This is a genomic window from Methylobacterium sp. 092160098-2 (genome assembly GCF_028920805.1).
Taxonomy (GTDB): domain Bacteria; phylum Pseudomonadota; class Alphaproteobacteria; order Rhizobiales; family Beijerinckiaceae; genus Methylobacterium; species Methylobacterium fujisawaense.
Window position 1 is genome coordinate 1,417,069 of sequence record NZ_JAQPZJ010000001.1, and the last position, 55,835, is coordinate 1,472,903.

Below are 55,835 nucleotides of genomic sequence, written 5' to 3' on the forward strand. Positions count from 1 at the left end.
CTCGGCGCAGGCACCCCGCGGTAACCGCCTCCGTCCATCGTCTGACCGAGCCGCGTTGCGTATCGGCTCGGCTCACACGCTGGTGAGATCGGACGCTCCCCCGCCCCGTGAGCAGATCGGGGCGGGGCCGAGCGGGCGCAGCAACTACGATCTCAAACTCGACGTTACCTCAGGCGCCCTGGCTTCGGCCCGGACGCCCGTTTTTTATATTCAACAAGTCTTACTAGACGTCTGTTAATTGGAGGCATTTTCTCCACTCGCGCGCCTTCGCCAATGTAGACGGGTCGGCACAATTGATGTCCATTCTAATAGCATTCGCAAGTCTATCATCTGGATGCACCATTCTCTTTTTGCCATCCAAGCTTGCATAAACAGGAATGCCGACATGCTCAGAAAACATTCTAACCAAGTTTTTGTACAGATCTGTTTCAAACCGAGACTTATTGTCAATTGAGCGGATAATGACGTAAAATTTTTGGAATGGGTCGCCATTTTGATGGCCAAACTCGGCGGATAATAGCAGACCTGATCTGTCAGGACGCATATGCTGTGGAAGTGTTTCAATGCGTCTCCAAAGACACAACCATGTCCGGCATACGCTGGGACGCGTCTCATAAATTCCGCAACCCGTTCCGGTGTTGTGCACGCACAAAACGTCGGGCGGTTTTTTTAATTCTTGAGTATCAATGTGTAGGGCTTTGCAGCACATAACACATTCACCGCATTCCCTTCCCGCAACCGGCCCTCCAAAAACATGCACAATCAGATCCTCTGTTGTAGAGATTGATTTATTTAGTGCATCTTTATTTACAGGGTTCATCGGCTTTCAATCCTATTTAAGTAGCAGCCCGGTCCGCGCGTCCCAGGCCTTAGCCCGGGCCCATGCCGCGGCGAGCGCCTCGATTGCCTCGTCCCGGGTGTCGGCCATGCCGTTCAGCGGACGCACACCTTCAGCCTCGTGACCGCGCTGACAGCCGGTGCAGCTCCATGCCCACGTGCCGTTCTGCGGGCCGCCGTCGATTCGCCTGATGCGCCCGACGTGCTGGCCGGCCTCCTCGGCTACGAAGTCGTGGTGCGTATCAGGGAAGGTGCGGCACCACGTGAAGGTCACGGCTCAGCTCGCCTACGTCTCATCGCGGCCGACATCGGCCAGCATGTCTCGGCCGGCCCTTGTGAGAAACCATGCCGGTTGCGATCGACCTGGGCCGCGCACATGGCGCTCCTCAATCAGCCCCATCTCGACCAGGACCGGCATGTAGCTCGGGTAGGCGCTATGTCGGAGGCCCTGCGGCTGTGCTGCTGCGGCACGTAGAGCTTGGAGCGCGCGGCCGCGGATCGGGGCTACTGCCTCACTCGGCATCATCAGCGCGCTGCTCGGAGCATCCACTGGCGAGCCTCAGCCTGGAGGTGGACGTCGTCCGCGTTCGGCATGCTGGCGATGGCGCGCCCGACGATCTTGCGGACCGCGGCATCGTCGAGGCCGAGGCCCTGCGCATAGCCATGGAGCTGGCGCATCAGGCGCTGGACGGCTTCGCGGTCGGAGGCAGTCTCGAGGTTCATGTTGCGCCGCAAAATCGAGGGTTCTTGGAGAATATCCGGAGACCAACGGCCTCGAAGCACTCGCAAATCGCCGTAAGCCATTGATCGGCCTGGTGGGCGGTGAGGGACTCGAACCCCCGACCCTCTCCGTGTAAAGGAGACGCTCTACCAACTGAGCTAACCGCCCGGCCGGCGACCGTTACGGCATGCCGCCGGTTCGGTGCAAGGGGCTCCGTTTCGGATCGGCGTCAGGGATCGACGAGCCGCGCCGCCAGTGCCGGCGCCAAGCCAACGCTCTCCACGGGCTCTGGCCTGAACCGGACCGTCCCGGTCGCACCCGCTGCCAGAACCGCACGGGTTCCCGCCTCGACCGAGCAGATCAGCGGAACGGGAACCTGCGCCGCGATCCGCCGCGCCAGCCCCGCGAGGCCGGCACCCCCGAGAATGACGCGCTCGGCGCCGGACGCCGCGCAGGCGCGGCAGGCCTCGGCCAGGGTCGCCAGGGCGGCGTCCGGATCACGGGCGATGGCGCCACCGCTCGGAGCCACCGTGTGGAGCGCCGCCAGAGCATCGGACAGGCCGAGGGCCGCCACGAATTCGCGCAGCATCGGCTCCCAGGCCGCGCCCCCGGTGACGATGCCGAAACGGCCCGCCGCGGCGGCCTCGCGACAGGCGGCTTCCGCCATGCCGATGACCGGCACGCGCGACAGCTCCCGTAGGGCGAGGAGACCCGGATCGCCGAAGCAGGCCAGATACACCGCGTCGCACTCAGCCCCATGCTCCGCGAGGGCGTCGAGCGCCGCATGGCCGGCGATGGATGCGGCAGCCCGGCTCGCGATGTAACGCGCCCCGAAGCGGCCTGTAACGGCGCGCAGTTCCGCTTGGTCACCGAGTTGCGCACGGACATGGGCGGCGACGAGGTCGGTGACATGCGCGCTGGTGTTCGGGTTGATCAGCAGGACGCGCATCCAAGCCTCCGCGCATGAAAAAGCCCCCGGGGCGCGAAGCTCCGGGGGCTCGTCTCATTCGGACGTCTTCGTCAGTGGGCCACGAAGGCGGCGCCGTCTTCCTCGGTCCGGGCAGGCTTGGCCACCGGCAGCGGCTCTTCCCACTCGATCGCCTCGGGCTGACGGACCAGCGCCTTCTCCAGAACCTGATCCATCCGCGAGATCGGGACGATCTCCAGCCCGTTCTTCACGCTGTCGGGCACCTCGGCGATGTCCTTGGCGTTCTCCTCGGGGATCAGCACCGTCTTGATGCCGCCGCGCAGCGCGGCGAGCAGCTTCTCCTTCAAGCCGCCGATCGGCAGGACCCGACCGCGGAGCGTCACCTCGCCGGTCATCGCGACGTCACGGCGGACCGGGATCCCGGTCAGCGTCGAGATGATCGCGGTGGCCATGGCGATGCCGGCCGACGGACCGTCCTTCGGGGTCGCCCCCTCCGGAACGTGGACGTGGATGTCGCGACGCTCAAAGAGCGGCGGCTCGATCCCGAAGTCGATCGCCCGGGAGCGGACGTAGCTCGCCGCCGCCGAGATCGACTCCTTCATCACGTCCTTCAGATTGCCGGTGACCGTCATCTTGCCCTTGCCGGGCATCATGACGCCCTCGATCGTCAGCAACTCGCCGCCGACCTCGGTCCAGGCCAGACCCGTGACCACACCCACCTGATCGTCCGCGTCGATCTCGCCGTAGCGGAACTTCGGCGGGCCGAGGAAGACCGGAAGGGTCTCCGTCGTCACCGCAACCGACTTGGTCTTGGTGATCAGGATCTCCTTCACCGCCTTGCGGATCAGGTTAGACAGCTCGCGCTCCAGGTTCCGGACGCCGGCCTCCCGCGTGTAGCGGCGGACCAGCATCATCAGCCCGTCATCGTCGATCGACCACTCGTGCGTCCCCAGCCCGTGCTTCTTCAGGGCGTTCGGGATCAGGTGCTTGCGCGCGATCTCGACCTTCTCCTCCTCGGTGTATCCGGCAATGCGGATCACCTCCATCCGGTCCATGAGCGGGCCCGGGATGTTGAGGGTGTTGGCCGTGGTCACGAACATCACGTTCGAGAGGTCGTAATCCACCTCCAGGTAGTGGTCGTTGAAGGTGCTGTTCTGCTCAGGGTCGAGCACCTCGAGGAGCGCCGCCGACGGATCACCGCGGAAGTCCATGCCCATCTTGTCGATCTCGTCGAGCAGGATGAGCGGGTTCGAGGTCTTGGCCTTGCGCATCGACTGCACGATCTTGCCGGGCATCGAGCCGATATAGGTCCGGCGGTGACCGCGGATCTCGGCCTCGTCACGGACGCCGCCGAGCGACATGCGCACGAACTCGCGACCCGTCGCCTTGGCGATGGACTTGCCGAGTGAGGTCTTGCCGACGCCGGGGGGACCGACGAGGCACAGGATCGGACCGGTGAGCTTGTTCGCCCGCTGCTGCACGGCGAGGTACTCGACGATCCGCTCCTTGACCTTGTCGAGGCCGAAATGGTCCTCGTCGAGGAGCGCCTGGGCGCCGAGGAGGTCCTTCTTGATCTTCGAGCGCTTGCCCCACGGGATGCCGAGCATCCAGTCGAGGTAGTTGCGCACGACGGTCGCCTCGGCCGACATCGGCGACATCTGGCGCAGCTTCTTCAGCTCCGCCGTCGCCTTGTCGCGGGCCTCCTTGGAGAGCTTGGTCTTCTCGATCTTCTCTTCCAGCTCGGCCAGCTCGTCGCGGCCATCCTCGGAGTCGCCCAGCTCCTTCTGGATCGCCTTCATCTGCTCGTTCAGGTAGTACTCGCGCTGGGTCTTCTCCATCTGCCGCTTGACGCGGGTCCGGATGCGCTTCTCCACCTGCAGCACGGAGATCTCGCTCTCCATGAGCGACAGCACGCGCTCGAGGCGCTGCGCCACCGTGGGGGTCTCCAGGATGCCCTGCTTGTCGGAAATCTTGACGAGCAGATGCGAGCCGATCGTGTCGGCGAGCTTGGACGGCTCGTCGATCTGGGTCACGGCGGAGACGACCTCGGGCGAGATCTTCTTGTTCAGCTTGACGTAGTTCTCGAACTCCGAGAGCACCGAGCGCGCGAGCGCCTCGGCCTCGACGCGGTCGCCGAGCTCGTCGTGCAGGGCCTCGGCGGTAGCCTCGTAGTACTCGTCCGAGCGGGTGAAGCCCGTGACCTTGGCGCGGCCGACGCCTTCCACCAGCACCTTCACGGTGCCGTCGGGCAGCTTCAGGAGCTGGAGGACGGAGGCAAGGGTGCCGATCTTGTAGATCGCATCGGTGGCCGGATCGTCGTCGCCCGCGTTGATCTGGGTGGCGAGCAGGATGTGGCGGTCGGTGCGGACCGCCTCCTCAAGGGCGCGGATCGACTTCTCGCGCCCCACGAACAGGGGCACGATCATGTGCGGGAAGACGACGATGTCGCGCAGGGGGAGGACGGCGTAGGTGCCCGTCGTGCCCGGGACCACCGGCTGGCGCGATTTCGACTGTGACATGCTGACTTCCTCTCAGGGACGCCCGGGTTCGGCACCTCCAAGCATGGAGCGCGCCTACAGCCAGGGGCCGACCGGGCCGCGAGGGTCGGAATTTCGAAAACTTTGCGGCTGGTGACGCGGACCGGACCTCGAAGGAGCGTGCGGCCACCGCGCTGAGCCTGAGGTGGCTGCGGGGCGCAGCGTTTTCAAGATGTTCCCCGCAGCGCGCCCGGCCGGAGCCGGGCGCTTAACGCAACCCTACCAAGCGCTTACGCGCTGACGCTGGCGGGCGCTTCCTTGTTGCGGTCGCCGTGGATGTAGAGCGGGCGCGACTTGCCCTCGACCACCTCCGGACCGATCACAACCTGCTCCACGGACTCGAGGCCCGGCAGGTCGTACATCGTGTCGAGCAGGATCGTCTCCAGGATGGAGCGCAGGCCGCGGGCGCCGGTCTTGCGCTCGATCGCCTTGCGGGCGACGAGCGACAGCGCGTCGTCCTGGAACGTCAGATCGACGTTCTCCATCTCGAACAGCCGCTGGTACTGCTTGACCAGGGCGTTCTTCGGCTCCTGCAGGATCTTCTTCAGCGCGGCCTCGTCGAGATCCTCCAGCGTCGCCAGGACCGGCAGGCGGCCGACGAACTCGGGGATGAGGCCGAACTTCAGGAGGTCCTCCGGCTCGACCGAGCGGAAGATCTCGCCGGTGCGGCGGTCGTCCGGGGCCTGCACGGTCGCGCCGAAGCCGATCGAGGTGCCCTTGCCGCGCTGGGAGATGATCCGCTCCAGCCCCGCGAAGGCGCCGCCGCAGATGAACAGGATGTTGGTCGTGTCGACCTGCAGGAATTCCTGCTGCGGGTGCTTCCGGCCGCCCTGGGGCGGAACGGAGGCGACCGTGCCCTCCATGATCTTCAGGAGCGCCTGCTGCACGCCCTCGCCCGACACGTCGCGGGTGATCGACGGGTTGTCGGACTTGCGGGAGATCTTGTCGATCTCGTCGATGTAGACGATGCCGCGCTGCGCCCGCTCGACGTTGTAGTCCGAGGCCTGGAGCAGCTTGAGGATGATGTTCTCGACGTCCTCACCGACGTAGCCGGCCTCGGTGAGGGTCGTGGCATCCGCCATGGTGAACGGCACGTCGAGGATGCGGGCGAGCGTCTGCGCGAGCAGGGTCTTGCCCGAGCCCGTCGGCCCGATCAGCATGATGTTGGACTTGGCCAGCTCGACGTCGTTGTGCTTCGTCGCGTGCGCGAGCCGCTTGTAGTGGTTGTGCACGGCGACCGAGAGGACCTTCTTGGCGAAGTCCTGGCCGATGACGTAGTCGTCGAGGACGCGGCGGATCTCCTTCGGGGTCGGCACCCCGTCGCGGCTCTTTACCAGCGAGGATTTCGACTCCTCGCGGATGATGTCCATGCACAGCTCGACGCACTCGTCGCAGATGAACACGGTCGGGCCAGCGATCAGCTTGCGGACCTCGTGCTGGCTCTTGCCGCAGAACGAGCAATACAGCGTGCTCTTCGAGTCGTTGCCGCCAGTCTTGCTCATATCGGTCTCCGATTCCTCGCGTCCGCAGCCGGCAAGGGGGCGGACGCGCATCGTTTGAATGTAGGGGGCCCGTTTAAAGAAACAGTGTGCTGCGCGCCTTTGACCGAAGGGCCCGATCTCGGATGCAAACACGCTGCCGCGGCGGGATCAAGGCCGCGCCGCGGCGGTCAGGCGTCGCGGATCCGATCAGGCGGCTGCCGGCTCGGGGCGCTTCTCAATCACCTCGTCGATGAGCCCGAACTCCTTGGCCGCGTCCGCGGTCATGAAATTGTCGCGCTCAAGGGCGGTGTGGATCGTGTCGTAGTCGCGACCCGTGTGCTTCACGTAGATCTCGTTCAGGCGCCGCTTCAGCGCCTCGATCTCGCGGGCATGGATCAGGATGTCGGTCGCCTGACCCTGGAAGCCGCCCGACGGCTGGTGGACCATGATCCGGGCGTTCGGCAGGGCGAAGCGATGGCCGGGCTCGCCGGCGGTGAGCAGCAGCGATCCCATGGAGGCGGCCTGGCCGACGCACAGCGTCGTCACCGGGCAGCGGATGAACTGCATCGTGTCGTAGATCGACAGGCCCGAGGTGACCACGCCGCCGGGGGAGTTGATGTAGAAGGAAATTTCCTTCTTCGGGTTCTCCGCCTCGAGGAACAGCAGCTGCGCCACGATCAGCGACGCGCCGTAATCCTCCACGGGGCCGGTGAGGAAGATGATGCGCTCGCGCAGCAGGCGGGAGTAGATGTCGAAGGCGCGCTCGCCGCGGCTCGATTGCTCGACGACCATCGGCACGAGCGCATTGTTGTAGACGTCGATCGGATCTCTCATCTCGTCCTGCCCAGGAGTGAGGCCCGGGGCTGCCGCGAATCAGGGCAGCCCCGGGCATGTCAGCGAACACCGGCGATGCTTAACCATCGCCTAACCCTTGCCCGCCGTCGCTCGGACAGGGCGGGACTCAGTCGGCCTTTGCCTCGGTCTTGGCCTCGGCCTTGTCTGCCGGCTTCTCGCCGGTCGTGTCGTCGTCATCTTCGTCTGCGAAAAGCGCCTCTTTCGAGACAGGCTCCTCGACGAGTTTGACCTGCCCGAGGACGTGGTCAACGACCTTCTCCTCGAACAGGGGCGCGCGGAGTTCCGCGAGCGCCTGCGCATTCTTCCGGTAGAAGTCCCAGACCTGCTGCTCCTGGCCCGGGAACTGCCGGACCCGGGCGATGAGGGCCTGGTTCACCTCCTCATCCGAGACCTTGATATCGGCGCTCTCGCCGACCTGCGCAAGCACGAGACCGAGACGGACGCGCCGTTCCGCGATCTTCCGGTACTCGGCCTGGGCCTTCTCCTCGGTGGTGTCCTCATCCTCGAAGGTCTTGCCGCGCGTCTTGAGGTCCTGCTCGACCTGGGCCCAGACCGCGGCGAATTCCTGCGCCACCAGGGACGGAGGCAGCTCGAAGGCGTACTTGCCGTCCAGGGCGTCGAGGAGGTCCTTCTTGAGGCGGCGGCGCGTGGCGGCCTCGAAGTCGCGGCCGATCGCCTCCGACACGGCTTCGCGGAGCTTCTCCAGCGACTCCATGCCCATGGACTTGGCGAACTCGTCGTCCACCTTGGCCTCGCCCGGCGCCTGGATCTTCGTGACCGTCACGTCGAACTCGGCGTCCTTGCCGGCGAGGTGCTCGGCCCCGTAGGATTCGGGGAAGGTGACCTTCACGAGCGGCTTGTCGCCGACCTTGGCGCCGACGAGCTGGTCCTCGAAGCCCGGGATGAACGAGCCGGAGCCCAGCTCCAGATCGATGCCCTCGCCCTTGCCGCCCTGGAACTCCTCGCCGTCGATGCGGCCGACGAAGTCGATGGTGACGCGGTCGCCGCTCTGGGCCTCCGCGCCCTCGTCGCGCTCGGCGAACGGGCGGCCCTGGCCGGCCATGCGCTCCAGGGCCTCGTCCACCTCCGCGTCGGAAGGCTTGGCGACGCGCTTGGTCAGGCTGACGTCGGAGAGGTCGGCGAGTTCGAAGCTCGGCATCACCTCGAGGGCGACCTTGAAGGCGAGGTCACCCTTGGCGTCGAGCGCCTTCTCGACCTCGGCCTGATCGCTCGGGAACTCGACCTGCGGCTCCAGGGCGAGCTTGAGGCCGTTGTCGGCGACGATCTGGCGATTGGCCTCGTTGACGGCGTTCTGCACCACCTCAGCCATCACGGAGCGGCCGTAGACCTTGCGCAGATGCGCGACCGGCACCTTGCCGGGGCGGAAGCCCTTGAGCTGCACCTTGTCCTTCATGCCGGACAGCTCGTTGGTCAGGCGCTCCTCGAGTTCCTGGGCGGCCAGCAGAACCTGAAACTCGCGCTTCAGCCCCTGGGCGTTGATCTCGGTCACCTGCATCGTCGTCGTCGCTCTTCAAAGAAACCTGGGTTCGCCGGGCGGGCCGGCGTCGTGCTCGCGCGGACCGGGATGCCGAGATGTCGGGTACGGGACGGAGGGTCCCGAGGGGACCGCTACCGCAGCAGACGTCCTGGTGCGGGCGGAGGGGCTCGAACCCCCACGTCTTGCGACACTGGAACCTAAATCCAGCGCGTCTACCAGTTCCGCCACGCCCGCGCGCGCCGACATCCGGCGCATCGCCGGCCGCCGGAAGCGCGCCCTATAGCATGGGCCGGCCGGCCCGCAGCAAAAAACTTACCCCTGTGGCGCGGGAGCCGACACGCCGCTATGGAGCGAACCCGTCGCGAGCCGCAGCCGAGATCCCATGCCGCCATCCCGCCCCGTGCCGCCGACCGATTCGCGCGCCGGCTCGCCGTCGCGCCGGAGCCTCCTCGCCACCGCCGCCGCCTTCGGGCTGGTGCCGGACGCGGCGCGGGCCCAGGCGCCGAGCCCGCCCCCCGGCAGCGGGGCGGCGTCTCCGGCGCAACCGGAACCGGCCGCCCTGCCGGCGGCCCCCGGCCGGGCTCGGTTCCGGTCGGAGCCCGCGCCCGAAACGCCGGTCTGGTGCTTCGACGGTAAGGCCCTGCCGCCCGTCGTCCGGGTCAAGCTCGGCCAGCCGGTGCGGCTGAAGGTCGAGAACCGGACCGACAAGCCGCTCGCGTTGCACTGGCACGGGGTGCGCAACGTCAACGCCATGGACGGCGTCGGCGGGGTGACCCAGGCGCCGATCCCGCCGGGCGGCGACTTCCTCTACGCGTTCACGCCGCCGGATGCCGGCTCCTACCTGATCCGGCCGTTGGTCGTCGGGGGGTCGAGCGAACCGTCGGGGCGCGGGCTCGCGGGCATGCTGGTCGTCGAGGAGGCGAATCCGCCCGCCGTCGATGCCGATGTCAGCGTCGTCCTGCAGGATTGGCGGCTCGAGGATGACGGCACGCTCCTGCCCTTCGGGCAGGTTCCGCTCGCGGCCGCACACGGGCGCCTCGGCAACCTCGTCACGGTCAACGGCAAGCCGGTGCCGGGCATCTTCGAGGCCCGCCCCGGGGCCCGGGTCCGCCTGCGCCTCGGCAATGCCTGCAACGCCCGGGCGACGCGCATCAAGTTCGAAGGCGTCAAGGTCTATGTGGCGGCGGTCGACGGGCAGCCCACCGACACGTTCGAGCCGCTCCGGGCCACCCTGCCCTTCCCGCCGGGAACCCGCTACGACCTGCTCGTCGACCTGCCGGAGGAGGAAGGCGCCACCTGCGCGATCCATGCGCTGATCGGCAAGGGCCTCATCCTGGCCAGCGTCACCACGAAGGGCGCCAAGATCACCGAGAAGCGGCCGCCGATCGGGCCGATCGGCGAGAACAAGCGCCTGCCGGCCGAGGTCAAGCTCCAGAACGCCCTGCGCCGCGACGTCGTGATCACCGGCGGCGCCTTCGTGCCGAAGGACAAGGGAGGCGCCAAGGACGGTCCGGCGCCCGACGCCGTCTATACGGGCGATCCGCAGAAGATCTGGTCGGTGAACGGTGTGAGCGGCACCACGGGCCTCCAGCCGATCTTCTCGGTGAAGCGCGGCCAGGTCGTGGTGCTGGCCCTGCGCAACGATACCGCCTTTCCCCAGGCCCTGCACCTGCACGGCCATTGCTTCCGGCTGCTCCACCCCCTCGACGATGGCTGGGAGCCCTACTGGCTGGACACGTTCCAGCTCCTGGAGGGCAGGACCGCACGGATCGGCTTCCTGGCCGACAATCCGGGGCGCTGGCTGATCAGCGCCACGGTGCTGGAGCGGTTCGACACCGGCCTGTGGACCGTCTTCGAAGTCACCTGAGCGCGGATTCGACGAGGTCCCGGAGCACCGCCGGCATCAGCTCCGGGATGTCCTCGGCGATCAGGCCGGGACCGTGGCGCAGGCCGGCATCGCCGTGGAGCCACACCCCGGTGGCGGCGGCCTCGAAGGGGTCCATGCCCTGGGCCATCAGGCCGGCGATCAGGCCACCCAGCACATCCCCGGAGCCCGCAGTGCCGAGATAGGGGCTGCCGTGGTCGTTGATCGCCGCGCGGCCGTCCGGGGCGGCGACGACAGTATCGGCGCCCTTGAGGACCACGACGGCGCCGGTGAGTTCCGCCGCCGCGCGGGTCCGCGCGACCTTGTCGGCGGCGCCTGCCGCCGCCGTACCGTCGAAGAGCCGCGCGAACTCGCCGGCATGGGGGGTCAGGACGGCCCGGGCATCGCCATCCGCCAAATGGGCGGCGAGAAGGCGCGCCTGCCCGGCGAAGCTCGTCAGCGCGTCGGCATCGAGAACGAGGCCGCGCCCGGCCGCCGCCGCCACGGCGACGCGTTCCCGGGTGGGCTCGCCGGTCCCGAGTCCCGGACCGGCCAGAACCACATTCAGCCGCTCGTCGGTGAGCAGGTCGTCGAGGTCATCGGCACTCTCGCAAGGCCGCAGCATGATCGCCGTGAGATGCGCGGCGTTCTCAGCGAGCGCCGCGGGCGGCGACGCGACGGTCACGAGCCCGGCGCCGACCCGCAGGGCACCGCGGGCGGCCAGCCGGGCGGCCCCGGTCTTCGTGGCCGGCCCGGACAGCACGAGGGCGTGGCCGCGGGTGTATTTGTGGCTCAATCCGCTGAGCCGCGGGAAGGCTCCGGCCCACAGGTCGGGCCCGTTCCGATGGAGCGGCGGGCCGACGGCCAGACCGACCGCGAGCGCCTCCGGTCCGGTCCCGATATCCGCGAGGCTGAGTTGCCCGCAGAGGCTGCGTCCGGGTTGGAGCAGGTGTCCGGGCTTGAACGCCACGAAGGTCACGGTCTCCACCGCCCGGATCGCGACACCTCGCACCGCACCGGTATTGCCGTCGATCCCGGTCGGCACGTCGACCGCGAGCACCGGGACCCCGGCGGCGTTCACCGCCTCGACGAGCGCGCGGGCGGCGCCGTCGAGATCGCGCGACAGACCGGCCCCGAACAGGGCGTCGATCACGAGGTCGCAGGACGGCAGCGGGCTGCCGTCGACCTGACGCACCGGTCCCGTCCAGGCCTGGGCGGCCAGGGCGGCGTCCCCTTTTAGCGCCGCACGCTCACCGAGAAGGACGAGGTCGACGCCGTAGCCGGCCTCCGCCAGCAGGCGCGCGGCCACGAAGCCGTCGCCTCCGTTGTTGCCGGGTCCGCACAGGACGACCGTCTTTCCGCCCGCCGGCAGGCGAGCCCGGGCGCGGGCGGCGACCGCGGCGCCGGCAGCCTCCATCAGCCGGAGGCCCGGCACGCCGCCGTCGATGGCTGCCGCATCGACCCGCCTCATCGCCGCGACCGTCAACAACCGCATGTCCGCCCTCCCCTCTGCCCGTGCACCGATCAGCCCTGACTAAAAACGCGCCAAAAACCGGAGAAGCGCCTGAAGGATGTGCGTGGATCGCACATGAAATAGGCACTATGGTTGGGCACGCCGCGAAAACGGCATGGCGGAGGCGTCACGAGGATGTTAGAAATGCCCGGCACCGCAGCGCAGGCCCGAGCGGCATGAAGAAGATCGAAGCGATCATCAAGCCTTTCAAGCTCGACGAAGTGAAGGAGGCGCTCCAGGAGGTCGGTCTCCAGGGCATCACCGTCATCGAGGCGAAGGGTTTCGGCCGTCAGAAGGGCCATACGGAGCTCTACCGGGGCGCCGAATACGTGGTCGACTTCCTGCCCAAGGTGAAGCTGGAGATCGTTCTGTCCGACGCCCTTGTGGAGGGCGCCGTCGAGGCGATCCGCAAGTCGGCCCAGACCGGCCGCATCGGCGACGGCAAGATCTTCGTCTCGACCATCGAGGAAGCGATCCGCATCCGCACCGGCGAGACCGGAACGGACGCGATCTGACGCGGGCCGTCCCGCTCCCGCAACGCTTCTCTGCCTAAGATTTCGCACTGCGCGAATGTCCGGCATCGGCGCGCTCCGCACTGGAGCGCCGCCTTCCACACCCCACATCATCGGGAACGGCTGGCCTGATCGGCCGCTTGAACCCGATGCAGGAGGATGTGCGATGGCCGCGACGGACCCGCGCGAGAGCGCCAAGATCTACGATCTGTCCGCGTTCCGGCGCTCGCGCCTGACCGCGCGGGCCGCTCCGGACGCGAAACCCGCACCCGTGCCGAGCCTCGGCGGCGGCGCGTGGTACCACGAGGCGGCGATCCGCGACGACGAGCGCCCGCGCCGATCCTGAGACCCGAAACTCGGGCGTTCCGCCCGTCCACGCACCCCGCGATACCCATACGTTACAGGGCCGCCGAGCGGAGCTCGCTATCCTGGAGCGCTGGCACGGGTCACGGACCGGCCCACCCGATCCGGAAACGGCGAAGCCGGACCCGAGGGCCCGGCTTCGTTCGTTCTGTGGGAAGCTGACGCTTCCGACGCGTCTTACGCGGCTGCAGCGGCCTCGGCCGGCACGGAAGCGATCGTCTTCAGCACCTGCGAGGCGATCTGGTAGGGGTCGCCTTGGGAGTTCGGACGGCGATCCTCGAGGTAGCCCTTGTAGCCGTTGTTCACGAAGGAATGCGGCACGCGGATCGAGGCGCCGCGATCGGCCACGCCGTACGAGAACTCGTGGATCGAGGCGGTCTCGTGCTTGCCGGTCAGGCGCATGTGGTTGTCCGGACCGTAGACGGCGATGTGCTCCTCGCGGGCGTTCTTGAACGCCTCCATGAGCTTCTCGAAATACGCCTTGCCGCCGTGCTCGCGCATGAACGCGGTCGAGAAGTTGCAGTGCATGCCCGACCCGTTCCAGTCGGTGTCGCCGAGCGGCTTGCAATGGTACTCGACGTCGATGCCGTACTTCTCGCAGAGGCGCTGCAGGAGGTAGCGGGCCATCCACATCTCGTCGGCGGCCTTCTTGGAGCCCTTGCCGAAGATCTGGAACTCCCACTGGCCCTTGGCCACCTCGGCGTTGATGCCCTCGTGGTTGATGCCGGCATCGAGGCAGAGGTCGAGGTGCTCCTCGACGATCTTGCGGGCGACGTCGCCGACGTTCGAGTAGCCGACGCCGGTGTAGTACGGGCCCTGCGGCGCCGGGTAGCCGGAGGCCGGGAAGCCGAGCGGGCGGCCGTCCTTGTACAGGAAGTACTCCTGCTCGAAGCCGAACCAGGCGCCGGCATCGTCCAAGATGGTGGCGCGCTTGTTGGATTCGTGCGGGGTCACGCCGTCCGGCATCATCACTTCGCACATCACCAGCACGCCGTTCTTGCGGGCCGGGTCGGGGAAGTGGCGCACGGGCTTCAGCATGCAGTCGGAGCTGCCGCCCTCGGCCTGCTTGGTGGACGAGCCGTCGAAGCCCCACATCGGGAGCTGCTCGAGGGTCGGGAAGCTGTCGAATTCCTTGATCTGCGTCTTACCGCGGAGGTTCGGGGTCGGCGTGTACCCGTCGAGCCATATGTACTCGAGCTTATATTTGGTCATTCCGGTTCTCTCGTCCGTATCGATGCGCGACCTGGGCAACCCGGGAAGACGCGAACGGCTTGCCGCCTCGTCGACGGCTGCGGCCGCCTTCGCATGGATCGTGCCAGCAGGGCCATTGCCGGAGAACAACGATGCCCTAGAAACGGTATGGCGCGATCACGGTTTCGAGATCGGACGCAATCGCGGACCGATCGTTCTATCTGGCCGCCGATTCCGGGGCCCGGCGGGTGGCAAGGCACGCCCGCGCCGGATATCAAGCCCCGCTTGCCGGCGCACGCGACCGCGTGCGGGTGCGCCCCGAGAGACGATTCAGAGATCCCTGGAGGATGCCCACGATGACCACTGCGGCCGAGGTGCTGAAGACGATCCGGGACAACGACGTGCGCTACGTGGACTTCCGGTTCACCGACCCGCGCGGCAAGTGGCAGCACGTCACGTTCGACGTGTCGCTCATCGACGAGGAGATCTTCGACGAGGGCACCATGTTCGACGGCTCCTCGATCGCCGGCTGGAAGGCGATCAACGAGTCCGACATGCTGCTGATGCCGGATCCGGTGACCGCCACCCTGGACCCGTTCTTCTCGGCCGCGACCATGTCGATCGTGTGCGACGTGCTGGAGCCGGCCACCGGCGAGCCCTACGGCCGCGACCCGCGCGGCACCGCCAAGCGCGCCGAGGCCTACCTGCAGCAGACCGGCATCGGCGACACGATCTATGTCGGCCCCGAGGCCGAGTTCTTCGTGTTCGACGACGTGAAGTTCGGCGCCGACCCCTACCGCACCGGCTTCGAGCTCGACTCCACCGAGCTGCCGACCAACGGCTTCACCGATTACGAGGGCGGCAACCTCGGCCACCGGGTGCAGACCAAGGGCGGCTACTTCCCCGTCCCGCCGCAGGATTCGGCGCAGGACATGCGCGGCGAGATGCTCGCGGCCATGCAGTCCATGGGCGTGAAGGTCGAGAAGCACCACCACGAGGTGGCCTCGGCCCAGCACGAGCTCGGCATGAAGTTCGACACGCTGACCCTGCTCGCCGACCACATGCAGATTTACAAGTACTGCATCCACAACGTCGCGCAGAGCTACGGCAAGTCGGCGACGTTCATGCCCAAGCCCGTCTACGGCGACAACGGCTCGGGCATGCACGTCCACCAGTCGATCTGGAAGGACGGCAAGCCGGTCTTCGCCGGCGACAAGTATGCCGGCCTCTCCCAGGAGTGCCTCTGGTACATCGGCGGCATCATCAAGCACGCCAAGGCGCTGAACGCCTTCACCAACCCGTCGACCAACTCGTACAAGCGCCTGGTGCCGGGCTACGAGGCGCCGGTGCTGCTGGCCTACTCGGCGCGCAACCGCTCGGCCTCCTGCCGCATCCCGTGGACCAAGAGCCCGAAGGCCAAGCGCGTGGAGGTCCGCTTCCCCGACCCGATGGCGAACCCCTACCTCGCCTTCTCGGCGCTGCTGATGGCCGGCCTCGACGGCATCCGCAACAAGATCGACCCGGGTCCGGCCATGGACAAGGATCTCTACGAGCTGCCGCCGCGGGAGCTGAAGAAGATCCCGACCGTGTGCGGCTCGCTCCGCGAGGCGCTCGCCAACCTCGACAAGGACCGGGCCTTCCTCAAGGAGGGCGGCGTGTTCTCGGACGACCAGATCGACTCGTTCATCGAGCTGAAGATGACCGAGGTGCTGCGCTACGAGATGACCCCGCACCCGATCGAGTTCGTGCAGTACTACTCGCTGTAAGGTGAGTGCGGGCCGGGCACGATGCCCGGCCCGGATCTCTCCCAGGCCGGGGCCTCTCGCGGGGCCCCGGCCTTTTTCTTGGGGACGTTCCGGAGTTACCCATCCCCACCTGATTTTGCGGCGCCCGTCAGCACGAAGGCCGGGTCGGGACCTGCGCGGCCCCGGGAATGCCCTGGCCGCCGGCCGCCCAGGCGCTAGCGGTCACACGGAGCCCGCCCGATGCTTACCCTCGACCACCTCGTCGTCGTCGCGCCCGATCTCGCGGAAGGCGTGGCGCATGTCCGGGATTGCCTCGGCCTGACGATGCCGGAAGGCGGGCGCCACCGCGAGATGGGCACCCGCAACCATCTGATGCGTCTCGGCGACGCCACGTTCCTGGAGGTGATCGCTGTCGATCCCGAGGCGCCGGTCCCGCCGCGGGCGCGCTGGTTCGGCCTCGGCGATGCCGCACGGGTGCGGGCCGACTGGGATTCGGGCCGGCGGCTGCGCGGCTTCGTCGCCCGCACGGACGATCTCGACGGCGTTCTCGCCGCCCATGGCGCGCTCCTCGGCGCGGCGGCGACGATGACCCGCGGCGACCTGTCCTGGCGCTTCGCGGTGCCCCCGGGCGGGGTGTGGCCGGCGGACGGGGCAGCGCCGTGCGTCATGGATTGGGGGCAACGCGGGAATCCGGCGGGGCGGATGCCGGATCTCGGCGCCGGTCTGGAGGCGCTCATCCTGACGCATCCGGATCCCGACGCCGTCACGGAGCTGCACGCCGCGCTCGGCCTCGCCGATCCGCCGCGGGTCGTGGCGGGCCCCGGCCCGCGCTGGACCGCCCGGATCACGACGCCGTCCGGCCCGCGGACGCTGACCTGAGCACGACGGACCCTCCTCGCCGGCCTGATCGGGTGGGTGACCGGCGAGGAGGGACTGGCCGGGACCCGGAAGCCCTGGCAACCACAACTTACCAGCGACACATCGCGGTGCGGTGACAGGAAAGTCTCACTCCGCACAGGAAGTGTGCAGAATCCTCCGCCTCCTCAAGTATGCGCGAAGATGTCGGTCTCGGGCCAGCCGTCGAGGTCGAGGCGGGCCCGGGTCGGCAGGAAAGCGAAACAGGCGGCCGCGAGATCGCTGCGCCCTTCCCGGGCCAGCATCGCGTCGAGCCGGTCGCGGGCCGCGTGAAGGTGGAGCACGTCCGACGCCGCGTAATCGAGCTGGGCCTGCGACAGATTCTCCGCGCCCCAATCCGAGGATTGCTGCTGCTTCGACAGGTCGACGCCGACGAGTTCGCGGACCACGTCCTTCAGGCCGTGGCGATCCGTATAGGTCCGGGCGAGCTTCGAGGCGATCTTGGTGCAGTAGACCGGCGTCGGCATCACCCCGAGCGCCCGATACAGGACCGCCACGTCGAACCGCGCAAAGTGGAAGATCTTGAGGATTTCCGGATCCGCCAGGACGCGCTTGAGCATCACCGGCTCCGGACCGTCTTGCGGGATCTGGACCACGTCGGCCGTCCCGTCGCCGGTGGAGAGCTGCACCACGCAGAGACGATCCCGATGCGGGTTGAGCCCGAGCGTCTCTGTGTCGATGGCCACCGCCCGGCCCGCATCGTAATCGGCGGGCAGGTCGCCGCGGTGGAGACGTACGGTGGGGCTCGGCATCTTTTTCGGACCTTACGGGTTTTTCGGCCGGTAGCATCGGCGTCCAGTGCCGGCAAGCGGCCGGCCGGACGCCGGCGCGGCGGATGGAGAGGCGGATCATGACGGCAGCCGAGGTGATCGCGACGCTGGGGCTGAAACCCCATCCCGAGGGCGGCCATTACCGCGAGACCTTTCGCGATCCCCGCACGGTGGAGGGGCGCTCGGTCGGCACGGCAATCTACTTTCTGCTGGATCTCGGCGAGGTCTCGGCGTGGCACCGGGTCGACGCCACCGAGATCTGGCACTGGCATGCCGGCGCGCCGCTCGTGATCACCACGAGCCCCAACGGGCACGACGCCACGGCCCAGCATCTCGGCCCGGATCTCGCCGCGGGGCAGCGCCCACAATGCATCGTGCCGACCGGCCACTGGCAGACCGCCACCAGCCTGGGCGCCTGGACGCTCGTCGGTTGCACGGTCTCGCCGGGCTTCGACTTCGCCGGCTTCGAGATGGCACCGCCGGACTGGCGGCCGACGCCGCGGCGCTAGCCTCGCTTCGGCGACGTCCGCGACGTCCGCACCGCCGTGAGCGCCCCCGCCACGATGAGCAGGCAGGCGACCGCCAGGGCGGGGCTCGGGCTGGCATAGCCCGCCGCCACCAGGATCAGCGTCGAGAGGACCGGCGCCGCGTAGGCCGTGACACCGAGGAGCCGGACGTCGCCGCGCTTGCAGCCGATATCCCAGAGATAGAAGGCCGCCCCCACGGGCCCGAGACCCAGCAGGAGCACGGCGCCCCATTGCACCGCATCGGCCGGCCAGACCGTCGCCTCGAAGGCCAGATGGCACGCGAGGCTGAGCGCCGCCGTGGCGAGGCAGAACCCTGCGACCGCGTCGGTCGGCACCTGCCCGACCCGGGCCGAGAGCACCGAGTATCCGGCCCAGACGAAGGCCGCCGCCAGGGAGGCCGCGTAGCCCGGCAGCGCGCCCGCAGCGAAGGTGAGATCGGCCCGTCCGGCGAACAGGGCCGCGACGCCGGCGAGACCGAGGACCGCCCCGATGAGATGGCCCGGGCGCAACCCGCCCGAGCCCGGCAGGCGGGCCGAGAACAGGACGATCAGCAGCGGCCAGAGATAGTTGATCAGCCCGGCCTCGGCCGGCGGCGCGAGGCGCAGGGCGCTGAAGTAAAGGGCGTGGTAGCCGAACAGGCCTCCGACCCCGAGCAGCCAGACCGGCCAGGGCTGGATCAAGGCGCGGGCGCGGCTCGGCCGGACGATCCAGGTTGCGCAGCCGCACAGGCCGCCGATCAGGAAGGTCATGGCGGCGAGCTGGAACGGCGGCACCGTCCCGGAGGCGGCCGTGAACAGGGCGAGCAGCGACCACAGCAGGATCGCACCGAAGCCCGCGACAGTGGCGGTTGCGCTCTGCGTGCGAAAGGTCGAGATCGATGCAGGCGCGGTCATGGCGTGCCGCTATCACGCCGCTTCCGAGTCGGCGAGACCGGGGTCACGCCGCTGTCACCGTGGCCCTCTACCGGCGACCTGAAACGGGAGGTTCGCGATGCGTGCGTTCATGATCGGGCTGGGGCTGCTCCTGGGAGCGGGACCCGGCCTCGCCGGCGAGGCCGCCCAGCTCGGGCCGCGGCCCTTCTACCTCGTCGACCAGCTGAAGCCCGGCCCGCTCAAGGACACGCTCGCCGCCTGCGGAATCGACCGGACCTACACGCCCAGGGCCTTCTCGATCTCGCATCGCGGCGCACCGCTGATGTTTCCGGAGCATACACGGGAGGGGGTGCTCGCCGCCGACCGGATGGGCGCCGGGATCATCGAGTGCGACGTGGCCTTCACCAAGGACCGCCAGCTCGTCTGCCGTCACAGCCAGTGCGATCTGCACACGACCACCGACATCCTGGCCCGGCCCGAGCTCGCGGCGAAATGCACGCAGGGCTTCACGCCGGCCGATCCGGCCACCGGCCGCAAGGCCTCGGCCAAGTGCTGCACCAGCGACCTGACGCTGGACGAGTTCAAGTCGCTGAACGGGAAGATGGACGCCGCCGATCCGGACGCCACCAGCGTGACGGCCTACATGAACGCGACCCCGCGCTGGCGTACCGATCTCTACGCCGGCACCGGCACGCTGATGTCCCACAAGGAGTACATCGCGCTGGTGAAGGGGCTGGGGCGGAAGTTCACCCCCGAATTGAAGGCCCCCCAGGTGCCGATGCCGTTCGACGGCACCTACACCCAGGACATGTACGCCCAGCAGCTGATCGACGAGTACCGGCAGGCCGGCATCCCGGCCTCCGACGTCTATCCGCAGAGCTTCCAGCTGCGGGACATCCTGTACTGGCTGGAGAAGGATCCGGATTTCGGCCGCCAGGCGATCTTCCTCGACGACCGCGACGAGACCGCGAAGGGCTTCGACCCGGAGAAGCCCGCTACGTGGCAGCCCGGCATGGCCGAACTCGCGCAGAAGGGCGTGAAGATCCTGGCGCCGCCGCTCTGGATGCTGGTGCGGCCGGGGCCTGACGGGACGATCGAGCCCTCGACCTACGCCCGGGAGGCGAAGAAAGCCGGCCTGGGCCTGATCGCGTGGTCCCTGGAGCGCTCGGGCCCCCTGAAGGGCGGCGGCGGGTACTATTATCAGTCGATCAAGCCGGTGGTGACCGGCGACGGCGACATCCTGCGGCTGCTCGATGTCCTGCACGGGCAGGTGGGCGTGCTGGGCGTCTTCTCCGACTGGCCTGCGACCACGACCTTCTACGCCAACTGCGTCGGCGCGCCCTAAGGGGTGCGGCTCAGTCGGCCCACAGGGCCACGAGGGAGAAGACGCCGGCCATCATGAAGTTGACGATGAGGAAGCCGGTGATGATCAGGGCGAGCGTCATGAGCGTTGTCTCGGGGTGAGCGATCCGGAGAACCGGCAGCAGCCCCTCGGGGCGCTGCCGGGGATGGGCGTCTCAAAGCGGGGAGAGCAGCAGGACGAGATGACCCAGATGGCCGAAATCGAGCGGCTTCCAGCCGAACCATCGTTGAAGCGGCACGTAGATCACGCACTGCACCCCGGCACTTCCGAGCATCGCCAAGACGAACCATCCCCAGTCCTGCGTGACCATCCCGATCGTGGCCGCGAACATCGCCGTCGTGGCGAAGATGAACGTGCTGGCGTTCCCCGGCCGCGGCGTGATGACGTCCGACATCGTCGATCTCCCTTATAGCGGTCAGCGGGCGCGGCAGTTCGGGCCGTACCAAGTCATGGTCCGGCGATCCATGCCGCCATCGGACGAGGCGCCGCAGATGGGGAAGCGGGGGTCGCCGCTCCGCTGCAGGCTAGCGATCTTGTAGAGATCCTGCCGGGCCTCGCGGCGGCGGTTCTGCTCGGCGAGCTGCGCCTGCCAATACAGGTTGCTGTTGGCCTGGGCGACGGCGCGCTGCTGATGGAGGCCCATCATGCACTCGGCAAAGCCGTCAGTGTCGGGCTCGAAGCCGAAGGCGTAGCACTGGTTCTGATCCATCGCGTGGCGCTCCTGCGGCGTGACGCAGGCGGCCAAGCCCAGGGCGCAGGCCGCGGCGAGACCGAGCTTCGCGACGGTGGGCAGCGTGCGGTTGATGCTGCCCTCGCTCTGGCCGGCACGCGAAGCCGTATCGCGCAAAGAACTGTCCTGGCCGCCACCGATAAAATGAACGCCGAATTTACCGTGAAACCAGTTGTTCATGACGCCCGGGACCTCGATTTCTGTCGGCAGGACCATCCGCGAGCCGATGAAAGAAGGTCTATACGAGGCAGGTCGAATTGTTCGTGTCGCAGAACACGCGGGCGCCGGGGCCGATCGCTGCCCGCAATGCCCGTTATCCCGAAGCCGCGCGGAGACCGCGCAGGCCAGGTAGGACTTTCGTCAGGCTTGCCGGGTCGGATCGTCCGCGTCGCCGATCTGCGGGATCCGCGCGGCGTCCGGCACTCGGGCGATCAGCGGGCGCCGCCGGACTCTCTCCGCGGCGACGGTCTGCACGGGCGAAGCGAGCCCCGATGGGGAACGGGCGGCGCGCCGACTGCGCGGCGCACTCGATGAGGCGCAGCCCGAGGCGGCCGTCATCGAAGCGATCGGGCGCGAGAGGGACCGGCCGCGGGGGCCTCGGCCCTGCGTCGGACGCGCCGGATCGATCCGGCGCGCCCGCTGGCGATCAGACGAAGTGCTGGCCGCCGTTGATGGTCAGCGTCGAACCGTTCACGAAGCCGGCCTCGTCGCTGGCGAGGTACTCGACCGCGTGCGCGATCTCGCTGGCTTCGCCCAGGCGACCCGTGGGAATCGTGGAGATGATCTTGTTGCGGATCTCCTCCGGCACCGCCATCACCATCTCGGTGGCGATGTAGCCCGGCGCGATCACGTTCACCGTGATGCCCTTGGACGCGCTCTCCTGCGCCAGGGCCTTGGCGAAGCCGATCACGCCGGCCTTGGCGGCCGAGTAGTTGGTCTGGCCGGCCTGGCCCTTCTGGCCGTTGATCGACGAGATGATGATGATGCGGCCGAAGTTGCGGCTGCGCATGCCCTCGATCAGCGGACGCGTGCAGGTGAACATCGAGTCGAGGTTGGTCTTGATGACCGCCTGCCACTTGTCGAAGGTCATCTTGTGGAAGGCACCGTCCCGCGTGATGCCGGCGTTGTTCACCAGCACCTCGATCGGCCCCAGCTCGGCCTCGACGGCCTTGATGCCGGCCTCGCAGCTCGCGAGATCGCCCACGTCGAACTTGAAGACCGGGATGCCGGTCTCGGCCTTGAAGGCGTTGGCCGCCTCGTCGTTGCCGCCGTAATTGGCCGCGACCCGATAGCCCTTGTCCTTGAGCCGCTTCGAGATCGCCGCGCCGATACCGCGAGTGCCGCCCGTGACCAGGGCGACGCGTCCTTGAGCCATTGTTTCCTCCTGTTCGCATCCCGTGATGCCGCGTGCGGATGGCGTCCGCACGCGAATTTTTGTGATCTCGGCCTTAAGTCTAAGTTGTCCAGCGGGGCTGACGCCCCGCTGCGATCAGGTCCGCTCGATGCACATCGCGACGCCCATGCCGCCGCCGATGCAGAGGGTGGCGAGGCCCTTCTTGGCGTCGCGGCGCTTCATCTCGTGCAGCAGCGTGACGAGGACGCGGGCGCCGGACGCGCCGATCGGGTGGCCGATGGCGATGGCGCCGCCGTTGACGTTCACCTTCGCGTCGTCCCAGCCCATGTCCTTGTTCACCGCCAGCGCCTGGGCCGCGAAGGCCTCGTTGGCCTCGATCAGGTCGAGGTCGGACGGCTTCCAGCCGGCCTTCTCCAGGGCCTTGCGAGAAGCCGGGATCGGGCCGGTGCCCATCACCTTGGGATCGACGCCCGCGGTCGCCCAGGACTTGATCTTGGCGAGCGGGGTCAGGCCGCGGCGCTCGGCCTCCGAGGCCGACATCAGCACGAGGGCGGCGGCGCCGTCGTTGAGGCCCGAGGCGTTGGCGGCCGTCACGGTGCCGTCCTTGGCGAAGGCCGGCTTCAGCTTGGCCATGGCCTCCAGGGTGGCGCCGTCGCGGATATACTCGTCGGTGTCCACGACGGTGTCGCCCTTCTTGCCCGGCACGGTGACGGGGACGATCTCGTCCTTGAAGCGGCCCTCCTTGCGGGCGGCCTCGGCCTTGTTCTGCGAGCGGGTCGCGAACTGGTCCTGCTGCTCGCGGGTGAGCTGGAAGGCCTGGGCGACGTTCTCGGCGGTCTGACCCATGTGGTAGCCGTTGAAGGCGTCCCAGAGCCCGTCCTTGATCATCGTGTCGACGAGCTTGACGTCGCCCATCTTCTGGCCGCCGCGCAGGTACTGCGCGTGGGGCGAGAGCGACATCGATTCCTGGCCGCCGGCGACGATGACCTTGGCGTCGCCGTTGGCGATCTGCTGCATGCCGATCGCGACCGTGCGCAGGCCCGAGCCGCAGACCTGGTTGAGGCCCCAGGCGGTGGCCTTCTCGGGAATGCCGGCCTTGATGGCCGCCTGACGGGCGGGATTCTGGCCGGCGCCCGCAGTGAGGACCTGGCCAAAGATCACCTCGTCCACATCGTCGGGCGAGACCTTGGCCCGCTCCAGGGCGGCCTTGATGGCGGTCGCACCGAGCTCATGGGCCGGCACCGCCCCGAAGGCGCCGCCGAACGAGCCGACCGGCGTGCGCGCGGCCCCGACGATGACGATCTCTTCGCTGCCTGCCATGTGAACGTTCTCCTCTCGCGAGCCGGCGCGCCTTCCACGTTTTGGGGCGCGCTCTGTGCCGGCCCTGGGATGAAGGGCTTGAGATGGGCGAAGTCAAGGTTGTCTATCAAAGCGCCAAAACGTGCCGATGACGCGTCCGCGAAACTGAAATGGCGCTCCGGCCCCACACCCTCTGCATTATTCTGCGTTGAAGAGGTGCAGTTTGCTGTTTTCTGCGCCCGGGGAAGGCTTTAAGGATCGTGCTGCGGGCGCGAAGACAGCCCCGCCAGACTGCACCGCGCGTCTGCAACGCCCCCCGGTCCCGAGTCCAGAAAGGCCGTTCCCGATGGCGGATACCGTCAAGGCCACCCAGACCGTCATCAAGAAGTACGCCAACCGGCGCCTCTATCACACAGGTACCTCGACCTACGTGACGCTGGAGGACCTCGCCACGATGGTCCAGAACGGCGAGGATTTCGTCGTGTACGACGCGCGCACCGGCGACGACATCACCCGCTCGGTCCTCACGCAGATCATCTTCGAGCAGGAGAACAAGGCCGGCGCCGAGAACCTGCTCCCGGTGGCCTTTCTGCGCCAGCTGATCCGCTTCTACGGCGACAGCATGCGCACAATGGTGCCGAGCTTCCTCGAATTCTCCATGGCGAATTTTGCCAAGGATCAGGACGGGCTCCGCGAGAAATTCGCTCAGAGCTTCGGTCCGTCGGCGTTCCAGAACGCGATCGAGCAGCAGGTGCGCACCAACATGAACTTCTTCGGCGACGCCATGAAGATGTTCACGGGCTTCGGGCCGCCCGCCCCCGGGACGCAGCCGCCGGCGCCGACACAGCCCACGCCCTATGCCGGGGGCGAACTGGACGATCTCAAGCGCCAGATGCTGGAGATGCAGCAGCGGCTCGAAGCGCTGGCGAAAAAGTAAATTCCCGTCGGCGCGAGCGAACAAAGGGTTGACGATTAGTAAACACCGGCCCCACCTTTGCGACATCGGCACGGAAACGTGCGAAAGGTGTGCGCATGGTGCGTATCGGAACAGTCAGCCGTCTCGGCCCGACACAGGTCCGCTCCACCCGGCGCAAGCCGGTGTCGGAGCCGGACGCGTCTCCGGAGCCGGCCGAGACCGCAGCCCAGGCGCTGGTGGTGATCGACGGGGGGCGGTCCGAGGGGGAACCGGAGGGTCGGCCGGCGGATCGCGCGGGCCGAGGAAGACCCCGCGCCGGCTTTGTCGCCCAGCTGCTCACGGCCGACGATCCGACGCTGCTGCCGTCACGCCTGACACGGACCCAGATGGCCGCCGCGCGCTACGCGGAGGCCGCGCGGCGCCTCGCCTGAGGCGCCGCCTTCGCGAGGCTCAGGCCTCGGCGGACTTCACCTTGAGAACCTGACGGCCGCGATACATGCCGGTCTTCAGGTCGATGTGGTGCGGACGGCGCAGCTCGCCCGAATCCTTGTCCTCGACATAGGTCGGCGCCTTCAGGGCGTCGGCCGAGCGGCGCATGCCGCGGCGGGAGGGGGAAGTCTTTCGCTTCGGAACGGCCATGGCAGGATCCTTCGTGACGCCGCGGACAAAGCGGCGCCCGGGCGGCTCCTCAATCGAGGATCGCCACGCACACCGCGGGATACGGATGAGGGCGGGCTTATAACTCCGGCGCCGGCCCGTGGCTAGGGGTGCCGGACCACAACCGTTAAGCGCGGGCGTTAAGCGCGGGTTCAAGCAGGCCGTCGCAGATCTGCCACGACGGCACCGCGCAGCGGGCCGCGTCCTTCGGGAGAACGCCATGGCTTCCTCCACCAAGACCCTCGCCCTTCTCGCCCTCCTGTCGAGCCTCGTGGCGGCCCCCGCCCTGGCGCAGGCGCCCCAGACGCCGACGACCGCAGCGCCGACGGCCCCCGCGAAGCCCATGGCACCGAGCGCACCGGTGGCCGGATCGCCCAACGCCGCAAAGGGCGCTCTCATCGACCTCAACAGCGCCAGCAGCGAGGAACTCGACGCCCTGCCGGGTATCGGCGCGGCGCGCGCGGCCGCGATCATCAAGGGGCGGCCGTATCGCGGGAAGGACGATCTCGTCTCCAAGAAGATCATCCCGAAGACCGTCTACGACGGCATCAAGGACAAGGTCATCGCCAAGCAGAAGTAGCCGCTACTCGGCGATCGCCCCCTGAGGCATGGAGAAGCCGGGGGGCGTCTTCGGGGCCGCGGCGGCCTTCGGCGCCGCGTGCCGGGGCGCCTTCTTGCGGGCCTCGGCCTTCGGCTCCTTCGGCGCCTTGACGGCGGGCGGCGTCTCGCAGGCGCGGAAGGTGAGCTGCGCCAGCGGCGTGCCCTCCTCGGTGACGATCGCGATCGGATCGGGGAAGGTCGGCAGCGTCGGCTGCCAGCGAATCGGGCCGCCGAGCATCGCCTCGATCCCCGCCGGGGCGCCGCCGCGCCGCAGCGTCGTGAAGTCAGGCCCGTAGGCGGTGGCGACCTTCCCGGCAATCACGACCTGGAGCACCTCGTTCAGTTCGGGCGTCAGCGGCCTGAGCGGGTTCGTCGTGCGGATCTGCCCGGACCGCGTGATCACCATCTTGAAGCCCTTGCCGCTCTCGAAGCGGGCCGCCTGGGTCCCACAGGGCTGCTCGAGGGCCGGGCCGGCCGCCGGCGTCGGGCTCGTCGCCTGAGGGGCACTCGGCTCCGGGGCGGGAGCCGGCGCAGCGGGCGCGGTCTGTGCCGGAACGTCCGGCGCAGGCGGCTTTCCGCCCGGCGCGGCCGAAACGGACTGCGCCATCGTCAGGTAGAGGGGGCCGGCCAGCAGCAGACCGGCCGCCCCGCGCAGGCTCACCGTCATCGGCTGCCTCCGGGCGGATCGCGGTGGAGCGCCTCGCTGCGCTGCGTCCTGTCGAGGGCGCGGATCGGTTCCAATTCCATCGCTTCCAGATCCAGCACTCGCGGATCGAGCACCTGTGCGCTGCGGTCGATCGGGCTCCTGCGGGGACCGACCGAGCCGATGAGCAGATCCTCGTCCTCAAGATCGAGGTCGGAGCCCATGCGCAGGGGCTCGCGCCGGCCGCGAGCCACCATCGCGGCGACGGCGACGACGGCGATGGCGAAAACCAGGATGGCCAGGATGATGAACAGGCGCTCCATAAGGCGGCAAGCTCTAACCTGCGGTTCAGGCCGCCGCCACCCCGTCGCGTGTCCGATCGCGTCCCCGATCGCGTGCGGAACGCTCCTTGCGTGCGCCGCCGGACCGGGTAGATGCGGGCAGACCGGAGCCGGGACCGACCGATGCAGCACGAGCCGAGCCGCGAGCCCGAGGAACTGGAGGCGCACCTCCTCGGACTGATTGAGGCTGCCCGGGAACAGGCCCGGGAGGACCCGTTCCGCAATCCCGTCCTGGCGGTGACCCTGGCGATCACCCGGCGGTTCGACAGGAACGAGATCTCGGCAGGCGACCTGGACGGCCTGTTCGTGCGCCTGCGCGCCGAAGCCCTGGCAGCCCGGGCGGAGCGGCTGCGGGCCTATGTCGGGCTCGATGCCAGCCCCGAGGATCCGCAGGCGGGGATTCCCGCCCGTCTCGTGGCGGCAATCCCCGACCGGTCGGACAGCGTCGAGGCCTTCGCGGCCCTCATCCACCGCACCGCCTTCGCGGTGGTGTTCACCGCCCATCCCACCTTCGGCATGCCCCGGGCGGTCGCCGGCCTCCTCGCCGAGGCCGCAAGCCTGCCCGACGCTGCGGCCCGCGCCGGGCTGATCGAACGGGCGGCGACTTTGTCCACGCGGCCGGACGCGCCGATCACCCTCGACGTCGAGTTCGAGCAGGCCTGCGCGGCGGCCAATAACGGGCGGCTCGCCCTCGACGCCTTCAACGGCGCCCTGCTCGACGCCGCCCGCGCCCGCTGGCCCGACCGCTGGACCGAACTGACGCCCCGCCCCTTCGCCATCGCCAGCTGGGTCGGCTGCGACACGGACGGGCGGACCGACATCGGATGGTGGGACACCCTCCGCTACCGGCTGATCTCGAAGCGGATGCAGTTCGACCGGGTGATGCGCGATCTCCCCGCGAGTCCCGCGTGCCGGGAGGTCCGTGCCCTCGCCGAGAACGCGCTGGCGGCGGTGAACCGCCAGCTCACCGTGGCGCCGCGCCTCGGCGACCAGCCGTCCCTTGAGGCGGTGCACCGCTTCGCCCTGGCCCTCATCATCGAGCGCGAGCGCGCCCAGACCGACGCGGGCGCCCTCGTCGCCGCGCTGACCAAGGCCCTCGAGGCTGCCGACGACGGGGCCGACAGACGGCGGATCGCGGTCCTGCGCGCGGGCGTCGCGACGCACGGCCTGTCGAACGCCCTGCCGCATTTCCGGCTGAACGCCAGCCAGATCCACAATGCGGTACGCCGGGTGATCGACCTCGAAGGCGAGCCCACCGACGCGGCCCGGCGCCGGTCGCACCTCGCGACGATCCACACCCTGCTGAACGATGTCCGGCCGGTCGCCGTCGATTTCGGGGCGCTCGCGGCCGAGCGGGCCTCGGCCGCCCGGCTGATGATGACGATCGCCCAGATCCTCAAGCACGTCGACGGCACCCATCCGGTGCGCTTCCTCATCGCCGAGACCGAGACCGGCTACACCCTGCTGGCCGCCCTCTGGCTGGCGCGGCACTACGGCATCGCCGACAAGCTGGAGATCACGCCGCTGTTCGAGACGGCGAGCGCCCTCGAACAGGGCATCCGGGTGCTCGACGACGCCCTGCGCAACCCCCACTGGCGCCAGTATCTCAAGCGCATCGGCCGGCTGACCGTGCAGTTCGGCTATTCCGATTCGGGCCGCTATGTCGGCCAGCTCGCGGCGACCTTCTGGATCGAGCGGCTGCGGCTGCGCATCACCGAGATGCTGCTCCAGAACGGCCTGTCCGACGTCGAGCTCGCGATCTTCGACACGCACGGCGAATCGATCGGGCGCGGCGCCCATCCGACCTCCCTGCGCGACCGCCTCGCCTACCTCGCCCCCGAGGATGCGCGGGACCGCGCCCGCAAGGCCGGCATCCGGGTCCGGCTCGAATCGAGCTTCCAGGGCACCGACGGCTACCTGCTGTACGGCACCGAGGCGCTGGCCCGCGCCAGCGTCGCCCGCATCGCCGAGCACGTCTACGCGCTCGACGTGACGGAGGAGGATTCGTTCTCGGACTACGCCCTGAACGACCATCCCAAGGCGGCCGACGCCAAGGTCGATCCGATCTACGCCGAGCCGGATTTCGCCCTCGAATTCTTCACCGCGGCCCGCCAGGACATGGAGGCGCTGGTCGACGATCCGGGCTACGCCGCCCTGCTCGGCACCTTCGGCCCGAGCCTGATCGACCGGACCGGCTCACGTCCGGTGGCACGCCAGACCGACAATGGCGGCCCGGCGCGGATCACCCATCCGCGCCAGATGCGGGCGATCCCCAACAACGCGATCCTGCACCAGCTCGGCTTCCTGGCGAATTCCCTGCACGGGATCGGCCGGGCCGCCCAGCGCGGCCCGGACCTGTTCCGCGACATGCGCCGCGATTCGGTGCGCTTCTCCCGGGCCTTCCGGCTGGTGCAGCACGCCGCCTCGGTGGGCGACCTCGACGTGCTGCGCGCCTATATCGACACCCTCGATCCGGCCGTGTGGCTGGAGCGGGCGCGGCGCACGCAGAAGGATTTCCGCAGGGACGAGCTGGTCGTGATCTCCGGGGCCCTGGAGCGCCTCGATCTCGCCCCCGCGCTCCGGAACCTGTTCGGACGCCTGACCCGCGACTGGCTCGCCCTGCGCGCGGCCGCCCCGGACCTTCCCGCCATGTCGGCGCGGCTGACCCTGCTCCACGCCCTGCGGCTCGCGCTGATCCACCGGATCTGGTTCCTGGCGGTGCACATCCCGGGTTTCCGGCCCCAGGCGGGCATCTCCCGCGAGCAGCTGCTGGAGCGCTTCCTGCGGCTGGACATCGACGGCTGCCTGAAGCTCCTCGACGCGATCTTCCCGATCACGCCGGATCCGACGCTCGGCCTGAACTTCGGCGAGCCGGCCGGCCCGCGGGACGTCGGCACCTACGAGGCGGAGCACGCCAACCTGTTCCAGCCGATCCGCCGGATGTTCGACCAGGTCCGCGAGATCTCCGGGATGATCCAGCACGAGGTCGGCGCGTTCGGATGACCGCGACGCCGTCCCGCAGGCCGGGGCCGGACGCGCGATCTGGCCCGACCTCGGCGCCGGCCTATATCGTCGACCATGGAACAGGTCGTCGTCTGGTTCGATGGAGGCTGCCCCCTCTGCCGGCGCGAGATCGCGCTGATGCGCCGGCTGGACCGGCGCGGCGCGATCACCTTCGTCGACGTGACAGAGGATGCGGACACCTGCCCGGCCTCGCGGGCGGACATGCTGGCGCGCTTCCATGCCCGCGAGGGCGAGTCCGTCCTCACCGGCGCCGCGGCCTTCGCGGCGATGTGGCGCGCGATCCCGGTTCTGCGCCCGCTCGGGCTCCTCGCGCGGTCGGGCCGCGTCCTGCAGGTCCTTGAGCGGCTCTACGGCGTGTTCCTGAGGGTCAGGCCCCGGCTGCAGCACCTCGCCCGGCGATTCGAACGGCCCCGGGCCTCAGCCTGAGGCGGGGATCCGCGGAGACGCGCTCACGCGGCCTCCACCTGCAGGATCGTCCCGCGAATGGCTGTCACCCGAACCCGTGCCCCGGCCGGTAGATCGGGTCCCTCGACCCGCCAGAGCGTATCGTCGAAGCGGATGCGGCCAGCCCCCTGCACGATCGGCTCGTCGAGCACGCCGGCGCGCCCGATGAGGCCCCTGTCGGCGCGGTTCAGCGCGGGAGCCGGCGGTCCGGCACCCCGCCGCTGCAGGCGCGCCGCGACGGCGACCAAGCCGACGGCCAGCACCGCGAACAGCAGGGTCTGACCCTGCCAGGGCAGGGGCAGCGCGGCGGCGGCCACGCCCGTCGCGACGGCGGCGAGGCCGAGCCAGATCAGGAAGACGCCGGGTAGCAGGATCTCGGCCCCCGCCAGGGCCAGCCCGGCGATCACCCAGCTCCAGGCCGGCCCGAGAGCCGCGACGGCGTCGGCGACGGAGGCGGGCATCGCCGGCGTCAGGTCCGCGGCGGGGCGACGTTGGGCGGCGTTCCGGTGCGCCTGGGCGCCGAGGGACCATCGCCGAACACGGTGCGGGTGAGTTCACCGATCCCGCCTAGGGTGCCGGCGAGAGCCGCCGCCTCGATCGGCACCACGACCACCCGCTGGTTCGGCGCGGTGGCGATCGCCCGTACGGCCTCGACGTATTTCTCGGCCACGAGGAAATTCGCCGCCGCGATGTCGCCCTCCGCGATCGCCCGGCTGACCATGCCGGTCGCCGCCGCCTCGGCCTCGGCGGAGCGCTCACGGGCCTCCGCGTCGCGGAAGGCGGCCTCGCGCCGGCCCTCCGCCTCCAGGATCGCCGATTGCTTGCGTCCCTCGGCCCGGAGGATCTCGGCGGCACGCTGCCCCTCCGCCTCCAGGATCGAGGCGCGCTTCTCGCGCTCGGCCTTCATCTGGCGGGCCATGGCCCCGGCGAGATCGGCCGGGAGCACGATATCCTTGATCTCGATCCGGTTGATCTTGACGCCCCAGGGCGAGGCCGCCGCATCCATCACCCGGAGCAGGCGTTCGTTGATCTCGTCACGGTGGGCGAGGAGCTGGTCGAGATCCATCGCGCCGACCACGGTGCGAATGTTGGTCATCGTCAGGGTGGTGGCGGCGAGGTCGAGGTTCGAGACCTCGTAGGAGGCGCGCGCCGCGTCGAGCACTTGGTAGAACACCACCGCGTCGATGGTGACGCCGGCATTGTCGCGGGTGAAGGCCTGCTGGCTCGGCACGTCGATCACCTGCTCCATGACGTTCACCCGCCGGCCGATCCGCTCGACGAAGGGGGTGATCAGTCCGAGGCCGGCATCGAGGCTGCGGGCGTAGCGGCCGAAACGCTCCACCGTGTAGACGTAGCCCTGGGGGACGATCTTCACGCCCGCGGCCAGGGTGATGACCGCCAGCGCCGCAACGCCCACCGCGAAGACGCTCAGCCCGAACGGCAGCCCCATCGACACCCTCTCCGTCCCGGCCGCGCGTCCGGCGCGCGAGACGCAGCCTAGCAGGCTGATGCGCGCCTCGCGACCGCGGTCCCGGACAGCCGAGAAACGGGGCCGCCGCAGCCCGGCGTGAACGGGCCCCCATTCATTTCGATCATCTTTGGTTCAGGCCGCGGCGCTTAGGAAGTCGGCAAGCGTCGCGTTCGTCGTCGCTCCAGACCCTCCAACGCAACGCTTGTTGAAGAAACATTCGGCATGATCCCCGCCACCCTCGCCGCGGAAAGAAGTCCTTTCGCGCCGCTGCGGGCGGCAGAAATCCCCACCCAACCGGATCCGGTGCGCGCGTGAAGATCGCTGTCCTCGCACATCTGAAATACCCGATCGGCCAGCCCTATGCCGGCGGCTTGGAGATGCACACGCATCTCCTCACCGTCGCGCTGAAGCGGCACGGGCACGACGTCACGCTGTTCGCCAGCCGGGGCTCGGACCCGGCGCTCGATCCCGTGATGCTCTGCGATCCTACCGGGGACGCCCTCCTGGACCCGGACCGCGAGGAGGCGATCGACCGGGCGGAGCACGAGGCCTACCGGCGCATGATGGAGATGGTTGCGGCCGGGGGCTTCGATCTGGTCCACAACAATTCCCTGCACGCGCTGCCGCTGTGCGAGAGCACCCGGATCGGCCTCCCTTGGGTGACAGTGCTGCACACGCCGCCCTTCGAGTCCCTGGTCGCCGGCATCGTCGATGCCGATCCCGACATGGCCTTCCTCGCGGTCTCGCCGTCGCTGGCGCAGGAATGGGCGCATCTCGTCCCGAACGCGCAGGTGGTCGACAACGGCGTCGATCTGTCGACCTTCGTGTTCTCGGAAGAAGCCGACGTTCCGGCCTTCGCCTTCTGGTCGGGCCGAATCGTGCCCGAGAAGGGTCTGCACCTCGCCATCGACGCCGCCCGCGCCGCCGGGCTGCCGCTGACCTTCGCCGGCCCGAAGCTCAATCCCGGCTACTGGGCCGCCGAGATCGCCCCACGCATGGGGCCGGACCTGACGCATCTCGGCCATCTCGCGCACCGGGATCTGGCCCATCATCTCGGCCGGGCGCGGGTCGCGATCGTCTCGCCCCGCTGGGAAGAGCCCTTCGGCCTCGTCGTGGCGGAGGCGCTCGCCTGCGGCACCCCCGTGGCCGCCTTCCGCCGCGGTGCCATGCCTGACATCCTGGACGCGTCCTGCGGCCGCCTCGCCCGTCCGGACGATCCGCAGGATCTCGCAGTGGCCATCCGGGAGGCCGCCGGCCTGTCGCGCCGGGCCTGCCGCGACCGGGCCGAGGCGCTCTACGACGCCACCGCCATGACAGGACGCTACCTGGAAGCGTACGATGCGGTGATCGCGCGCTGCGCCGAGCGGGCGCGGCCCGCCCTGCGCGTCGCCGGAGGACGCAGCTGAGCGGCGCAGATACGCGCGCCGTGCCGCATTTCCGCACCCGAGCCCGGAGCCCGGCGGCTCGACGCCCCGCCCCCGACCTCCGCGGCGCATGACGGTGCCACGGGAGACCTGACATGACCACGGACGCCGACCATCCGGCCCCCCTGCCCTGCGTCGTCTGCATTCCCGCCCGGAACGAGGCCGAGCGCCTGCCCCGCCTGCTCGCCTCCCTGGCCGCGCAGGAGGGCGTCTCGGCACGGGCGCCCCTCAGGGTTGTGGTTCTCACCAACAACTGCACGGACGGGACCGTCCAGGCGGTGCGGGATGTCGAAGCCTCGGGCATTCTCGCAACCCTCGCCCTCCGCCTGACCGACGTCGAGCTGGCCGGCGCTGAGGCCCATGTCGGCACGGCCCGGCGCATGGCGCTGGAGGCCGGGGCCGACTGGCTGGAGGCCGACGGACAGCCGGACGGAATCCTCCTCACCACCGACGCGGATGCCCGCCTGCCCGCCGACTGGGTGACGGCGAACCTGCGCGCGTTGGAGGCCGCGGACGTCGTCGGCGGCCGGCTCGTGATCGACGAGGACGGCACCGCGGATCCCGACCTCGTGGCCCTGCACGCACGCATCGAGCGCTACTGGTCCGGTGTCCGCCGCCTGGAGGATCTCCTGGACCCGCCGCCGCACGATCCCGCCCCCCGCCACGGCGACCATACCGGGGCGAGCCTCGCCGTTCCGGCCGTCCTGTACCGGGCGGTCGGGGGACTGCCGGCGCTGCCCTGCGGCGAGGACAATGCCCTCGTCGGGCTGCTGCGCGCCAACGGGGCGCGCCTGCGCCACTGCCCGGAGGTGCATGTGCTGGTCTCGTCCCGCCATCAGGGGCGGGTCTCGGGGGGCATGGCCACAGAGATGCTGCGCCGCGCCCGTGTCCTTCACGGAGAGGCCTACCTGCTGCCGGAGGCCGCCCATTGGCAGGCGCTGATCCTGCGCCGGGCGGCGCTGCGCCGGGCCTTCCATCTGGACCCCGAGGCCCGCGTCGCAGCCTGCGGGCGGCTCGGGCTCGCCCCGGAAGATCTCGCCTCCGTCGGCGCCTGCCCCAACGACATCGCCTTCGTGGAGCGGGCCGACCGCATCCTCGAATCCCGCAGCGCGCCGGCGCGGGAATGTGCCCTGGATCAAGCGGTCGCGGATCTCGACGCCCTCGCCCTTTCCCTGAAGGCCGCCGCGTGACCCGCGGCATCGGCTGGTACGTCCACCACCAGGGCGCCGGCCATCTCCAGCGCGCCCGGGCCGTCGCGGGGGCCCTGCCTCGACCCTGCACGATCCTCGGTACGCTCGCCGGCTTCGACACCGCCGGCCTCGACGTCGTCGACCTGCCCGATGATCGCCCCCTCGGCGCCGCGGCCTTCGACGGCCGGGACGGCGAGGCCGAGCGGCCGGAGTCGCTCCACTACGCCCCTCTGAACCATCCCGGCATTTGCGCCCGGATGGCACGCATCGCCGCCTGGGCGGAGCGAACGGACCCGGCCCTGCTCGTGGTCGACGTCTCGGTGGAGGTCGCGCTCCTGGCGCGCCTGCTGTCGGTGCCGACCCTGGTGGTGCGGCTTGCCGGAACGCGGACCGACCGGCCACACCTCGAAGCCTTCCGCAGCGCCACGCGACTGCTGGCGCCCTTCCCCGCCGCGCTCGACGGGTCGTCCGTCCCGGACTGGGTCCGGGCCAAGACGCTGTATGCGGGCTTCCTCGGCGCTCCGGCCCAAGGGCTCACCGAGGGCAGCCGGGACATCGTGGTGGTGTTCGGCCGCGGCGGCACGGGGGGCAGCCTCGCGGATCTCGCCGCGGCGGCGCGGGCGGTGCCCGACCGGCCCTGGCACGTCCTCGGGCCGGTCTCGGGCAGCGGCGAGATGCCGGACAACCTGCACCTGCACGGCTGGGTCCCCGACGTCGAGGCGCGGGTGGCGCAGGCGGCGCTGCTGGTTGGCGGCGGCGGCGACGGTGTGGTCGCGCTCGCCGCCGCGCAGGCGAAGCGCTTCCTCTGCCTGCCGGAGGAGCGGGCCTACGGCGAGCAGACCGAGAAGGCGGAGGCGCTGGCGCGGCTCGGCGCCGCGATCGTCCATCCGGGCTGGCCCCCGGCCTCGGCCTGGCCGGGCCTGATCCGGGACGGCCTCGCCCTCGACCCGGCGGTGATCGGCGCCCTGCACGATCCGGATGCGGTCCGGGGCTGCGCAGCGGCGATCGAGGCGTTGGTGCGGCACCTCTGAATGATCGGCCCGCGACGGTCCGGGGCGGGCGTCCTTACGGGCGCATCGAGGCGGGAGAGCGAGGTCCGTCTTTAAACGCACCGCCGCCGAAGCGAAGCTCGCTCCGGCGGACGTGTTTCAGGTTGGGCTCAGGAGATCAGATCGAGCTTCGCGGCCTCGATCCCGTCGGCGCGGATCGCGTCCGGCAGCGAAGAGAAGTCACGATATCCCGCCTCGCGCGCCATCGCGTCGAGGGCCGTCTGCTCGTCATCGGCCGCCCCGGTCCAGAGCACGGCGCCGCTCTTTGTCTGCCTAATCTGGAAAATGCTCATCGATCCCTCCCCGGTCGCGAAAAGACCTTCGCGGTATTAACGTCGCCGTTCGTCGCCGGTTGCAGGGGGACCGAACGCAACAGCCGCGGTTCGTCGGCGCCAATCCCCTGCGGCGCGAGGCCCGGCGACGGCATCGCGCAATGGCGCTATTCTCATCCGCATCCAGGATGACTCGCCATGAAAACGCCGACCTGCCCGGCGAGGGAGAGACAAGATCAATCGAGCGCCGATTGTGAGGCCCCCGTCGTGAAGTATGTCCGTTGGCGCGCGTCCCGCCTCAGTCTCCTGTGCGGGCTCGCGATCCTCGCCGCGGCGCCGGCCCGGGCCGTCGAGACTGCCGCCGTTCCCGACGCGGCCGCCATCGCCCCGGCGGTGACCGTCGTGCCGGCCGAGAGCCGCGAGATCGTCGAGCGGGCCGTCGTCACCGGCACGCTGGTCCCCCGGGACGAGATCCTCGTATCCCCCGAAGTCGAGGGCCTGCGCATCACCGACCTGCTCGTCGAGGAGGGCGACCGCGTCACCAAGGGGCAGGTCCTCGCCAAGCTGTCGCTGGAGATGATCGCCACGCAGGAGGCCTCCAACGCCGCGGCGATCGCCCGGGCCGAGGCGGCCATCGTCCAGGCCCGGAGCCAGATCGTCCAGGCGGAGGCCGCCAACGTCGAGGCGCGTCAGTCCCTGGAACGCGCCCAGGCGCTGGCCAAGACCGGCAACGCCACCGCGGCCGTGCTGGAGCAGCGCGTCTCGGCGGCCCAGGGGGCGGAAGGGCGCCTCGCCGCCGCCAAGGGCGGTCTGCAATCCGCCCAGGCCGACCTCGCCACCGCCCGCGCCGCGGGCTCCGAGATCGCCCTGCGGCGGGCCCGCACCGATATCCGCGCCCCCGAGGCCGGAATCATCAACCGCCGCACCGCCCGGATCGGGGCCACCGCCACCGCGGCGGCCGAGCCGCTGTTCCGGCTGATCGCCCGGGGCGAGATCGAGCTGGAGGGCGAGGTGCCCGAGACGTCCCTGGCGCGCCTCCAGGTCGGCAATCCGGCGAGCCTCGACCTCGACGACGGCCGCCGCCTCGCCGGCACGGTGCGCCGGGTCTATCCGGAGGTCGACCGGGCGACGCGGCTCGGCAAGGTGCGCATCCGCCTCGGCGACGATCCGGCCCTGCGCATCGGCGCCTTCGCCCGCGGCAACGTGGAGATCGCGCGCCGTACGGGCATCGCCGTGCCGGTCTCCAGCCTGCTCTACGCCGCCGACGGCCGCGCCAGCGTCCTCGTGGTGAAGGACGGGCGCGTCGAGGCGCGGCCCGTGACCACGGGCCTCTCCGCCGAGGGCTTCACGGAGATCCGCGCGGGCGTCGCCGCCGGCGAGAGCGTCGTGGCCCGCGCCGGCAGCTTCCTGCGCGACGGCGACCGGGTACGCCCCGTGCCGGCTGCCGCCAGCAGCACGCCGATCGCCGACGCGGCCCCGCGGTAGGACGAGTCGAAGGATCCGGCCATGCGCCTCAACGTCTCCGCCTGGGCGATCCGCAAGCCCCTGCCCTCGGTGGTCCTGTTCCTGGTCCTGATGATCCTCGGGCTGGTGAGCTTCCGCTCGCTGCCGATCACCCGCTTTCCCAACATCGACATCCCGATCGTCTCGGTGACGATCACCCAATCGGGGGCGGCCCCGTCCGAATTGCAGACCCAGGTGACCAAGTGGGTCGAGGATTCGGTCGCCGGCGTGAAGGGCGTCAAGCACATCCTCTCGACCATCACGGAGGGGACCTCGACGACGACGATCGAGTTCCGCCTGGAGGTAAACCAGGATCGGGCGACCAACGACGTCAAGGACGCCATCGCCAAGATCCGGCAGAACCTGCCGCGCACCATCGACGAACCGATCGTCTCCCGCGTGGAGATCGCCGGCCTGCCGATCATGGTCTACGGCGCCTCCGCGCCCGCCATGACCCCCGAGGACCTATCGTGGTTCGTGGACGACGTGGTCGCCCGCGGCCTGCAGAGCGTGAAGGGCGTCGGCGGCGTCGAGCGCCTGGGCGGCGTCGCCCGGGAGATCCGCGTCACCCTGAAGCCCGACCGGCTGCTGGCGCTGGGCATCACCGCCGCGGACGTGAACCGGCAGCTGCGCCTGACCTCGGCCGACATGGCCGGCGGCCGGGCCGAGGTCGGCGGCCAGGAGCAGTCGATCCGGGCGCTCGCCGCCTCGGCGAGCCTCGAGACGCTGGCCAAGACCTCCATCGTCGTGCCGGGCAACCGCAAGGTCCGCCTCGACGAGCTGGCGACCCTGTCCGACACCGCCGAGGAACCCCGCACCTTCGCGCGCTTCAACGGCGAGCCGGTGGTCGCCTTCGCGATCTCCCGGGCGAGCGGCGCCAGCGACGCCGACGTCTCGGTGGGCGTCGCCAAGAAGATCGCGGCGCTCCATGCGGCGAACCCGAACGTGCGGTTCGACCTGATCGACACCAGCGTCGTCAACACGATCGGCAACTACCACTCGGCCATGATGGGCCTGATCGAGGGCGCAGCCCTCGCGGTCGTGGTGGTGCTGCTGTTCCTGCGGGACTGGCGGGCGACGCTGATCGCCGCCGTGGCGCTGCCGCTCTCGGTGCTGCCGACCTTCTGGGTGATGAGCGCACTCGGCTTCTCGCTCAACGCCGTGAGCCTGCTGGCGATCACCCTGGTCACCGGCATCCTGGTGGACGACGCGATCGTGGAGATCGAGAACATCGTCCGGCACATGCGGATGGGGAAGTCGCCCTACCGCGCGTCTCTCGAGGCCGCCGACGAGATCGGGCTGGCGGTCATCGCCATCACGGCGACGATCATCGCGATCTTCTCGCCGGTCTCCTTCATGGGCGGCATCGCCGGCCAGTATTTCAAGCAGTTCGGCCTGACCATCGCGGCGGCGGTGTTCATGTCGCTGCTCGTGGCGCGGCTGATCACGCCGCTGCTCGCCGCCTACTTCCTGCGCGACCACGGGCCGGACCACGAGCGGGACGGCTTCGTGATGCGCGGCTACACCCGCCTCGTCGCCTGGTCGGTCCGGCACAAGTTCATCACGCTGGTGCTCGGCATCGCGTGCTTCGCCGCCTCGATCGCCTCCACGGGCCTGCTGCCCGCGGGCTTCCTGCCGGCGGAGGACCAGGCCCGCACCCTGTTCGTGGTCGAGCTGCCGCCGGGCGCCCGGCTCCCGGACACGGTCCGGGTCACCGACCGCATCGAGGAGAAGATCCGCGCGCTGCCCGAGGTGAAGAGCGTGTTCGTGGACGGCGGCCGCCAGCTGCCGGCCAAGAAGGAGGTGCGGCTCGCGAGCCTGACCATCAACCTCACCCCGAAGAACGCCCGCCACAAGACCCAGAAGCAGGTCGACGCCGAGGTCGCGGCGATCCTGCGGGAGGAGCCGGACCTGCGGTTCTGGGCCCTGCGCGAGGGCGGCCAGCGCGATCTCGCGCTGATCATCGCCGGCCCCGACAAGGCCGTGGTGGCGGAGGTCGCCGCCAAGCTCCAGCGCGAGGCCCAGCGGGTCCCCCACCTCGTCAACGTCATGTCGACGGCGCCGCTCGACCGGACCGAGGTGCGGATCCGGCCGAAGCCCGCGGTGGCAGCCGACCTCGGCGTCAGCACGGACACCATCGCCGAGACGGTGCGGGTCGGCACGATCGGCGACATCGGCATGAACCTCGCCAAGTTCAACGCCACCGACCGGCAGGTGCCGATCCGCGTGCAGCTGCCCGAGCGCCTGCGCGGCCGGCTCTCCGATCTCGAGACCCTGAAGGTGCCGGTCAAGGGCGGGGCCGCCGTGCCGCTCGCCACCGTCGCCGATATCAGCCTCGGCCAGGGCCCGACCGGCATCGACCGCTACGACCGCGCCGTGCGCGTCGCCCTCGAGGGCGACATGCAGGGCACCGATGCGCTCGCCGAGCTGATCACCCAGGTGATGAACCTGCCGACGGCCAAGAACCTGCCGCCCGGGGTGACGATCAGCCAGACCGGCGACGCAGAAGTCATGGGCGAGGTGTTCGAGGGCTTCGCGCTCGCCATGGGCGCCGGCCTGATGATGGTCTTCGGCGTGCTGATCCTGCTGTTCGGCAACTTCCTGCAGCCGCTGACCATCCTGTTCTCGCTGCCGCTCTCCATCGGCGGCGCGATCCTGGCCCTGCTGATCTGCCACATGCCGATCTCGATGCCGGTGGTGATCGGCATCCTGATGCTGATGGGCGTCGTGACCAAGAACGCCATCATGCTGGTGGATTTCGCCGTGGAGCAGATCCGCGCCGGCGTCGACCGGAACGTCGCCATCGTGGATGCGGGCCGCAAGCGCGCCCGACCGATCGTGATGACCACCATCGCCATGGCGGCCGGCATGGTGCCGTCGGCGATGGCCTACGGGATCGGCGGCGAGTTCCGCTCGCCCATGGCGGTGGCGGTGATCGGCGGCCTGATCGTCTCGACGGTGCTGTCCCTGGTCTTCGTGCCGGCGATCTTCGTCCTGATGGACGACCTGTCGCGCCTGCTGAAGCGCCTGTTCGGCCGCTTCGTGGGCGAGCGCGACGACCCGGAGGATGCCACGACCTTCGACCCGGCCCATCCGGCCAACGACGGGCATCCGCTGCCGCCGCGGATCGCCGCGGAATAGGCCCCCCGCGGCGCGGTGCATTGCGTCCCGCGCCGCGATGGGCTGTGACTCCCCCCATCGAATCAACGGAGACGCGCTAAACGATGTCGGGTGGTCACGGGGCGATCGAAGGGTCGAACAAGCGCGTGGCGCTGCTGATCTCGGTGCTGGCGCTGTTCCTCGCCTTCAGCGAGACCCTGGGCAAAGCGTCCCAGACGGAGTCGATCGGGGCCAATGTGGAGGCCGCAAACCAATGGGCCTATTTTCAGGCCCGCACCATCCGCTCCACGGTGCTGAAGACCGCCGACGAGGCCCTGGCCCTGCTTCCGCCGGGACCGAACCAGGACGCGATCGCCGCCAAGCGTGCCGAGTGGGCCAAGACCCTGACGCGCTGGGAATCCGAGCCCGCCACCGGCGAGGGGCGCAAGGAGCTGACCGCCAAGGCCCGCGCTTCGGAAGGCCGGCGCGACCTCGCGCTGCTGCGTTACCACCATTACGAACTGGCCTCGGCGGCCTTCCAGATCGGCATCGTGCTGGCATCGGCCGAGGTCATCACCGGCATCACCCTCTTGGTCTTCGCCGGCGGTTTCCTGGGTCTCGCCGGAGCCGCACTCCTCGGCTTCGGCTATCTCGCGCCGCATGCCCTGCCGTTCTTCCACTGAGGAATCGCCCCGCGAGTCAGCGGCGTAACGCCACCCTCGCGTCCGATTGATCGGCCGCGCCCGTCCATGGGCTGGACGCGCGCGCCGGAAGCTGATCGTTTCGGCACATTCCAGGGGGGAATGATGTCAGCTCATTCGGAAGACCAGGGCCGCCTGACGCGGCTCGCCAGCGCGATCTTCCTGCACACCGAGCACGCGATCTACGCGGCGCTCGGTCTTCTGCTCGCCCTCACCGCCATTGTCGCGCTGGTCGATGCCGCGGGGCTCACCTGGGAGGCCATGCGGGCGCTCGGCGGCGCCCAGCAGATCCTGGAGGTGATCGACCGGCTGCTGTTCCTGCTCATGCTGATCGAGATCCTGCACACGGTGCGGGTCTCGATGCGGTCGGGCACCCTGACCTGCGAGCCGTTCCTGATCGTCGGGCTGATCGCCTCGATCCGGCGCGTCCTGGTGATCACGCTGCAATCCTCCGAGATCATGCACGCCAAGGACTGGTCGCCCGAGAAGCAGGCGCTGTTCCAGGCGTCGATGATCGAACTCGGCGTGCTGGCGGGGCTGATCCTCACGATGGTCTTCGCGATCTTCCTGCTCCACCGCGCCCGCGACGACGGGCGGCCGGCCGGCGAGGAGAAGCCCGCCGGCGAATCCTGACGCGGCTCACCCGCTCCGGGTCGCTTCGCTCCGTCCGCGATGACGGAGCGAAGGCCGCATGCGTGCTCAGTTCATCCGCAGGATCGCCGCGTTGAGGAGCGTCGCGAAGCCCACCCAGGCGGCGTAGGGCACGAGGAGCCATGCGGCGATCCGGTCGAACCGCCAGGCCAGCCGGATGGTCCAGAGCACCATCACGAGCAGCATCGCGACGACAATGAGCCCCGCGCCGATCGCGTGGGCGGTGAAGAAGACGGGCGTCCAGGCGGCGTTGAGCACCAGTTGCACCAGGAAGGCCGTCAGGGCGAGCCACCAGCCCGTGCGGCTCGGTCCGGTGCGCGGCATAGTGCCGAGCAGCCGCCAGAGTGCGATCGCGATCATGGTGTAGAGGATCGTCCACGCGACCGGGAACACCCAATTCGGCGGGTTGAAGACCGGCTTGTTCAGGCCGGCATACCATCCCGGGATCTCGGCCTGGGTCGCCATCGAGCCGACCACCGCGGTGGCCGCCACCGGCAGGATCGCGGCGGCGAGCCGTAGCCAGCGCGACAGAGGCGCCCCCTGGGGGACGTGTATGGCGGCCGTCATGATCGTTCGTCTCCACCGGGCAGGGCTTGCGGGCGTGGCTTGCAGGCGCGGGTTGCGGGCGTGGCTTGCCGGGGCCAACGCGCCGTGGCACGCGGCCGTCTCCATCCGCCGAGAATCGCCAGATGTCACTGCCTAACGCGCCGCAGGGTCCGTCGGATAGCCGCAGCGACGCTGCGCCGGGATTCACGCCCCGAACCCTCGCGGCCCAGGCCATGGGCCGGATCGAGCCCGGGACGCGGGCGGTGGTCATGCCGCTGCACGTCTCGACCACCTTCATCCGCGATCCCGACAACGGCTACAGCTCCGGCTACAGCTACGCGCGGCCCGACAACGCCACGGTGCGCGAGGCCGAATCCGTCCTGGCGATGCTGGAGGGTGCGGAGGCCGGCGCGCTGCTGTTCGGCTCCGGAATGGCGGCGGCGACCGCGGTGTTCGGCGCCCTGGAGCCCGGCGACCACGTGGTCGCCGGCACGGTCATGTACTGGGCGCTGAAGCGCTGGCTGCGCGAGGAGGCGCCCCGGCGCGGCCTGACGCTCACCTTCGTGGACACGGCCGATCTGGATGCCCTGCGCGCCGCGGTCGCGCCCGGCCGGACCCGGCTCGTCTGGATCGAGACCCCCGGCAACCCGCTCTGGACGGTCACCGACATCGCCGCCGCCGCCGAGATCGCCCACGCGGCGGGGGCACGGCTCGCCGTCGATTCCACGGCCGCCTCGCCGGTGCACACGCGTCCCCTGGAACGCGGTGCCGACATCGTGATGCACTCGGCCACGAAGATCCTGAACGGCCATTCGGACGTCGTGGCGGGCGTGCTGGCGGGCGCGCGGGCCGACGCGTTCTGGGATCGGATCCGGGGGATCCGGGCCGGCAGCGGCGGCATCCTCGGGCCCTTCGAGGCCTACCTGCTGATGCGCTCGCTGCGGACCCTGCACCTGCGGGCCGCGGCACAATCGGCGGGTGCCCTGCGGCTCGCCGAGCGCCTGAGCGGGCACCCACTCGTGACCCACGTCCTCTATCCGGGACTGCCGGACGATCCCGGGCACGCGATCGCCCGCCGTCAGATGCGGGACGGCTTCGGCTTCATGCTGTCGATCCGGGTGGCCGGCGGCGAGGCCGGCGCCATCGCCACGGCGGCGCGGGTGCGGCTCTGGAAGCGGGCGACCTCCCTCGGCGGCGTCGAGAGCCTCATCGAACACCGCGCCTCGGTGGAGGGCCCGGGCAGCCCCTGCCCGCCGGATCTCCTGCGCCTGTCCACGGGCATCGAGGACACGGAGGACCTGTACGGCGATCTCGACCAGGCTCTGCGCAGCGCCCACGGGGGCTGATTGTCGAGGGCGGTTGGTGCCGAACGGGTTCCTGGCGCGTTGTGCCGGCAGTTCCGACGGCGCACGCCGCCACAGATCGCGAGTCCGACGACATGACGACCCGTTTCCGCGCGATGGTCCCCGGCACCTTCGCGCTGCTCACCCTGGCGCTCGCCCCGCTCCCGGCGCGCGCCGACGCCGTCCCGAATCTCGATGTCGAGCGGACCTGCCAGTCGGCGCAGGTCACCAACACGTCCATCAGCGACAAGGCGAATTACGACGGCTGCCTCCGCTCCGAGCGCGAAGCCCGGAAGGAGGCCGAGCGGCACTGGAGCAGCTACACCCCCGCCGCCAAGCGCCAGTGCGAGGATCAGTTCAAGGCAGGCGGCTATCCGTCCTACGTCGAGATGGTGACCTGCCTGGAACTCGCCTCCGGCACCGTGCCGACGCAGAGCGACGAGGGCGGCCGCGCGGTGGGCGGTCCGGGCTCGCCGCGGGACGTGAAGGTGCAGCGCGAAGGCGCCGCCAGCCTCACCAAGGAGCCGCCCGCGAGCCAGCGCACGGATCCCATGAAGGTGCTGGAGAACAAATAGGCCCGCGCGCCGGAGACCGTCCCGGCCGCGGCGGGCGCCGACGAGCCATTCTCCCGGCGCCGAGGCATAGGACCGAGGCGGCGTGCTAAGGGCGGTCATCCCCGCCTTCCCGCACGCCGCCCGGATCCGTGAACGCCCTCGCCATCATCGCCCCGATCTTCGGGATCGTCCTGATCGGCTGGGCGGCAGCCCTCGCGGGCCTTCTCTCCGACAAGGTGAGCGACGGTCTGTCGGAATACGTCTTCGCCGTCGCCGTCCCGGCCCTGATCATCGCCACGCTGACCAAGCCCGGCATGAGCGGGACCGTCACGTGGTCCTACTGGGTCGCGTATTTCGGCGGCGCCGCGATCTCGTGGTTCGTGGGCACGCTGATCGCCCGGCGGCGCGCCGGGATCGAGCGGCGGGGCGCCATCCTGCACGGCTTCGCGGCGAGCCAGTCGAACACGGTGTTCGTCGGCGTGCCGATGATCCTCCAGGCCTATGGCGAGGAGGGCGCCTTCCCGCTGTTCATGCTGCTCGCCGTCCACCTGCCGCTGATGATGGGCAGCGCCACCTTCCTGATCGAATCCGATTCCGGCCTGCCGGTCCTGGCGCGGATCCGGGGGCTCGCCCTGGTGCTGCTGCGCAACCCGATCTTCGTGGCGCTCCTGATCGGCATGGCGATGAAGGGGCTCGGTCTCGCGCCGGTCGGCATCGCCCGATCGCTCATCGACGCCTTCGCGGGCACCGCCTCCACCTGTGCGCTGGTGGCGCTCGGAGCCGGCCTGAAGCGCTACCGGGTGCTGTTCGACCTCAAGGGCGCCCTGGTCATCGCCCTCCTGAAGAACCTCCTGCACCCGCTGGCGGTCTGGATCCTGGCCTTCCACGTCTTCGCGATGCCGGCCGCCTATGCGGGCGTCGCGACCCTGTTCGCCGCCATGCCGGTGGGGATCAACGCCTACCTGCTGGCGGCGCGCTACAAGACCGAGACCGGGATGGTAGCGGCCTCCGTGCTGGTCTCGACCCTGCTGGCGCCGCTCACCACCCTGGCGTGGCTGATGCTCCTCGGCCGGGCGTGACGGCGGCGCCCCGGCGTCACCGCGCGCGTTGGACCGGGCGTTTTCCGGGTCTAGGGTAGGCGCAAGCGCGGGTCCGCGAGGCCCGGCGCATCCCTGCAGGCGAGGAATTTCGATGAACGCTCCGATGCGCCCTCCGGGCAGCGCCTCCCCGTCGGCCCCGGCCTCGCCCCGCTTCGTCTGGGACGATCCCTTCCTGCTGGAGGATCAGCTCACCGAGGATGAGCGGGCGATCCGCAACGTCGCCCAGAGCTTCGCGCAGGAGCAGCTCCTGCCAGGGATCGTCGAGGCCTACGCGAACGAAACGACCGATCCGGGCCTGTTCCGCAAGATGGGCGAACTGGGCCTCCTCGGCGTCACCCTGCCGGAGGAGTATGGATGCGCCGGCGCGTCCTACGTCGCCTACGGGCTGGTGGCGCGCGCCGTCGAGGCGGTGGATTCCGGCTACCGCTCGATGATGAGCGTGCAATCCTCCCTCGTGATGTACCCGATCCACGCCTACGGCTCGGAGGAGCAGCGCCAGAAGTTCCTGCCGAAGCTCGCCTCGGGGGAATGGATCGGCTGCTTCGGCCTCACGGAGCCCGATGCCGGCTCGGATCCGGCCGGCATGAAGACCAAGGCCGAGAAGATCGACGGCGGCTACCGGCTCACCGGCGCCAAGATGTGGATCTCGAACGCGCCCTTCGCGGACGTGTTCGTGGTCTGGGCGAAATCCGACGCGCACGAGGGCGCGATCCGCGGATTCGTCCTCGAGAAGGGCATGAAGGGCCTGTCGGCTCCGACGCTCAAGGGCAAGCTGTCCCTGCGCGCCTCCACCACCGGCGAGATCGTCATGGAGGGCGTCGAGGTCGGCGAGGACGCGCTGCTGCCGAACGTCTCGGGGCTGAAGGGGCCGTTCGGCTGCCTCAACCGGGCGCGCTACGGCATCTCCTGGGGCGCAATGGGCGCCGCCGAGGATTGCTGGCACCGCGCCCGCACCTACACGCTGGAGCGCAAGCAGTTCGGTCGCCCCCTGGCGCAGACCCAGCTCGTCCAGAAGAAGCTCGCCGACATGCAGACCGAGATCGCGCTGGGCCTCCAGGCCTCGCTGCGGGTCGGGCGGCTGATGGACGAGGGCAAGATGGCGCCGGAGATGATCTCGCTGGTCAAGCGCAACAATTGCGGCAAGGCGCTGGACATCGCCCGCACCGCCCGGGACATGCACGGCGGCAACGGCATCATGGGCGAGTACCACGTGATGCGCCACGCCCAGAACCTCGAGACGGTGAACACCTACGAGGGCACCCACGACGTCCACGCCCTGATCCTGGGCCGGGCGCAGACGGGGCTGCAGGCGTTCTTCTGAGCCCCGGGGGACGCGCCTGCCAGCCGATCCCGCTTCTGAGGTGCAGCGGAACCGCCTCGAAAGCGGAGTCCAGGGATCGCGGCGCCGTGCGGACTCCGCCTTCGAGGCATTAGCAGCGCTCCGGCGTCTCAGGATGCGGGCGCGGGCGGGATGAGTTCGGCCCGATGGGACGGCGTCACTCCCCGCCCTCCTCCCCGCCCAGCGACCATTCCAGCACCCGGGCGAGGTGATCGTAGGCACCGTACTTGCTGGCGTATTGCGGATAGGGGCGCGCCGTATAGGCGGCCTCGCCGGTCATGAACCGGGCGACCAGACCCCGCAGCCGCTCGGCATGCTCGGCCACGATCGCCGCGACGGCGCGCTCCTCGCCTCTCGGCGGCTTCACCGGCACCGGCACGAAGGGCTTACGCCCGCCCGAGGCGTGGACGTAGAACAGGTCCGGCGTCACCGTCACGGCCGGCAGATCCGCGAAGGCGCCGTGCATGAGCATCGCGGCCTCCAGGGTGAGCTGCGGCGAGAAGCCGGAGAAGATCTGCTTAGCAGAGGGCGGCGTGCCGGTCTTGTAGTCGACGATGCAGGCAGTGCCGTCCGGGCGCAGCTCGATCCGGTCGGCCCGGGCGCGCAGCGTGAAGGTCTCCCGGCCCATCGGGATCACCCAGCGCCCGGAAACCTCGGGGTGGATCCGGCTCAGCCCGGGCCGGCGCTGCGTCTCCCAGTCGAGATAGGCCGCGGCCATGCGCTCGTAGCGCGGCCACCACTCGGCGTAGAGGTTCGGGTACTCCGCCTCGATCTCCGCGAAGGCGTTCACCGCGAGGTTCAGGAGGCGCTCTGCCGGATCCGGGGGCAGATCCTGCGGATGCCGGCGGGCGAACTCGGCGAAAACCTCGTGCACCAGGGAGCCGCGGGTCGCGACGCTCGGCGCCGCCGCCAGCGGATCGAGAGGGTCGAGCCCGAGCACGTGGCGGGCGAAGATGCTGTAGGGATCGCGCACAAGCGTCTCGATCTCGGTGACGCTGAGGGAGCGCGGAAACAGCGCCGGGTCCGGCTTGGGCGCGGGGCGCTTCAGCCGCGGCTCCGGCGGGGCGGCGTCGAGCCGGGCCGCGAGGCCGTTGAACCGGCGCCCGGCGTCCAGGACCGTCTCCCAGGTTGCGTCGCCCGAGAGCGCGCGCAGGCGCTGGATCAGCCGCGACGGCACGGTCGGCGCGCCTTCGCGCTTCAGGGCCCGGGTGATCACCGCGTCCCGGCAGCCCAGCGCCTGCACGAAATCGTGGGCCATCTGCCCGATCCGCCGCTCGGGCGGGTTGAGGCCGACCCGCTCGCGCATCGGCCGGTTGAGGAACGAATCGGTCAGCGTGCGCACCGGCCAGACGCCCTCGTCGAGCCCGCCGAGCACCACCCGGTCGACAGAGAGCAGGCGCGCCTCCAGCAGGCCGAGGATGCGCAGTCGCGGATGCGGCGCCTCGCCCGAGCAGGCGACGGTGCGTTCCCGGGCAAGCGACGTGAAGAAGGTGGCGTAATCGTCGAACCGACCCGGCATCAGGTCGGGCTCGGCCATCTCCAGATCGTCGAACAGGGCGTCGAGGCAGGACAGGGATCCGTCCGGCTCCTCCTCGGGGGCGTCCTCCGGCCCGGCGATCAGCCGGTCGCAGGCCTCCCGATGGCGTGCAGCCGTCGCCACGAGGTCGCACGCCCCCGTCCCGTCCGGGCCCGGGAAATCCCGGAACACCAGATCCAGCCGGTCGAGCAGGTCCGCGGCCAAGTCCCAGTCGATATCCTTCAGGCGGCGTTTGGCCCGGGGTCGGCGCTCGGGCGGTCCGGCGCGCTCGGCGGCGAGGGCATGGCGCAGGCCGTCGAAACCCGGGGCCGGAACCGGGCCACGCAGCAGCCCAATCTCCAGGGCCGCGGCACCCCGGACCACCTCCGCGCGTGGCAGACCAAGATGGACCATCGGGTGCGAGAGCAGCGCGATCAGCCGGGCCGGGATCGTGTCCGCCTGGCTGCGGGCGAGATCGGCGGCGAGTTCCGCGGCGAGCCGGGCGAGCCGCCCGGCCGGGCTTCCGGCCAGGGACAGGCCGGCGGAATCCTCGGCGACGATGCCCCAGCGCAGGAGTTCGACGGCGACCCGGCCGGCGAGCCCCCGGTCGGGCGTGATGAGGGCCACGGTGGCGCCGGGGGTCTGGAGGGTCTCGCGCAGCGCCAACGCCGCGACCAGCGCCTCCTCGCGCTCGTCGGCGGCCTCGGCCAGCGCCAGTCCTTCGAGGCCGCGCCGGGCGACGGTGTCGCGCTCGGCCGGGTCGAGGGCGGCCCAGGCGTCGGTCGTGTCGGCCGGCCGCAGAGCCTGCGACAGGAGCGCGGCCCGCGCAGCCTGGCCGGCGTCGGGCGCGCCGAGGGCGACGATCTCCGCGCGGTCCAGGTTGAGGTTCTCAGGCCCGAGCAGCCGGTGCAGCACCGCCTGCGGGTGGCCGTGCGCGATGACGCGGGAAAAGCCCTCGCCGGTGTCGATGCCGTCCCAGCCGGCCGCGTCGAGGTCGAGGTCGAGCCCGGGCAGCACCACCGCGCCCCGCGGCAGCTTCGCTACGGCGGCGATGAGGCGGGCGGTGGCGGGGACCGAGCCGAGCGAGCCGGCGACGATCACGGGGTCCGGCGTCGCATTGCGCGACAGACGCCGCTCCTCGGCGAGCACGAGGCCGCGGGCGCGGGCGACGGGATCGGCGAGGCCCCGCTCGGACAGAAGCTTCGGCCAGTTCTCGGCGGCGATCTTCACGAAGTCGAGGGTCAGGCCGAAGTAGCGGGAATATTCGGCCTCGACGGCGGCGCCGATCTCCGACCAGGGCAGACCCTCGACGGTGAGGGCGTCCATCAGCCGTTCGAGATCACCGGCGAGGCCGACCGCGTCGGCCGGGGAGGACGGCACGAGGAACGGCACCTCGGCGTCCAGCGGCAGCAGGGTCCGGTCGACGGTCTTGGCCCAGGCCTGGACGAGGCGGGCGAGGATCAGCCGGCGCTCCAGCGGAGGCATCGGCGCGCTCAGGGGATCGGCGTTGGCCTCCAGCAACGGCTCGGCGGCGAGGTCGAGTTCCGCCTCGTCGGCCTCCCCGAGGGGAATCATCCGCGGCAGCAGGGTGGCCCGACCGGGCGCGTCCCGGCCAAGCCTCTCGGCCAGGATCGCGCCGAGCGCCCGGGCGGCGCGGCGGGTCGGCAGGTAGATCGTGACGGCGGCGAGCGCCAGCGGATCGTCCGCGACCGGCCCGACGAGCCGGCCGGAAAGCAGCGCCTCGGCGAGCGTCGGAAGAAACGGGACGCCGCGGGAGATGGTGAAGACGGCGTGTCGGGCGGGCATGGGCGGGCTTCTACGCCCGCCGAGGCGGCTCGGACAGGGGGCGCGGGGTCGAGATGCGGGGATCGGACGGGTCTCCCACGCGCCCTTCCCCTCTGCGGGCGACCGGATTCACACCTCAGTCTGGCAGCACGGGCACAGGAGGACGCGCGGGTCCCCTCCCCCACGCGGGAAAGGGGGGCGCGTCGGGCCCGGTCCGGGCCGATGGGCAAGCACCCTAGCCCCCACGGAAGACGGAGCCGGTCGCGCTCGGCCGAGGGTCCTCAGCCCCGCGCCCCCGCGGCGGCGCCGTAGCCGGCGCGGCGGCCGAACACGACGCCGGAAGTCAGCCCCGAGCCGCCGGGATAGCCGTTGAAGAACACGCCGCCCACCATCTCGCCGCAGGCGTAGAGGCCAGGGATCGCACGGCCGTCCTCGCGCTTCACGCCGCCATCGTCGCCGACCTCGACGCCGCCATAGGTGAAGGTGATGCCGCCGGTGACCGGGTAGGCCTTGAACGGCCCGGTCTCGATCGTCTGGGCCCAGTTCGACTTCGGCAGGGCGAGACCCTTCGTGCCGCGCCCGTCCTTGACGGTCGGGTCGAACGGCACGGTCCCGTCCACGGCGGCGTTGAAATCCGCGATGGTCCTTTTCGCGGCCGCGCGGTCGATGCCGTCGAGCCTGTCGAGGAGCCCATCCAGGGTATCCGCCTCGAGGAAATGCGCGTCGCGGAACCGGTACTCGCTGTAGAGTAGGTGATCGACCTTGGCGTCGAAGATCTGCCAGGCCACGTGGCCGGGCTGCTCCATGATCGCGCGGCCGAACTGGGCATAGGTGTAGTTGCGGAAATCCTTGCCCTCGTCGACGAACCGCTCGCCGTTCGCGTTGAGCATCAGCCCCAGGAAGTAGCAGATCTTCCGGTAGTGCTTGCGCTCGCCGTGCGGCAGGTCGAGGTTGCCGTAATCGGGCGTGTGCAGGTCCATCGGCGTGGCGTGGCAGCCGCCGTAGAAGCCGTGGGCCTTCGCGCCCAGGTCCAGGGCCATCTGGAGCCCGTCGCCCTGGTTGTGCGGCGTGCCGCGCACCCGGGCCTTGTCCCAGCCCTCGCCGATGAAGCGCGTCCGCAGGGCGGCGTTCGACTCGAAGCCGCCGCAGGCGAGCACCACGGCCTTGGCGCGGAAGGCTCCCTGCGGCGTCTCCACGCCGACGACGCGTCCGTCCTCGACGGTCAGCCCGGTGGCCGGGCAGCCGTAGCGGATCGTACCGCCGGCCTCGGTGAAGGCCTCGAGCTCGGTCCGGGCGAGGCCGAAGCCCTCGTCGTGGGTGGCGAGCGTCAGGCCGCCCCAGAACACGAAGCGCCCCTCCTTCTCGAAGGATTGCCGAGAGTAGATCGGCTCGAACTTCACGCCCTGCGTCGCCAGCCAGCGCAGGGCCGCGCCGCTCTCGTCGATCAGGATGCGCTGCTCGCGCGACAGCGGCCGCCCGTCGTTGAAGCCGAGCAAGTCCTTCTCGAACGTCTGCGCCGTATAGGCGCCGAAATCGGTGCGCGGCAGGCGCGGATCCTCGGGGTCGGCCAGCAGCGGGATCAGGTCGTCGTTGCCCGCGTAGACGAAGCGCATGGCGCCTGCCGTGTAGGCGGTGTTGCCGCCGGCGAGATCCTGCTCCGCCTTCTCGATCATCAGCACCGAGGCGCCGCGCTCCAGGGCGGCGAGCCCGGCGCTCATGGCGGCGTTTCCCGACCCGACCACCACCACGTCCCACTGCGCGTCGCCCGGGCGCTGCATGCCAACCTCCTCTTCGCCGTTCGGCCTCGCGGCATTGTATACGAGTGCATGCAATATGCCGCAAGCGTTTCGGCGGCGTCGGTTTCGGGCTATGGCCAAGCCGAGGAGAGCCGGGAATGAAGGCGAGCGAATCGGAGCGCTCCAGCGGCGCCGGCGCCTATGAGCGGCTGCTGCGGGCGATCGAGGAGGGCGAACTCGCGCCCGGCAGCCGCCTGCGCGAGGCGGAGCTGGCCGAGCGGTTTCAGATCAGCCGCACGCCGGTGCGCGAGGCGCTGGGCCGGCTGGAGGCGCAGGGCCTCGTCGCGCACGAACCGCACCGGGGCGCCAGCGTGGCGCAGCTCGATTACGGGCAGGTGAGCGAACTCTACGATCTGCGCGAGGTGCTGGAGGGGACGGCCGCCCGCCTCGCGGCGATCCATGCGAGCGCGGTCGAGACCGAGATCCTGGAGGAGATGGTCGCCCGGGACCGGACGCTGCTGGGGGACGCGCCGGCGCTCGCGCGGACCAACCGTCTGTTCCACCGGCAGATCCACGGAGCGGCGCGCAACCGCTTCCTGCAGAGCACGCTGGAGACGATGCGCCTGTCCCTGGTGCTGCTGCCGGGCGCCACCACGCTGGCGGCCCCCGACCGCGCCGCGGAGTCGCTCACCGAACATGCCGCCATCGTGGCGGCGATCCGGGCGCACGATGCAGACGGCGCAGAAGCGGCGGCCCGGGCGCATATCCGGGCCGCGTTCAAGGCCCGGATCCGGATCTGGCAGGAGAGCTGAGCGGCGATCGCCCTCAGGCGTGGGCGGGCACGCGCCCCAGTCCCGGCCGGCCCCGGAACAGCGCGAGCGTCGCGACGATGCCGCAGGCGGCCGCCGCCATGAGCCAGTAGCTCGGCGCCGCCCGGTCGCCGGTCTTCTCGATCAGGAAGGTGGAGACCATCGGCGTGGCCGTGCCGAACAGCGCGGTGGCGAGGCTGTAGGCCAGCGAGAAGCCGCTGGCGCGGACATGGGCTGGCACCACCTCGGAGAGGGAGACCACCATCGCGCCGTTGTAGACGCCGAAGAAGAACGAGAACCACAGCTCGACGGCGAGCATCTTGCCGAAGGTCGGATCGGCCACGAGCCAGTGCAGCGCCGGGTAGGTCGTCAGCAGCGACAGGGTCGAGATCGTCAGCAGCACCGGCTTGCGCCCGATCGCGTCCGACAGGGCTCCGCCCACCGGGAGCCAGATGAAGTTGGTGATCGCCACGAACAGCGTCACGATCAGGCTGTCGGTCTCGGTGAGCTTGAGGACGTTCCTGCCGAAGGTCGGGGTGTAGACGGTGATCATGTAGAAGGTCACCGTGGTCATCGTGGTCAGCATCATGCCGAGCAGCACGATCCGCCAGTTGGCGGCCACCGTGGTGAGGATCTCGCGGGTGGTCGGGTGGCGGGTCCGCTTGGCGAATTCCTGCGTCTCTTGGAGCGAGCGCCGGATGAAGAAGATGAACGGCACGATCAGGCAGCCGATCAGGAACGGGATGCGCCAGCCGAAATCGCCGATCTGCTGCTTGGTCAGGAAGGCGTTCAGCCCGTAGCCGATCAAGGCGGCGAACATGATCGCCACCTGCTGGCTCGCCGACTGGAACGAGGTGTAGAAGCCGCGCCGCCCGGGCGTGGCGATCTCGAACAGGTAGATCGAGACGCCGCCGATCTCGACGCCCGCCGAGAAGCCCTGGAGCAGGCGCCCGGCGAGCACGATCAGCGGGGCCGCGACGCCGATCGTGTCGTAGCTCGGGCAGAAGGCGATGAGCACCGTGCCGCTCGCCATGATCGCGAGCGTGATGATCAGGCCCTTCCGGCGCCCGATCCGGTCGATATAGGCGCCCAGCACGATCGCCCCGAGTGGCCGCATCAGCGCCCCGAGCCAGAACGTGCCGAAGGTCAGGAGCAGCTCGGTGGTCTCGTTGCCCGCCGGGAAGAACGCCCGCGCGATATAGGTGGCGTAGAAGCCGAACAGGAAGAAGTCGAACATCTCCAGGAAGTTGCCGCTGGTTGAGCGGAGGATCGCTCCGATCCTGGACTTGAGGGTGGCCTCGACGGCCCCGGGATCACCGGCCATGACGACGTCCTTTCCGGGTGCCCGTCAGGCACCGATCCACTTCATGGCGATGATGGTGCCGGTCACGGTCAGCGCGCCGCCGATCCGGGTGGCGATCTGCGCGAAGGGCATCAGCGCCATGCGGTTGGCCGCCGTGAGGATCGCCACGTCGCCGGTGCCGCCCTGGCCGCTGTGGCAGGCATTCACGATGGCGGTCTCGATCGGGTACATCCCGAGCCAGCGCCCGACGACGAAGCCCACGATCATCAGCGTCGCCACGGTCGACACGATGGTGATCAGGTTCACCAGCGTGAAGGCGGCCATCAACTCGTGCCAGGGCGTCATCGCCACGCCGATGGCGAAGAGCAGCGGGTAGGTCATCGAGACCTGCACGAACTTGTAGACCACGAAGCCGCCCGCCTGGAGATGGGGCGACACCGCGCTGGCGAGCTTGGCGAACACGGCCAGGAACAGCATCGCCACGGGGGCCGGCAGGCCGACGAGGTGGTGGGCCATGACGCCGAGCAGGTAGAGGGTGATCGCCGTCAGCCCGGCCGCGCCGATCGTGGCGGGGTCGATCTGACCGCGTGCGGCCTCGGACTTGGCCTGCGCATCGCTGGATTTCATCTCGTCCGAATCGGGCTGGAGCCGCCCCTCGCCGGTGAGGTGCGGGTAGCGCTTGCCGACGGAATTGAGCGTGCCCGACAGGATGATCGCCGTGAGCGAGCCCAGCATCACCGGCGGCAGAACCTGGGCGAAGACGACGCCCTGCTGCACGCCCAGGATCGCCGCGTAGCCGATGGAGAGCGGGATCGCCCCCTCGCCGACACCGCCGGCCATGATCGGCACGACGATGAAGAAGAACGTCTTGTAGGGGCCGAGGCCGAGGAGCGTGCCGACCAGCGTGCCGACCAGGGCCGCCGCCACCGAGCCGAGGGCGAGCGGCGCGAAGATCTTGAGGAAGCCCTTGATCAGGACCTCGCGGTCCATCCCGAGGATGGAGCCGACGATGATCGTGGCGATGTAGATGTAGAGGAAGTTGGTGAACTTGGTGAAATCGGTGATCGCCTTCACCATCTGCGGCGGCACCAGGGCGTAGTAGACGAGCGCCGAGGGGATGAAGGTCGCGAAGATTGCGCCGGCCCCGATGTTCTTCAGGATCGGGATCCGCTTGCCGATCTCCGCGCAGGTGAAGCCGCCCATCACCAGGACGGCGATCATGGTCGGCCCGTCAGGCTTGATCTCGCCCTCTTGGACCAGAACGGTGAGGAGGATCGCCAGCACGACGAAGATCGGGAGCGGTATGATGCCGATCTTGAGGTCGATGAGGCGCCACCACACGTCCGGCCAGAACCGGGTCGCGCGCCCGTCTCGGGTACGGTCTTTCGACGGTGATGGGATCGGGCTCGTCGAAGCGGTGCTGGTCATGGCGTCCCCCCGGATATCTCGCCGCCTGCGGGCCGTTTCGCCTTTCGCCGCGCCGTCGCGGCCGCGTGATGGGACGCGGTCCGTCGAGTCCCGCACGGTCGGCGGAGATAAAGTGACATTCGGCGTATCAGCGTCGAGAATGGGCGGCAACGCGACCCGCGGAACAAAGGGCGCCACCTGTCCCGTAAGCCGGGATTAAAGACCACTCTCCATCGTTGTGCGCATGACAATGGCCCGGCTGGGTGCCGGGCCTCGAAGTCGGCGGGCACGGCGGCAAGCGGCGGGACCGCGCGCCGCCACCGGCTTTGCCGATCAGAAGTCGCGCTGGACGCGGAAGCGGACCTGCGAGACCGAATCCTGCGTCACGGTACGCGGCACGAAGGTGCCGGCGTTGATGCCGGGGATGTTGGCGTAGGCGGTGGGGCTCTTGTCCAAGTCGATCACGCGGCCGCTTTTCACGCCGACCTGGGTGTAGAAGCCCTCGACGCCGATATCGAGATCGCGGACCGGTGACCA

Annotated in this window: 52 protein-coding genes and 2 tRNA genes (1 of these 54 running past the window's edge); 24 read left to right on the top strand and 30 right to left on the bottom strand. The window is 69.9% G+C overall.

The features are described from left to right. Positions 1 to 223: 223 nt before the first annotated feature. The 10 genes from PQI07_RS06630 to PQI07_RS06675 form a co-directional block, all read right to left on the bottom strand. A complete protein-coding gene (locus tag PQI07_RS06630; RefSeq protein ID WP_274926320.1) occupies positions 224 to 820 on the bottom strand; it encodes a YkgJ family cysteine cluster protein in 597 nt (198 codons plus the stop codon). Between the two features lie 12 nt (positions 821 to 832). Beyond that, positions 833 to 1,111 (bottom strand): hypothetical protein, encoded by a 279-nt coding sequence (locus PQI07_RS06635; protein WP_274926321.1) that lies wholly within the window; start codon positions 1,109 to 1,111, stop codon positions 833 to 835. 251 nt (positions 1,112 to 1,362) lie between these two features. Further along, on the bottom strand, positions 1,363 to 1,560 hold the full coding sequence (locus tag PQI07_RS06640; RefSeq protein WP_274926322.1) for a hypothetical protein: 198 nt from the start codon (positions 1,558 to 1,560) through the stop codon (positions 1,363 to 1,365). Positions 1,561 to 1,650: 90 nt separating this feature from the next. Further along, positions 1,651 to 1,726: transfer RNA gene (locus PQI07_RS06645), tRNA-Val, on the bottom strand. A 61-nt stretch (positions 1,727 to 1,787) separates the two neighbouring features. Next, on the bottom strand, positions 1,788 to 2,507 hold the full coding sequence (locus PQI07_RS06650; protein WP_043357210.1) for an aspartate/glutamate racemase family protein: 720 nt from the start codon (positions 2,505 to 2,507) through the stop codon (positions 1,788 to 1,790). A gap of 71 nt (positions 2,508 to 2,578) precedes the next feature. Further along, positions 2,579 to 5,005 carry an endopeptidase La gene (gene lon, locus PQI07_RS06655; RefSeq protein WP_274926323.1) on the bottom strand — a complete coding sequence of 809 codons (2,427 nt, stop codon included), beginning with the start codon at positions 5,003 to 5,005 and terminating at the stop codon, positions 2,579 to 2,581. 248 nt (positions 5,006 to 5,253) lie between these two features. Continuing rightward, a complete protein-coding gene (gene clpX / locus PQI07_RS06660; RefSeq protein WP_043385521.1) occupies positions 5,254 to 6,525 on the bottom strand; it encodes an ATP-dependent Clp protease ATP-binding subunit ClpX in 1,272 nt (423 codons plus the stop codon). A 186-nt stretch (positions 6,526 to 6,711) separates the two neighbouring features. Continuing rightward, positions 6,712 to 7,338: an ATP-dependent Clp protease proteolytic subunit gene (locus PQI07_RS06665; RefSeq protein ID WP_012322036.1), complete on the bottom strand. Its 627-nt coding sequence runs from the start codon at positions 7,336 to 7,338 to the stop codon at positions 6,712 to 6,714. Between the two features lie 127 nt (positions 7,339 to 7,465). After that, positions 7,466 to 8,875, bottom strand: a complete 1,410-nt coding sequence (gene tig, locus PQI07_RS06670; protein WP_043347496.1) for a trigger factor — start codon at positions 8,873 to 8,875, stop codon at positions 7,466 to 7,468. 131 nt (positions 8,876 to 9,006) lie between these two features. Further along, a tRNA-Leu gene (locus tag PQI07_RS06675) sits at positions 9,007 to 9,091 on the bottom strand. Positions 9,092 to 9,239: 148 nt separating this feature from the next. On the opposite strand from PQI07_RS06675, the gene PQI07_RS06680 reads away from it, so the two are divergent. Continuing rightward, positions 9,240 to 10,724, top strand: coding sequence for a multicopper oxidase family protein (locus tag PQI07_RS06680; protein WP_043760222.1), 1,485 nt, complete (start codon positions 9,240 to 9,242; stop codon positions 10,722 to 10,724). Here PQI07_RS06680 and PQI07_RS06685 read toward each other — a convergent pair. Continuing rightward, a complete protein-coding gene (locus PQI07_RS06685; RefSeq protein WP_274926324.1) occupies positions 10,717 to 12,216 on the bottom strand; it encodes an NAD(P)H-hydrate dehydratase in 1,500 nt (499 codons plus the stop codon). The genes PQI07_RS06680 and PQI07_RS06685 overlap by 8 nt on opposite strands. 194 nt (positions 12,217 to 12,410) lie before the next feature. Between PQI07_RS06685 and PQI07_RS06690 the strand changes: the two genes are divergently transcribed. Continuing rightward, complete coding sequence (locus PQI07_RS06690; protein WP_003600526.1) at positions 12,411 to 12,749, top strand: P-II family nitrogen regulator; 339 nt, start codon at positions 12,411 to 12,413, stop codon at positions 12,747 to 12,749. A gap of 163 nt (positions 12,750 to 12,912) precedes the next feature. Further along, the gene (locus tag PQI07_RS06695) at positions 12,913 to 13,092 is read left to right on the top strand and encodes a DUF2735 domain-containing protein (protein ID WP_043347490.1); all 180 of its coding nucleotides are present in this window, start codon (positions 12,913 to 12,915) and stop codon (positions 13,090 to 13,092) included. 194 nt (positions 13,093 to 13,286) lie between these two features. On the opposite strand, the gene PQI07_RS06700 is transcribed toward PQI07_RS06695, so the two are convergent. Further along, positions 13,287 to 14,321 (bottom strand): glutamine synthetase beta-grasp domain-containing protein, encoded by a 1,035-nt coding sequence (locus tag PQI07_RS06700; protein ID WP_043347488.1) that lies wholly within the window; start codon positions 14,319 to 14,321, stop codon positions 13,287 to 13,289. 335 nt (positions 14,322 to 14,656) lie between these two features. Here PQI07_RS06700 and glnA point away from each other — a divergent pair, with 335 nt between their 5' ends. Further along, a complete protein-coding gene (gene glnA / locus PQI07_RS06705) occupies positions 14,657 to 16,066 on the top strand; it encodes a type I glutamate--ammonia ligase (protein ID WP_043385529.1) in 1,410 nt (469 codons plus the stop codon). 219 nt (positions 16,067 to 16,285) lie between these two features. Then, positions 16,286 to 16,924 carry a VOC family protein gene (locus PQI07_RS06710; protein ID WP_043760218.1) on the top strand — a complete coding sequence of 213 codons (639 nt, stop codon included), beginning with the start codon at positions 16,286 to 16,288 and terminating at the stop codon, positions 16,922 to 16,924. Positions 16,925 to 17,088: 164 nt separating this feature from the next. Here PQI07_RS06710 and PQI07_RS06715 read toward each other — a convergent pair whose 3' ends face one another. After that, positions 17,089 to 17,712, bottom strand: a complete 624-nt coding sequence (locus tag PQI07_RS06715; RefSeq protein WP_043347481.1) for a ribonuclease D — start codon at positions 17,710 to 17,712, stop codon at positions 17,089 to 17,091. Positions 17,713 to 17,810: 98 nt separating this feature from the next. On the opposite strand from PQI07_RS06715, the gene PQI07_RS06720 reads away from it, so the two are divergent. Beyond that, positions 17,811 to 18,239: a cupin domain-containing protein gene (locus PQI07_RS06720; RefSeq protein WP_274926325.1), complete on the top strand. Its 429-nt coding sequence runs from the start codon at positions 17,811 to 17,813 to the stop codon at positions 18,237 to 18,239. Here the strand turns inward: PQI07_RS06720 and yddG are convergent. Continuing rightward, entirely contained in the window at positions 18,236 to 19,150 is a 915-nt protein-coding gene (gene yddG / locus PQI07_RS06725; protein WP_274926326.1) for an aromatic amino acid exporter YddG, read from the bottom strand. The two genes, PQI07_RS06720 and yddG, sit on opposite strands and share 4 nt — an antisense overlap. 97 nt (positions 19,151 to 19,247) lie before the next feature. Here yddG and PQI07_RS06730 point away from each other — a divergent pair, with 97 nt between their 5' ends. After that, positions 19,248 to 20,474, top strand: a complete 1,227-nt coding sequence (locus tag PQI07_RS06730) for a glycerophosphodiester phosphodiesterase family protein (RefSeq protein ID WP_274926327.1) — start codon at positions 19,248 to 19,250, stop codon at positions 20,472 to 20,474. 172 nt (positions 20,475 to 20,646) lie between these two features. On the opposite strand, the gene PQI07_RS06735 is transcribed toward PQI07_RS06730, so the two are convergent. The 4 genes from PQI07_RS06735 to PQI07_RS06750 form a co-directional block, all read right to left on the bottom strand. Further along, on the bottom strand, positions 20,647 to 20,886 hold the full coding sequence (locus PQI07_RS06735; RefSeq protein ID WP_043760213.1) for a hypothetical protein: 240 nt from the start codon (positions 20,884 to 20,886) through the stop codon (positions 20,647 to 20,649). A gap of 21 nt (positions 20,887 to 20,907) precedes the next feature. Then, complete coding sequence (locus tag PQI07_RS06740) at positions 20,908 to 21,339, bottom strand: hypothetical protein (protein ID WP_274926328.1); 432 nt, start codon at positions 21,337 to 21,339, stop codon at positions 20,908 to 20,910. 529 nt (positions 21,340 to 21,868) lie between these two features. Beyond that, entirely contained in the window at positions 21,869 to 22,597 is a 729-nt protein-coding gene (gene phbB / locus PQI07_RS06745) for an acetoacetyl-CoA reductase (protein ID WP_043347469.1), read from the bottom strand. A gap of 114 nt (positions 22,598 to 22,711) precedes the next feature. Further along, positions 22,712 to 23,896 carry an acetyl-CoA C-acetyltransferase gene (locus tag PQI07_RS06750; protein WP_043385543.1) on the bottom strand — a complete coding sequence of 395 codons (1,185 nt, stop codon included), beginning with the start codon at positions 23,894 to 23,896 and terminating at the stop codon, positions 22,712 to 22,714. Positions 23,897 to 24,221: 325 nt separating this feature from the next. Here PQI07_RS06750 and phaR point away from each other — a divergent pair, with 325 nt between their 5' ends. Beyond that, positions 24,222 to 24,812 (top strand): polyhydroxyalkanoate synthesis repressor PhaR, encoded by a 591-nt coding sequence (gene phaR, locus PQI07_RS06755; protein WP_043385545.1) that lies wholly within the window; start codon positions 24,222 to 24,224, stop codon positions 24,810 to 24,812. A 95-nt stretch (positions 24,813 to 24,907) separates the two neighbouring features. After that, the gene (locus PQI07_RS06760; RefSeq protein WP_043385547.1) at positions 24,908 to 25,222 is read left to right on the top strand and encodes a hypothetical protein; all 315 of its coding nucleotides are present in this window, start codon (positions 24,908 to 24,910) and stop codon (positions 25,220 to 25,222) included. A 19-nt stretch (positions 25,223 to 25,241) separates the two neighbouring features. On the opposite strand, the gene rpmF is transcribed toward PQI07_RS06760, so the two are convergent. Then, positions 25,242 to 25,430: a 50S ribosomal protein L32 gene (gene rpmF, locus PQI07_RS06765; protein ID WP_003601373.1), complete on the bottom strand. Its 189-nt coding sequence runs from the start codon at positions 25,428 to 25,430 to the stop codon at positions 25,242 to 25,244. 238 nt (positions 25,431 to 25,668) lie between these two features. Here rpmF and PQI07_RS06770 point away from each other — a divergent pair, with 238 nt between their 5' ends. Next, positions 25,669 to 26,028, top strand: a complete 360-nt coding sequence (locus PQI07_RS06770) for a helix-hairpin-helix domain-containing protein (RefSeq protein ID WP_075381290.1) — start codon at positions 25,669 to 25,671, stop codon at positions 26,026 to 26,028. A gap of 3 nt (positions 26,029 to 26,031) precedes the next feature. Here PQI07_RS06770 and PQI07_RS06775 read toward each other — a convergent pair whose 3' ends face one another. Together PQI07_RS06775 and PQI07_RS06780 are read right to left on the bottom strand one after the other, a co-directional pair. Further along, a complete protein-coding gene (locus PQI07_RS06775) occupies positions 26,032 to 26,715 on the bottom strand; it encodes a hypothetical protein (protein WP_274926329.1) in 684 nt (227 codons plus the stop codon). Continuing rightward, positions 26,712 to 27,014: a hypothetical protein gene (locus PQI07_RS06780; protein WP_043385555.1), complete on the bottom strand. Its 303-nt coding sequence runs from the start codon at positions 27,012 to 27,014 to the stop codon at positions 26,712 to 26,714. The genes PQI07_RS06775 and PQI07_RS06780 overlap by 4 nt, the downstream gene beginning before the upstream one ends. 141 nt (positions 27,015 to 27,155) lie before the next feature. Between PQI07_RS06780 and PQI07_RS06785 the strand changes: the two genes are divergently transcribed. Beyond that, positions 27,156 to 30,035, top strand: a complete 2,880-nt coding sequence (locus PQI07_RS06785) for a phosphoenolpyruvate carboxylase (protein WP_274926330.1) — start codon at positions 27,156 to 27,158, stop codon at positions 30,033 to 30,035. Between the two features lie 75 nt (positions 30,036 to 30,110). Beyond that, a complete protein-coding gene (locus tag PQI07_RS06790) occupies positions 30,111 to 30,482 on the top strand; it encodes a thiol-disulfide oxidoreductase DCC family protein (protein ID WP_043385558.1) in 372 nt (123 codons plus the stop codon). Between the two features lie 23 nt (positions 30,483 to 30,505). Here PQI07_RS06790 and PQI07_RS06795 read toward each other — a convergent pair whose 3' ends face one another. Together PQI07_RS06795 and PQI07_RS06800 are read right to left on the bottom strand one after the other, a co-directional pair. Beyond that, entirely contained in the window at positions 30,506 to 30,961 is a 456-nt protein-coding gene (locus tag PQI07_RS06795) for an NfeD family protein (protein WP_043385561.1), read from the bottom strand. A gap of 8 nt (positions 30,962 to 30,969) precedes the next feature. Next, on the bottom strand, positions 30,970 to 31,950 hold the full coding sequence (locus PQI07_RS06800) for an SPFH domain-containing protein (RefSeq protein ID WP_179697653.1): 981 nt from the start codon (positions 31,948 to 31,950) through the stop codon (positions 30,970 to 30,972). Between the two features lie 332 nt (positions 31,951 to 32,282). On the opposite strand from PQI07_RS06800, the gene PQI07_RS06805 reads away from it, so the two are divergent. The 3 genes from PQI07_RS06805 (at position 32,283) to PQI07_RS06815 (ending at position 35,616) form a co-directional block, all read left to right on the top strand. Beyond that, the gene (locus PQI07_RS06805; RefSeq protein ID WP_274926331.1) at positions 32,283 to 33,377 is read left to right on the top strand and encodes a glycosyltransferase family 4 protein; all 1,095 of its coding nucleotides are present in this window, start codon (positions 32,283 to 32,285) and stop codon (positions 33,375 to 33,377) included. Between the two features lie 113 nt (positions 33,378 to 33,490). Then, complete coding sequence (locus tag PQI07_RS06810) at positions 33,491 to 34,585, top strand: glycosyltransferase family 2 protein (RefSeq protein ID WP_182591246.1); 1,095 nt, start codon at positions 33,491 to 33,493, stop codon at positions 34,583 to 34,585. After that, the gene (locus tag PQI07_RS06815; RefSeq protein WP_274926332.1) at positions 34,582 to 35,616 is read left to right on the top strand and encodes a glycosyltransferase; all 1,035 of its coding nucleotides are present in this window, start codon (positions 34,582 to 34,584) and stop codon (positions 35,614 to 35,616) included. The genes PQI07_RS06810 and PQI07_RS06815 overlap by 4 nt, the downstream gene beginning before the upstream one ends. A 128-nt stretch (positions 35,617 to 35,744) precedes the next feature. Here PQI07_RS06815 and PQI07_RS06820 read toward each other — a convergent pair whose 3' ends face one another. Continuing rightward, positions 35,745 to 35,927: a hypothetical protein gene (locus PQI07_RS06820; protein ID WP_043353351.1), complete on the bottom strand. Its 183-nt coding sequence runs from the start codon at positions 35,925 to 35,927 to the stop codon at positions 35,745 to 35,747. Between the two features lie 177 nt (positions 35,928 to 36,104). Here PQI07_RS06820 and PQI07_RS06825 point away from each other — a divergent pair, with 177 nt between their 5' ends. From PQI07_RS06825 to PQI07_RS06840, 4 genes are all read left to right on the top strand, one after another. After that, positions 36,105 to 37,391 carry an efflux RND transporter periplasmic adaptor subunit gene (locus PQI07_RS06825; RefSeq protein WP_043353353.1) on the top strand — a complete coding sequence of 429 codons (1,287 nt, stop codon included), beginning with the start codon at positions 36,105 to 36,107 and terminating at the stop codon, positions 37,389 to 37,391. A gap of 21 nt (positions 37,392 to 37,412) precedes the next feature. After that, positions 37,413 to 40,550, top strand: coding sequence for an efflux RND transporter permease subunit (locus PQI07_RS06830; protein WP_043385575.1), 3,138 nt, complete (start codon positions 37,413 to 37,415; stop codon positions 40,548 to 40,550). An 83-nt stretch (positions 40,551 to 40,633) separates the two neighbouring features. Continuing rightward, entirely contained in the window at positions 40,634 to 41,191 is a 558-nt protein-coding gene (locus tag PQI07_RS06835) for a DUF4337 domain-containing protein (protein WP_043385577.1), read from the top strand. 123 nt (positions 41,192 to 41,314) lie between these two features. Continuing rightward, positions 41,315 to 41,842 carry a phosphate-starvation-inducible PsiE family protein gene (locus PQI07_RS06840; RefSeq protein WP_043353367.1) on the top strand — a complete coding sequence of 176 codons (528 nt, stop codon included), beginning with the start codon at positions 41,315 to 41,317 and terminating at the stop codon, positions 41,840 to 41,842. A 66-nt stretch (positions 41,843 to 41,908) separates the two neighbouring features. Here PQI07_RS06840 and PQI07_RS06845 read toward each other — a convergent pair whose 3' ends face one another. Continuing rightward, positions 41,909 to 42,427 (bottom strand): TspO/MBR family protein, encoded by a 519-nt coding sequence (locus PQI07_RS06845; RefSeq protein ID WP_182591248.1) that lies wholly within the window; start codon positions 42,425 to 42,427, stop codon positions 41,909 to 41,911. Between the two features lie 122 nt (positions 42,428 to 42,549). On the opposite strand from PQI07_RS06845, the gene PQI07_RS06850 reads away from it, so the two are divergent. From PQI07_RS06850 to PQI07_RS06865, 4 genes are all read left to right on the top strand, one after another. After that, complete coding sequence (locus tag PQI07_RS06850; RefSeq protein WP_111473433.1) at positions 42,550 to 43,752, top strand: trans-sulfuration enzyme family protein; 1,203 nt, start codon at positions 42,550 to 42,552, stop codon at positions 43,750 to 43,752. A gap of 92 nt (positions 43,753 to 43,844) precedes the next feature. Further along, positions 43,845 to 44,324, top strand: coding sequence for a hypothetical protein (locus PQI07_RS06855; RefSeq protein WP_274926333.1), 480 nt, complete (start codon positions 43,845 to 43,847; stop codon positions 44,322 to 44,324). 128 nt (positions 44,325 to 44,452) lie between these two features. Further along, positions 44,453 to 45,382, top strand: a complete 930-nt coding sequence (locus PQI07_RS06860; RefSeq protein WP_043760196.1) for an AEC family transporter — start codon at positions 44,453 to 44,455, stop codon at positions 45,380 to 45,382. A gap of 112 nt (positions 45,383 to 45,494) precedes the next feature. Further along, positions 45,495 to 46,724, top strand: a complete 1,230-nt coding sequence (locus tag PQI07_RS06865) for an acyl-CoA dehydrogenase (RefSeq protein WP_182591252.1) — start codon at positions 45,495 to 45,497, stop codon at positions 46,722 to 46,724. A 175-nt stretch (positions 46,725 to 46,899) separates the two neighbouring features. Here the strand turns inward: PQI07_RS06865 and addB are convergent, their stop codons facing one another. Together addB and tcuA are read right to left on the bottom strand one after the other, a co-directional pair. Continuing rightward, entirely contained in the window at positions 46,900 to 50,064 is a 3,165-nt protein-coding gene (gene addB / locus PQI07_RS06870) for a double-strand break repair protein AddB (RefSeq protein WP_043760192.1), read from the bottom strand. Between the two features lie 260 nt (positions 50,065 to 50,324). Beyond that, positions 50,325 to 51,821, bottom strand: coding sequence for an FAD-dependent tricarballylate dehydrogenase TcuA (gene tcuA / locus PQI07_RS06875; RefSeq protein WP_274926334.1), 1,497 nt, complete (start codon positions 51,819 to 51,821; stop codon positions 50,325 to 50,327). Positions 51,822 to 51,937: 116 nt separating this feature from the next. On the opposite strand from tcuA, the gene PQI07_RS06880 reads away from it, so the two are divergent. Beyond that, positions 51,938 to 52,591 (top strand): GntR family transcriptional regulator, encoded by a 654-nt coding sequence (locus PQI07_RS06880; protein ID WP_043357372.1) that lies wholly within the window; start codon positions 51,938 to 51,940, stop codon positions 52,589 to 52,591. Between the two features lie 13 nt (positions 52,592 to 52,604). Here the strand turns inward: PQI07_RS06880 and PQI07_RS06885 are convergent, their stop codons facing one another. From PQI07_RS06885 to PQI07_RS06895, 3 genes are all read right to left on the bottom strand, one after another. Continuing rightward, entirely contained in the window at positions 52,605 to 53,912 is a 1,308-nt protein-coding gene (locus tag PQI07_RS06885; protein ID WP_043357373.1) for an MFS transporter, read from the bottom strand. Between the two features lie 24 nt (positions 53,913 to 53,936). Further along, on the bottom strand, positions 53,937 to 55,319 hold the full coding sequence (locus PQI07_RS06890; protein WP_274926335.1) for a 2-hydroxycarboxylate transporter family protein: 1,383 nt from the start codon (positions 55,317 to 55,319) through the stop codon (positions 53,937 to 53,939). Positions 55,320 to 55,631: 312 nt separating this feature from the next. Continuing rightward, positions 55,632 to 55,835 carry the end of a porin gene (locus PQI07_RS06895; protein WP_043385590.1) on the bottom strand. The gene runs 1,443 nt beyond the window's last position, so the window shows 204 of its 1,647 coding nt (coding positions 1,444-1,647); its start codon lies off the right edge, out of view; its stop codon occupies positions 55,632 to 55,634.

Coding starts and splice junctions, on each gene's coding strand:
- PQI07_RS06630 (WP_274926320.1), bottom strand. CDS start 820: ATGAACCCTGTAAATAAAGATGCACTAAATAAATCAATCTCTACAACA.
- PQI07_RS06640 (WP_274926322.1), bottom strand. CDS start 1,560: ATGAACCTCGAGACTGCCTCCGACCGCGAAGCCGTCCAGCGCCTGATG.
- PQI07_RS06650 (WP_043357210.1), bottom strand. CDS start 2,507: ATGCGCGTCCTGCTGATCAACCCGAACACCAGCGCGCATGTCACCGAC.
- lon (WP_274926323.1), bottom strand. CDS start 5,005: ATGTCACAGTCGAAATCGCGCCAGCCGGTGGTCCCGGGCACGACGGGC.
- clpX (WP_043385521.1), bottom strand. CDS start 6,525: ATGAGCAAGACTGGCGGCAACGACTCGAAGAGCACGCTGTATTGCTCG.
- PQI07_RS06665 (WP_012322036.1), bottom strand. CDS start 7,338: ATGAGAGATCCGATCGACGTCTACAACAATGCGCTCGTGCCGATGGTC.
- tig (WP_043347496.1), bottom strand. CDS start 8,875: ATGCAGGTGACCGAGATCAACGCCCAGGGGCTGAAGCGCGAGTTTCAG.
- PQI07_RS06680 (WP_043760222.1), top strand. CDS start 9,240: ATGCCGCCATCCCGCCCCGTGCCGCCGACCGATTCGCGCGCCGGCTCG.
- PQI07_RS06685 (WP_274926324.1), bottom strand. CDS start 12,216: ATGCGGTTGTTGACGGTCGCGGCGATGAGGCGGGTCGATGCGGCAGCC.
- PQI07_RS06690 (WP_003600526.1), top strand. CDS start 12,411: ATGAAGAAGATCGAAGCGATCATCAAGCCTTTCAAGCTCGACGAAGTG.
- PQI07_RS06695 (WP_043347490.1), top strand. CDS start 12,913: ATGGCCGCGACGGACCCGCGCGAGAGCGCCAAGATCTACGATCTGTCC.
- PQI07_RS06700 (WP_043347488.1), bottom strand. CDS start 14,321: ATGACCAAATATAAGCTCGAGTACATATGGCTCGACGGGTACACGCCG.
- glnA (WP_043385529.1), top strand. CDS start 14,657: ATGACCACTGCGGCCGAGGTGCTGAAGACGATCCGGGACAACGACGTG.
- PQI07_RS06710 (WP_043760218.1), top strand. CDS start 16,286: ATGCTTACCCTCGACCACCTCGTCGTCGTCGCGCCCGATCTCGCGGAA.
- PQI07_RS06715 (WP_043347481.1), bottom strand. CDS start 17,712: ATGCCGAGCCCCACCGTACGTCTCCACCGCGGCGACCTGCCCGCCGAT.
- PQI07_RS06720 (WP_274926325.1), top strand. CDS start 17,811: ATGACGGCAGCCGAGGTGATCGCGACGCTGGGGCTGAAACCCCATCCC.
- yddG (WP_274926326.1), bottom strand. CDS start 19,150: ATGACCGCGCCTGCATCGATCTCGACCTTTCGCACGCAGAGCGCAACC.
- PQI07_RS06730 (WP_274926327.1), top strand. CDS start 19,248: ATGCGTGCGTTCATGATCGGGCTGGGGCTGCTCCTGGGAGCGGGACCC.
- PQI07_RS06735 (WP_043760213.1), bottom strand. CDS start 20,886: ATGTCGGACGTCATCACGCCGCGGCCGGGGAACGCCAGCACGTTCATC.
- phbB (WP_043347469.1), bottom strand. CDS start 22,597: ATGGCTCAAGGACGCGTCGCCCTGGTCACGGGCGGCACTCGCGGTATC.
- PQI07_RS06750 (WP_043385543.1), bottom strand. CDS start 23,896: ATGGCAGGCAGCGAAGAGATCGTCATCGTCGGGGCCGCGCGCACGCCG.
- phaR (WP_043385545.1), top strand. CDS start 24,222: ATGGCGGATACCGTCAAGGCCACCCAGACCGTCATCAAGAAGTACGCC.
- PQI07_RS06760 (WP_043385547.1), top strand. CDS start 24,908: ATGGTGCGTATCGGAACAGTCAGCCGTCTCGGCCCGACACAGGTCCGC.
- rpmF (WP_003601373.1), bottom strand. CDS start 25,430: ATGGCCGTTCCGAAGCGAAAGACTTCCCCCTCCCGCCGCGGCATGCGC.
- PQI07_RS06770 (WP_075381290.1), top strand. CDS start 25,669: ATGGCTTCCTCCACCAAGACCCTCGCCCTTCTCGCCCTCCTGTCGAGC.
- PQI07_RS06775 (WP_274926329.1), bottom strand. CDS start 26,715: ATGACGGTGAGCCTGCGCGGGGCGGCCGGTCTGCTGCTGGCCGGCCCC.
- PQI07_RS06780 (WP_043385555.1), bottom strand. CDS start 27,014: ATGGAGCGCCTGTTCATCATCCTGGCCATCCTGGTTTTCGCCATCGCC.
- PQI07_RS06785 (WP_274926330.1), top strand. CDS start 27,156: ATGCAGCACGAGCCGAGCCGCGAGCCCGAGGAACTGGAGGCGCACCTC.
- PQI07_RS06790 (WP_043385558.1), top strand. CDS start 30,111: ATGGAACAGGTCGTCGTCTGGTTCGATGGAGGCTGCCCCCTCTGCCGG.
- PQI07_RS06795 (WP_043385561.1), bottom strand. CDS start 30,961: ATGCCCGCCTCCGTCGCCGACGCCGTCGCGGCTCTCGGGCCGGCCTGG.
- PQI07_RS06800 (WP_179697653.1), bottom strand. CDS start 31,950: ATGGGGCTGCCGTTCGGGCTGAGCGTCTTCGCGGTGGGCGTTGCGGCG.
- PQI07_RS06810 (WP_182591246.1), top strand. CDS start 33,491: ATGACCACGGACGCCGACCATCCGGCCCCCCTGCCCTGCGTCGTCTGC.
- PQI07_RS06820 (WP_043353351.1), bottom strand. CDS start 35,927: ATGAGCATTTTCCAGATTAGGCAGACAAAGAGCGGCGCCGTGCTCTGG.
- PQI07_RS06825 (WP_043353353.1), top strand. CDS start 36,105: ATGAAAACGCCGACCTGCCCGGCGAGGGAGAGACAAGATCAATCGAGC.
- PQI07_RS06830 (WP_043385575.1), top strand. CDS start 37,413: ATGCGCCTCAACGTCTCCGCCTGGGCGATCCGCAAGCCCCTGCCCTCG.
- PQI07_RS06835 (WP_043385577.1), top strand. CDS start 40,634: ATGTCGGGTGGTCACGGGGCGATCGAAGGGTCGAACAAGCGCGTGGCG.
- PQI07_RS06840 (WP_043353367.1), top strand. CDS start 41,315: ATGTCAGCTCATTCGGAAGACCAGGGCCGCCTGACGCGGCTCGCCAGC.
- PQI07_RS06845 (WP_182591248.1), bottom strand. CDS start 42,427: ATGACGGCCGCCATACACGTCCCCCAGGGGGCGCCTCTGTCGCGCTGG.
- PQI07_RS06850 (WP_111473433.1), top strand. CDS start 42,550: ATGTCACTGCCTAACGCGCCGCAGGGTCCGTCGGATAGCCGCAGCGAC.
- PQI07_RS06855 (WP_274926333.1), top strand. CDS start 43,845: ATGACGACCCGTTTCCGCGCGATGGTCCCCGGCACCTTCGCGCTGCTC.
- PQI07_RS06865 (WP_182591252.1), top strand. CDS start 45,495: ATGAACGCTCCGATGCGCCCTCCGGGCAGCGCCTCCCCGTCGGCCCCG.
- addB (WP_043760192.1), bottom strand. CDS start 50,064: ATGCCCGCCCGACACGCCGTCTTCACCATCTCCCGCGGCGTCCCGTTT.
- tcuA (WP_274926334.1), bottom strand. CDS start 51,821: ATGCAGCGCCCGGGCGACGCGCAGTGGGACGTGGTGGTGGTCGGGTCG.
- PQI07_RS06880 (WP_043357372.1), top strand. CDS start 51,938: ATGAAGGCGAGCGAATCGGAGCGCTCCAGCGGCGCCGGCGCCTATGAG.
- PQI07_RS06885 (WP_043357373.1), bottom strand. CDS start 53,912: ATGGCCGGTGATCCCGGGGCCGTCGAGGCCACCCTCAAGTCCAGGATC.
- PQI07_RS06890 (WP_274926335.1), bottom strand. CDS start 55,319: ATGACCAGCACCGCTTCGACGAGCCCGATCCCATCACCGTCGAAAGAC.